The sequence below is a fragment of the Janthinobacterium sp. genome (assembly GCF_009923995.1).
Taxonomy (GTDB): Bacteria; Pseudomonadota; Gammaproteobacteria; order Burkholderiales; family Burkholderiaceae_D; genus Janthinobacterium.
Genome location: NZ_RFSK01000017.1, coordinates 54598 through 98548 on the forward strand (window position 1 = coordinate 54598; position 43951 = coordinate 98548).

The 43951-nt window shown below is 65.2% G+C and carries 35 protein-coding genes (1 of these 35 cut by a window edge); 20 read left to right on the forward strand and 15 right to left on the reverse strand.

All coding sequences use genetic code 11. From position 1 onward, the window contains the following. The 8 genes from EBS11_RS11205 to EBS11_RS11240 form a co-directional block, all read left to right on the forward strand. On the forward strand, nucleotides 1-122 hold the end of the coding sequence (locus EBS11_RS11205) for a DUF3108 domain-containing protein (RefSeq protein WP_290603044.1). It extends 613 nt beyond the left edge of the window; only the last 122 of its 735 coding nucleotides appear in the window; the start codon falls outside the window, past its left edge; the stop codon is at nucleotides 120-122. Then, nucleotides 123-887 (forward strand): DUF3108 domain-containing protein, encoded by a 765-nt coding sequence (locus EBS11_RS11210; protein WP_365955249.1) that lies wholly within the window; start codon nucleotides 123-125, stop codon nucleotides 885-887. Nucleotides 888-1178: 291 nt separating this feature from the next. Further along, nucleotides 1179-2549: a hypothetical protein gene (locus tag EBS11_RS11215; RefSeq protein ID WP_290603045.1), complete on the forward strand. Its 1371-nt coding sequence runs from the start codon at nucleotides 1179-1181 to the stop codon at nucleotides 2547-2549. Then, nucleotides 2542-3279 carry a hypothetical protein gene (locus tag EBS11_RS11220; RefSeq protein ID WP_290603046.1) on the forward strand — a complete coding sequence of 246 codons (738 nt, stop codon included), beginning with the start codon at nucleotides 2542-2544 and terminating at the stop codon, nucleotides 3277-3279. Before EBS11_RS11215 ends, EBS11_RS11220 begins: the two co-directional genes overlap by 8 nt. A gap of 8 nt (nucleotides 3280-3287) precedes the next feature. Beyond that, nucleotides 3288-6119, forward strand: a complete 2832-nt coding sequence (locus tag EBS11_RS11225) for an ATP-binding protein (protein WP_290603047.1) — start codon at nucleotides 3288-3290, stop codon at nucleotides 6117-6119. Then, on the forward strand, nucleotides 6119-7129 hold the full coding sequence (locus EBS11_RS11230; protein ID WP_290603050.1) for a DUF4424 family protein: 1011 nt from the start codon (nucleotides 6119-6121) through the stop codon (nucleotides 7127-7129). Before EBS11_RS11225 ends, EBS11_RS11230 begins: the two co-directional genes overlap by 1 nt. Nucleotides 7130-7133: 4 nt before the next feature. Next, nucleotides 7134-7715 (forward strand): nucleotidyltransferase family protein, encoded by a 582-nt coding sequence (locus EBS11_RS11235; RefSeq protein WP_290603056.1) that lies wholly within the window; start codon nucleotides 7134-7136, stop codon nucleotides 7713-7715. Nucleotides 7716-7805: 90 nt separating this feature from the next. Continuing rightward, nucleotides 7806-8615 (forward strand): hypothetical protein, encoded by an 810-nt coding sequence (locus tag EBS11_RS11240; protein WP_290603060.1) that lies wholly within the window; start codon nucleotides 7806-7808, stop codon nucleotides 8613-8615. A gap of 6 nt (nucleotides 8616-8621) precedes the next feature. Here EBS11_RS11240 and EBS11_RS11245 read toward each other — a convergent pair whose 3' ends face one another. Then, nucleotides 8622-9140 carry a hypothetical protein gene (locus EBS11_RS11245; protein WP_290603063.1) on the reverse strand — a complete coding sequence of 173 codons (519 nt, stop codon included), beginning with the start codon at nucleotides 9138-9140 and terminating at the stop codon, nucleotides 8622-8624. A gap of 187 nt (nucleotides 9141-9327) precedes the next feature. Between EBS11_RS11245 and EBS11_RS11250 the strand changes: the two genes are divergently transcribed. The 3 genes from EBS11_RS11250 to EBS11_RS11260 all read left to right on the forward strand — a co-directional run bounded on the left by EBS11_RS11250 (nucleotide 9328) and on the right by EBS11_RS11260 (nucleotide 12315). After that, a complete protein-coding gene (locus EBS11_RS11250) occupies nucleotides 9328-11823 on the forward strand; it encodes a prolyl oligopeptidase family serine peptidase (RefSeq protein ID WP_290603064.1) in 2496 nt (831 codons plus the stop codon). A gap of 69 nt (nucleotides 11824-11892) precedes the next feature. Then, nucleotides 11893-12051, forward strand: a complete 159-nt coding sequence (locus tag EBS11_RS11255; protein WP_290603065.1) for a hypothetical protein — start codon at nucleotides 11893-11895, stop codon at nucleotides 12049-12051. 24 nt (nucleotides 12052-12075) lie between these two features. Then, on the forward strand, nucleotides 12076-12315 hold the full coding sequence (locus EBS11_RS11260; RefSeq protein WP_086145529.1) for a hypothetical protein: 240 nt from the start codon (nucleotides 12076-12078) through the stop codon (nucleotides 12313-12315). A gap of 104 nt (nucleotides 12316-12419) precedes the next feature. Here the strand turns inward: EBS11_RS11260 and EBS11_RS11265 are convergent, their stop codons facing one another. Then, a complete protein-coding gene (locus tag EBS11_RS11265; RefSeq protein ID WP_290603066.1) occupies nucleotides 12420-16853 on the reverse strand; it encodes a translocation/assembly module TamB domain-containing protein in 4434 nt (1477 codons plus the stop codon). Beyond that, entirely contained in the window at nucleotides 16853-18751 is a 1899-nt protein-coding gene (locus EBS11_RS11270) for an autotransporter assembly complex family protein (protein ID WP_290603067.1), read from the reverse strand. Before EBS11_RS11270 ends, EBS11_RS11265 begins: the two co-directional genes overlap by 1 nt. A gap of 222 nt (nucleotides 18752-18973) precedes the next feature. Here EBS11_RS11270 and queC point away from each other — a divergent pair, with 222 nt between their 5' ends. Both queC and EBS11_RS11280 read left to right on the forward strand, forming a co-directional pair. Beyond that, nucleotides 18974-19699 carry a 7-cyano-7-deazaguanine synthase QueC gene (gene queC / locus EBS11_RS11275; protein ID WP_290603068.1) on the forward strand — a complete coding sequence of 242 codons (726 nt, stop codon included), beginning with the start codon at nucleotides 18974-18976 and terminating at the stop codon, nucleotides 19697-19699. A gap of 78 nt (nucleotides 19700-19777) precedes the next feature. Beyond that, complete coding sequence (locus tag EBS11_RS11280; protein ID WP_290603069.1) at nucleotides 19778-20683, forward strand: sterol desaturase family protein; 906 nt, start codon at nucleotides 19778-19780, stop codon at nucleotides 20681-20683. Here the strand turns inward: EBS11_RS11280 and EBS11_RS11285 are convergent. Further along, nucleotides 20667-21386 (reverse strand): helix-turn-helix domain-containing protein, encoded by a 720-nt coding sequence (locus tag EBS11_RS11285; protein ID WP_290603070.1) that lies wholly within the window; start codon nucleotides 21384-21386, stop codon nucleotides 20667-20669. The genes EBS11_RS11280 and EBS11_RS11285 overlap by 17 nt on opposite strands. Before the next feature lie 206 nt (nucleotides 21387-21592). Between EBS11_RS11285 and EBS11_RS11290 the strand changes: the two genes are divergently transcribed. Next, nucleotides 21593-24637, forward strand: a complete 3045-nt coding sequence (locus tag EBS11_RS11290; RefSeq protein WP_290603071.1) for a CHASE domain-containing protein — start codon at nucleotides 21593-21595, stop codon at nucleotides 24635-24637. Here EBS11_RS11290 and EBS11_RS11295 read toward each other — a convergent pair whose 3' ends face one another. Beyond that, the gene (locus tag EBS11_RS11295; RefSeq protein ID WP_290603072.1) at nucleotides 24638-25012 is read right to left on the reverse strand and encodes a hypothetical protein; all 375 of its coding nucleotides are present in this window, start codon (nucleotides 25010-25012) and stop codon (nucleotides 24638-24640) included. A 211-nt stretch (nucleotides 25013-25223) separates the two neighbouring features. Between EBS11_RS11295 and EBS11_RS11300 the strand changes: the two genes are divergently transcribed. Next, nucleotides 25224-25460 carry a hypothetical protein gene (locus tag EBS11_RS11300; protein ID WP_290603073.1) on the forward strand — a complete coding sequence of 79 codons (237 nt, stop codon included), beginning with the start codon at nucleotides 25224-25226 and terminating at the stop codon, nucleotides 25458-25460. A gap of 78 nt (nucleotides 25461-25538) precedes the next feature. Here the strand turns inward: EBS11_RS11300 and EBS11_RS11305 are convergent, their stop codons facing one another. Beyond that, nucleotides 25539-26174, reverse strand: coding sequence for a PEP-CTERM sorting domain-containing protein (locus EBS11_RS11305; protein WP_290603074.1), 636 nt, complete (start codon nucleotides 26172-26174; stop codon nucleotides 25539-25541). 366 nt (nucleotides 26175-26540) lie between these two features. Between EBS11_RS11305 and EBS11_RS11310 the strand changes: the two genes are divergently transcribed. Further along, nucleotides 26541-27053, forward strand: coding sequence for a hypothetical protein (locus EBS11_RS11310; RefSeq protein WP_290603075.1), 513 nt, complete (start codon nucleotides 26541-26543; stop codon nucleotides 27051-27053). Between the two features lie 119 nt (nucleotides 27054-27172). Here EBS11_RS11310 and EBS11_RS11315 read toward each other — a convergent pair whose 3' ends face one another. From EBS11_RS11315 to EBS11_RS11335, 5 genes are all read right to left on the reverse strand, one after another. Then, nucleotides 27173-30343, reverse strand: coding sequence for a CusA/CzcA family heavy metal efflux RND transporter (locus EBS11_RS11315; protein ID WP_290603076.1), 3171 nt, complete (start codon nucleotides 30341-30343; stop codon nucleotides 27173-27175). 24 nt (nucleotides 30344-30367) lie between these two features. After that, entirely contained in the window at nucleotides 30368-31573 is a 1206-nt protein-coding gene (locus tag EBS11_RS11320; protein ID WP_290603077.1) for an efflux RND transporter periplasmic adaptor subunit, read from the reverse strand. A gap of 11 nt (nucleotides 31574-31584) precedes the next feature. After that, nucleotides 31585-32817 carry a TolC family protein gene (locus tag EBS11_RS11325; protein ID WP_290603078.1) on the reverse strand — a complete coding sequence of 411 codons (1233 nt, stop codon included), beginning with the start codon at nucleotides 32815-32817 and terminating at the stop codon, nucleotides 31585-31587. A 104-nt stretch (nucleotides 32818-32921) separates the two neighbouring features. Further along, nucleotides 32922-33290, reverse strand: a complete 369-nt coding sequence (gene czcI, locus EBS11_RS11330) for a cation efflux protein, CzcI family (protein WP_290603079.1) — start codon at nucleotides 33288-33290, stop codon at nucleotides 32922-32924. 42 nt (nucleotides 33291-33332) lie between these two features. After that, nucleotides 33333-34880: a C13 family peptidase gene (locus tag EBS11_RS11335; protein WP_290603080.1), complete on the reverse strand. Its 1548-nt coding sequence runs from the start codon at nucleotides 34878-34880 to the stop codon at nucleotides 33333-33335. Between the two features lie 183 nt (nucleotides 34881-35063). Between EBS11_RS11335 and EBS11_RS11340 the strand changes: the two genes are divergently transcribed. Beyond that, nucleotides 35064-37007 (forward strand): GAF domain-containing sensor histidine kinase, encoded by a 1944-nt coding sequence (locus EBS11_RS11340; protein ID WP_290603081.1) that lies wholly within the window; start codon nucleotides 35064-35066, stop codon nucleotides 37005-37007. Between the two features lie 357 nt (nucleotides 37008-37364). Here EBS11_RS11340 and EBS11_RS11345 read toward each other — a convergent pair whose 3' ends face one another. After that, entirely contained in the window at nucleotides 37365-38870 is a 1506-nt protein-coding gene (locus tag EBS11_RS11345) for a DUF3369 domain-containing protein (RefSeq protein ID WP_290603082.1), read from the reverse strand. A 438-nt stretch (nucleotides 38871-39308) separates the two neighbouring features. On the opposite strand from EBS11_RS11345, the gene EBS11_RS11350 reads away from it, so the two are divergent. Then, a complete protein-coding gene (locus EBS11_RS11350; protein WP_290603083.1) occupies nucleotides 39309-39815 on the forward strand; it encodes a DUF3016 domain-containing protein in 507 nt (168 codons plus the stop codon). 186 nt (nucleotides 39816-40001) lie between these two features. Further along, on the forward strand, nucleotides 40002-40541 hold the full coding sequence (locus EBS11_RS11355) for a DUF3016 domain-containing protein (RefSeq protein WP_290603084.1): 540 nt from the start codon (nucleotides 40002-40004) through the stop codon (nucleotides 40539-40541). 28 nt (nucleotides 40542-40569) lie between these two features. Here the strand turns inward: EBS11_RS11355 and EBS11_RS11360 are convergent, their stop codons facing one another. From EBS11_RS11360 to EBS11_RS11370, 3 genes are all read right to left on the reverse strand, one after another. Next, nucleotides 40570-41355: a transporter substrate-binding domain-containing protein gene (locus EBS11_RS11360; protein ID WP_290603085.1), complete on the reverse strand. Its 786-nt coding sequence runs from the start codon at nucleotides 41353-41355 to the stop codon at nucleotides 40570-40572. A 59-nt stretch (nucleotides 41356-41414) separates the two neighbouring features. Beyond that, complete coding sequence (locus EBS11_RS11365; protein WP_290603086.1) at nucleotides 41415-41858, reverse strand: thioesterase family protein; 444 nt, start codon at nucleotides 41856-41858, stop codon at nucleotides 41415-41417. A gap of 116 nt (nucleotides 41859-41974) precedes the next feature. Beyond that, nucleotides 41975-43423, reverse strand: coding sequence for a PQQ-dependent sugar dehydrogenase (locus EBS11_RS11370; RefSeq protein WP_290603087.1), 1449 nt, complete (start codon nucleotides 43421-43423; stop codon nucleotides 41975-41977). A 274-nt stretch (nucleotides 43424-43697) separates the two neighbouring features. Between EBS11_RS11370 and EBS11_RS11375 the strand changes: the two genes are divergently transcribed. After that, on the forward strand, nucleotides 43698-43951 hold a 254-nt coding region (locus tag EBS11_RS11375; RefSeq protein ID WP_290603088.1), incomplete at its 3' end, for an alcohol dehydrogenase catalytic domain-containing protein.

Consider the following 43951-nt stretch of genomic DNA (forward strand, 5'->3'; position numbering starts at 1 on the left):
ATATCTGGCTGGCGCCGTCCATGCAGTGGTATCCGGTACAAATACGCAATACCGAGGCGAGCGGGGCTTTGACCACGCAAACCGTCACCAAGATCTCCGTCAATGACGCTACAGGAAAATAAATGATGACTCTGACTAATTTGAAACACTTGCTGGCCGCCGGCGTACTGGCTGCCACCCTGACTCCCGCCATGGCCGACGCGCCCGTGGAGCACCCCGCCATCAAGCGCCCGTACAAGCTCGTGCCGTCGGCTGACCTCGTCTATTCCATCAAGGCCAGGCAGCGCGGCATCGGCCTGTCCGGCGAATCCGTCAGCAACTGGCGCGTGGGCGACGGCAAGTATTCGCTGCTGGCCGAAACGAAGGCGGCCCTGTTCGGCAAGATCCTCGAGCAGCGCAGCGAAGGCACGGTCGACGATTACGGCCTGGCCCCGGCGCAATTCGTGGAAAAGCGCTTCCGCAAGGATGCCGTCACGACCACCTTCAAGCGCGACAGCAAGACCATCGTGTTTGGCGAAGGCGATGAAACGTATCCGCTGAAGGGCGGCGAGCAGGACCGTAACAGTGCCGTCTGGCAACTGGCCAGCGTGGCGCGCGCCGCGCCCGAGAAATTCGTCCCCGGCTCGGAATGGGCCTTTTTTGTCGCCGGCGCGCATGATGCCGAGCCGTGGGTCTTCAAGGTCGTCAAGGAAGAGAGCGTGACGACGGGCATGGGCGACGTGGCCGCCATCCACCTGGTCAAGGCGCCGCCGCCGGACAAGAAGGGCCAGCAAGTGGACCTGTGGCTGGCGCCGTCGCTGGAATGGTATCCCGTGAAAGTGACGTTCGCCGACGCGGACGGCGGCGATTATGTGGAGCAAACCTTGCAGAAGATCGTCAAGAAGTAAGCGCTTGCCACTCGTTTTTGCATCACATTAGCCAGCCAGATGCAGAAACGGGGGGCGGACCCCGAGAGGGAATGCGCCCGCCGGGGACATCCCGGTTCCGCCGGAACCGGGCCTCTTCGCCGTTGGGGTTTCCGTCAATACAACACTCAAGGACCCGGCAGCCCACACGGGCCCCTCCCACGCGCTAAATTGCATGTCAGAACTGATATACTGACGCCCCCGCCTCGCAGCGCCGCTTTCGCCCGCTGCGCCGCCCGCTGAACACTCATCCGGAATAGAATGATTGACATAATGGCAAGTGCAGCCGTGGCTGCGGATGCAAATCAAACAGAGCAAGAGCATCACGATTCCTTGCAGGCGCATTTCCAGCCGAATATTTCGGCCGACGAGATCGAGCAGGTGTTTCACTTGAAGCGGGCGCAGCCTTTGCTGCAAGTGTTTACGGCCCTGTTCCACGGCGGCTTCGATGGCGTGCTGGTGCGCCTGCTGGTGCTGCGCGAACTGGCGTCCGATGCAGCGACCTCTGCCTACACGCGCGCCGATATCAACACCAAGCTGGCGTATCTGTTGCCGGAAAGCCTGGAAACGGTCTTGCTGCGCCTGCGCTCGAACCAGCTGCTGGCCTGGGATACGCAGCAGGGCGTGTACCGCGTCACGCCCATGGCACGCAACGTGCTGTCCGCCATCGACAGCCTGCTGGGCCTGGGCCAGACGGAAGACGAGGCGGAAATGGGCTTTTTGCTGTCGCAGGTGGCGGGGGCGCAAGCCGTCGGCGGCGTGTCGGTCGAGCAATTGCAACATCTGCTGGGGCGCCTGGTGGACTTGACGGAAGAGTTTTCCGACGCCATCGCCTCCGGTTCCGAATTCCGTCTGCGCACGGCGCAGGCGAAGTGGAATATGGCGTGCGACTGGGTGGAAAAGGGTTCCGAAATCCTCGTGGCGATCACGTCCGATGAAAACGCGGACAGCGCCACGCACAAGGCGGCGCAGGCCATCGGCCGGGCGCAGAGCAAATTGTTGAACATGCAAGGCATGTTTTCGCGGGCCCTGAACCAGATCGAGCGCCAGCGGGTCCACCTGGGCCAGTCCGGCCTGTCGACGACGGACATCAAGCGCTGGCTCCTGCAGCATGACGACCTGGCCAGCCTGGCCGAGGGCGCCATCGACCAGCCCGTCGTCCCCCTGTTCTCCACGCCGGCCGAGATGATCGACGTGGCCGAGACGGAACTGCTGTCCGAACGGGCGGCGGGCGTCACCAACACGGGCCTGCCCAGCGGCGAGGACGCGCCCACCACCATCAGCGACGGACCCGCCATGCAGCTCGAACTCGATGACCTCCTGGCCCGCCTGTCGAATTTCGCCAGCCTGGGCAATTTCCCCAGCATCGGCGAAGAGGGGCCGAAGAGCGTACCGGTGCAGGATTCGCTGCTGCCGGCCAGCTTTGCCGTGGCCTCCTACCGCGCGTCCATGCTGCCGCTGCTGGGCGACGTGTCCGAAGCGAGCCTGCAAGGCTCGACGGCCGAACTGGCCCGTCTGCCGATTACCTTTACACCGACCGACGAGATGGTCCAGTTGACCGACCCCCACGTGGCGGCCATGTCGATCGCCTCGCTTTCACTGAATGTTTCACTTGATTTAGATAGCGGCACCGCCGATGAATGACGATTCCCAAATCCTGATTGCGCGCCTGCTCACGCATCAAACCCTGCGCCGCGACGACAAGCTCGTCAAGCGCGTGCTGTCCGACGAGCTGTTCCGCGCCGAGATCGATGCGCGCCTGCTGGCCTGCGGCCTGAAACTGCTCGACAACGTGTACGCCGACCATGTCACCCTGGCCCTGACGCGCACCATCGAGCCGAAGATCTTCGGCGCGCGCGATGTGTGGCAAAACAATAACTTCGGCCTGGCCCGCGATGGCGTGGCCCTGCTGGTGGTGCTGTGGGCGCAGATCATCCTGCCCAAGCGGGAACGCCAGGAAACCCACCAGCACGCGGACGATGACCAGAACGACATGTTCGGCACGGAAAAACCGCTGCCGCGCGCGGAAGACGCGTCCATGGGCATTTCCTACAAGGCGCTGCTGTCCGATTTCGGCGACAAGCTGGGCAAGAAGACGCGCATGGACATGAACCTGGGCACCCTGGCCAAGCTGGGCTTCATCGAGCGGCGCGGCGACGTGCTGCTGGAAGGCCCGCTGCTGGACCTGATGATGGATACGGACGTGCTCAAGGAGCGTATCATCAACGGCGCCCTGGCCGACGTCTTCAAGCGCGCGCCGGCGCGCCTGGTCGTCGTCGGCGGCGACCCGCTGCTCGACGCGGAAGTGGAAGCCGACCTGTCCGCCGACATCCTTGATGCGGGCGACGCGCCTGCGTCCGACCTTCCTCACTGAAAGCGCCCATGTTTCATATCAAATCACTTGAACTGGTGCACTGGGATTACTGGCAGCGCATCAAGAACATCCCGCTCGACGCGAAGATCATCACCATCGCGGGGCAGAACGGCTCGGGCAAGACCACCTTGCTCGACGCCTTGCGCACCCTGTTCGGCCTCGACTGCTCGATGGGGCGCACGTATAAGCACTATGCGCGCCACTCGGGCCAGCAGACGGCCTGGCTGCGCGCCGTGGTCGACAACAAGAACGTGGGCAAGCAGCTGTCGAACCGCCCGTTCCGCAGTTCCGGCTTCTTCAGCGACGATGAAGTGACCCTGTTTTGCCAGATCCAGAAGAACGGCGGCGACTGGAAGCGCCAGTATCTGATGCGCCCAGGCAATGTGCAGATCGAGGACATCACGGACGCCAACGACTGGCTGGGCGTGGAAAACTACCGCAAGCGCCTGGCCAATGCGGGCCTGTCGCCCGCCATGTCGAAAGTGCTGGCGCTGGAGCAGGGCGAGACGGACAAACTGTGCGAATACGCGCCGCGCCAATTGCTCGACCTCGTCTTCCAGGTATTCGGCGACAAGGAAGTGCTGGACGCCTACGACGAAGCCAAGCGCCACCAGCGCGACACGGAAGTGGAGCTGAAGCGCTTCGAGACGGAACTGGAAGCGTCGAAGACCAATCTGGAAGGCTTGCGCCTGCGCGTGGCCAACTATCACCAGTGGGAAGGGCTGCATAAAGAGCGCCGCAACCTGCTGGAAGAAGTGCTGCCCAGCCTGCAATACCACGAGGCGCGCGAAAAGGCGGCCATCGCCAGCCGGCAATTGCGCGATGCGCGCAAGCCGATGGCGCAGGCGGACCAGCAACTGACGGACAAGCGCAATGCGCTGGCGGCGCAGGCCAAGTCCCTGTCCGACGCGCAGATGAACGAGACCTTGCTGGAGCAGGAATCGATCGGCCTGCAGAGCCGTTTGTCCCTGATCAATGCCAAGCTGAAACCGCTGGACAGCCTGCTGGAGCAGAAGGACCGCCTGCACAAGCTGGCGGCGGACTCCGGCAGCGACATCGCCGAAGTGGCTGCCCAGCTGGAACAGAAGGAAGCGGAACTGCTGCGCCAGCGCCAGCAGCGCGACGCCCTGTCGGCGCGCATCGCGGCCGAGCAGGCAACCATTGCCGCGCTGCAAGGCAAGACGGCCATGCCGGAGCCGGAGAATGTGCGCGGCATGCGCCGCGCCCTGCGCGACGCGGGGATTTCCCACGCCATGCTGTCCGATATCGTCGAAGTGACGGACAGCCGCTGGCAAGGCGCCGTCGAAGGCGTGCTGGGCGGCTATGCTTCGGTGGTGTTGCTGGACAAGGCCAAGGATGCGGCCGCCGCCTACCGTTTGGCGGAAAAGGAACGCTATCGCCACTTCATCGTGCCCGACCTCGTCACGGCACCTAGCGCGAAAGATGAAAGCCTGCTGGCCGTGGTGAAATTTTCCGCGCCCGTGCCCAGCTGGCTGATCGAGCAGCTGTCGCGCATTGCCCGCGTCGATTCCGTCGAAGCGGGTTTCAAGCTGGGCAACCACGAAGAGTGGATCACGCCCGAGGCGTATCACCGCGAGCGCCGCGGCGGCCGCTCCCTGTTCGTGGAAGCGTCGCGCTACCGCTTCGGCCAGGCTGGCCGCAGCGGCCGCCTGGAAGCGCTGCTGCGCTCCCTGCCGGGCCTGGAAGGCCAGGAAGACACGCTGACCCTGGTCATTTCGAAACTGGCGGGGGAAGTGGGCGCCCTGAAAGCGCGCATCGCCGGCGTCGACGCGGCCAAGGAACTCAGTGCGCGCCAGGAAGAATTCGCCGAAGCGCTGCGCAATTCGAAACCGCTCAAGGAAGAGCGCCTGGAAGTGGGCGGCCGCCTGGGCGAGCTGCAGAACCTGACGAAGAACGCCACCGTGGCGCGCACTCGCGCCGATACCGTGTGGCAAAACGCGCGCCTGGCCCTGTCCGAGGCGGAAGCGGGCGCGCGCCTGGGCTACAAGAAACAGATTGAACAGCGCGCCGAGCATGCGCGCGCCCTGCTGGCCCTGCGCCACGCGTGGCGCCATTTGCCGAAGAGCTGGCGCCGGCCGGGCCGACGCGCGGCGCTTGTCGCCGAGCACCAGAACGCGCACCAGGTCGACCTGCGCGTGGCCAGCCTGCAAAACAGCCTGGCGCGCGACGACTGGGAACTGGACGCCACCGTCATCGACCAACACCACCGCCTGTCGGACCAGCTGCACGGCCGCCAGTCGGAAACGGACGAGCGCCGCTACCAGAACAACCGCGCCATCGAAGCGACGGGCAATGCCCGCGGCGCCTACATGGAGCGCTTGCGCTACACCATCAAGACCTACAGCAAGAACATCAAGGAACTGGGCGAGCTGGCCGGCATCGAAGTGCATGCCGACCCCGTGCGCCTGGAAAACGACGACGTGCAGCTGTCGCAGGCGGGCCTGCACGTGCGCTTCAAGTTCGACGGCAAGGGCGTCATCGGCATGAACGATGGCGAAGCGTCGGGCGGCCAGCAGGTGATGAAGTCGCTGGTGCTGCTGATCGGCCTGCTGAAATCGGAAGACGGTTCCGGCGGCTTCGTCTTCATCGACGAACCGTTTGCCCACCTCGACATCCGCAACATCCAGCTGGTGGGAGAATTCCTGAAAAACACGGAAGCGCAGTACCTGATGACGACGCCGTTGACGCACAACACGGATGTCTACGATCCATCGGAACTGACTTTGATCACGAGCAAGAAAAAGAAGGATACGCAATGGGCGCAACCGATCTTCGTGCTGCAGCGGCGCATCGAACCCGTGCCGGGCAAGGCGGCGTGATGACCGCGCGCCGTGTGCTGGCATCGGCCGCGCTGGCGCTGGCCATGGCGCATGCGGCGCCGGCTGTCGCCAACGACGGCATCGGCGCCGTGGGCGCGGGCGGCATCCTGTTCGGCAAGACGGATGCCGTGGCCATGAAAAAGGAAGTGCTCAGCGTGAGCGCGGAATTGATCAAGGTCGAGTACGAGTTCCTCAACGAGTCGAAAACGGACGTGGAAGAGACGATCTTCTTCCCCCTGCCCGAATACGCGGCCGGCTACCATGGCTCGCCCACGTATTACGGCCAGCCGCAGCAGTTTTCCGTCGACGTGGATGGCAAGCGCAAGGCCTACCAGACGACGTTTGTCGCCAAGCTCGACGCCAAAGATGTGACGGCCCGGCTGCGCCAGCTGGGCCTGTCCGACGCGCAGATCGCATATTTCCCCTCGCACACGCCGTTCGACAAGAAGGTGGCGCCGCTGACGGCCGCGCAGCAGAAAACCATGATCGCCGAGGGCTTGCTGGCCCAGCTCTACGACGAGGAATGGGTGCCGGCCTGGACAGTCAAAGTCCTCTACCTGTGGCAGCAGAAATTCCCCGCCGGCAAGGTCGTGCGCGTGCGCCATCAATATGCGCCATTCGTCGCGGCCGGCCCGGGCGCCTCCTACCTGGGCGACGGCAACGAGTTTGAAAAGAAATACTGCGGCGACAAGGCTTTCTACAAGACGTGGAACCGCCTGGCGGCCCGGCAGGGCGAGGGCGGCTTCGTCAATGCCGTGTGGGTGTCGTACATTTTGACGACGGGCAATACCTGGAAGAATGGCATCGAGGATTTCACCTTGAACCTGGTCAAGGGCAAACCGGACGAGCTCATCAGCCTGTGCTTCCCCGGCACCTTTACCAAGATCAACCCCACCACCTTGCAAGTCAAGCTGCGCAACTTCCATCCCAAACAGGATCTGGACGTGTACTTCGGCAATGTCGAAGGCATGGTCGCCCACGACGGCGTGGCGCCACAGATCCAGCCATAGCGGCATGGACACGCAGGAGCTGCTTGCCGCGCGCTTGCGGGCCATCGCCCGCGCCACGCCATGGTGCATGCAGGCCCTGCAGGCCGTGGCGCAGCTGGGCTTGCCCCACTGCTGCATCGGCGCGGGCGCCGTGCGCCAGCTCGTGTGGGATGCCCTGCATGGTGTCGCACACCCCTCGGCGCCAGGCGACATCGACGTGGCCTATTTCGATGCGGCCGATTTGCAGCCGCAGCGCGAAGCGCAACTGCGCCAGCGCCTGGAAGCCTTGCTGCCCGGCGTGCCGTGGGAGGTGTGCAACCAGGCCCGGGTGCACCTGTGGTTTGAAGGCCATTTCGGCTATGCCGTGCCGCCCCTGCGGTCGCTGGACGAGGCCATCGCTTCCTGGCCCGAGTTTGCCACGGCCGTCGGCATCCACCTGCAGCCCGGTGGCGGCATCGGCATCCTCGCCCCGCACGGCCTCGATGACCTGTTCAATATGGTGATCCGGCGCAACCCGGCACGCATCAGTGCGGACGGCTATGCGCAGCGCCTGGCCAGCAAGGACTACGCGGCGCGCTGGCCGCGCGTCACCATCTTTCCTGAGTAAATAATGGTGTAAAACATAATTAAATGCACTGTGGATATATTTTTCCTATAATTGCCAATTATCCAATAGTGCTCTCCGCCTCCTGATCCCATGTTCTTTCCGCTTTCCCTGTCCGTGCGCCGCATCGGCCGCCTGCTCTGCCTTTCCACTGCTTTCGCCGCGCCCGCCGCCTGGGCCGACAGTTATGACGATTTCCAGCAAGCCAGTGCGCGCCTGGAAGTGCTGCAAGCCCAGGCGACGCCGAAGGGCGGCCTGCCGCGCCTGGGCGACCCGGGCGTGGCGGCGCTGTTTGCCCATATCGCCGATGGCCCGCGCCTGTTCCAGGCGCCTGTCGCCGCGCTGCAGGACGTGAACCAGAGCGTGGCCGTGTGCGAAAAGGCCATGCGTTTGGGAAAAACATACTATGCGTTTGGCATGGAATGGCCGTTGCCGCTGTCCGGCGCCGAGCTGCAGCAGGCGCGCACGGCGCAGGTGATGCAGAACCTGGCCAATTATGGCGATGAGATGAGTACCTTGTTTGCTTTCAGCATGCATTGCCATGCGCACCTGATCGGCTTGATGGAGCAGGAATTCAGCGCCCAGCCGGCGGATGCGGTGAGCGGGACCGAGCGTCTGCGCGCGCGGGCGTTCAGCAAGAATACGGGCGTCGCTTACGCCGGTGTGGTGCAGTTCGTGCAGGTACCGTTCTGGAGCGTGGCGCAAAAGAAAGTCATGCTGGAGGCGGCGGCGCGGCACGCCACGGCGCATGCGGGCCTGATGGCGCCGCCCCAGCGCGAACGCCTGCTGGCCAGTCTTGCCGGCGCGGACCAGGATCTCGATCCTGCCCTGGCGCCGGCGCTGGCGACGATACGCGCGGCGCTGGCCGTGACGACGTGCACGGGCCTGTGCCAGTACTACTGAGGTGGATTACTCGGGTGCCTGCAAGGGTTTGTTGCGCTGGCGCCAGCGCAGCAGGCCCCAGGCGTACACGCTGTAGTAGCCGATGACGAGGCCGTAGGCGGCCATGGTCAGCGCGCTCTGGCCGAATGGCGGCGGCGGCACGGGTACGTCCAGGCGCGTGTTCAGGTAGATTTCCATGCCGCGGTACAGCAGCCTGGCGATGAACAGCATGGTGATGGCCAGGCCCAGGTAGCGGTGCTGGGTAAAGAAGAAATCCTTGCCGACCTGTTCGAAGCGTGTCAGCTTCAGGCCCAGCACGCCCAGCCAGCCGCCCGCCAGCGCCGCCGCGCCCAGGCTGGACAGGGGCAGCAGCTCGAATTTCGTCGTCGTCGCGAGGAACAGCAGCAGCACGGGAAAGCCGATGGCCACCGTCCAGTGGCGCCACGGCTGCGATTTCTGGCGCGCCACCAGTTTCTTCAGGCGCGAATAGATGCGCCAGACCAGCAGCGGGACCAGGAACAGCAGGGCGAGGGTGGTGGTTTCCATGTAGGCATTCGGGGACGGGGAAAACAGCGATTGTAAGCCAGATGGGGAGCGAGGGCGTAGGGGGCGATGGCGAAAGTTGCTTATTGACATTTACATGGCATGAAAGCACTATGCCCTGTCACAAAGTCCCGCCACGAGCGGCACGGTACGCTTCGCCACTGTCTTTCATCCACCTTTCTGGAGTGCCATGTCTACACGTTTCCCCCTGTTGCCCATCACTGTCGGTCTGATGGCGTCGTCGTCCCTGGCCATGGCGCAAGATGGCGGCTATCAGATGCCGCCCGCGCCCCTGCAAGCCGTCGTCGATGCGCCGCGCGCGCCGACCCTGAGCCTGAGCCCGAAGCGTAACCTGGCCGCCGTGCTGCCCACGCCTTCCTTGCCCAGCATCAGCGAAGTGGCGCAGCCGGAACTGAAGCTGGCGGGCCTGCGCATCAATCCGCGCACGTATTCGGCCAGCCGCTTCAGCTTCCACACGGGACTGGGCTTGCTCGACATCGATACGCAGAAGGAAATCAAGGTCAGCGGCTTGCCGGCCGCGCCCCGCATCGCCGACCTGGCCTGGTCGCCGGACCAGCGCTACCTGGCGTTTACGCACATCGCCTTTGCCGATCCGGCCAGGGGCGTGAAGGAGTCGGGCGTGGAACTGTGGCTGCTCGACGTGCAGACGAAGGCGGCGCGCAAGCTGGCCGGCTCGCCCCTGTCGACCGTGTATGGCCGCGGCTTTTCCTGGATGCCGGACAGCAAGACCCTGCTGGTGCAGCTGAAGCCGGCCAAGCTGGGCGCGGCACCCGTGGCGAGCGGCATCCCGACGGGTCCGTCCATCCAGGACAGCGTGCCCGGCGGCGGCGTCAAGCAATTGCGCACCTATCCCGACCTGCTGAAGAACGAGCAGGACGCCCAGCTGTTCGAACACTACATCACGGTGCAGCTGGCCCTGCTGGACGTGACGGGCAAGCAGCGCCTCGTGGGCCAGCCCGGCCAGTTCTCGCGCGCGTCGGCCTCGCCCGATGGCAAGCACCTGCTGACGACGAGCATCGTGCGTCCGTATTCCTATATCGTGCCGGCGCACGACTTCGGCCACAAGATCGATGTGCGCGACCTGAGCGGCAAGGTGGAGCACACGGTGGCGACCCTGCCGCTGGAGGAAGGCTTGCCTCCGGGCAATGATGCCGTGTCGGCCGGCGTGCGCTCCGTCAGCTGGCGGGTCGATGCGCCCGCTACCCTCGTGTGGGCCGAAGCGCAGGATGGCGGCGACCCGGCCAAGGCGGCGGAGATCCGCGACATCGTCTACATGCAGGCGGCGCCGTTCACGGCCCAGCCGGCCGTGCTGGCCAGGCTGGGCTCGCGCTATGCGGGCGTGGCCTGGGGCCGCGGCGACCTGGCCCTGCTCGGCGAGGCGTGGTACAAGACGCGCGCCGTCAAGCAGTGGCGCATTGCGCCAGATCAACCCGCCACCCCGGCCGACCTCGTGTACGCGGGATCGTTCGAGGACCGCTACAACGATCCGGGCCAGCCCGTCATGCGGGCGGACGCGGCCGGCCTGCCGCGCTTGCTGATCGCCGCGGACGGTTCCATCCTGCTCGACGGCCAGGGTGCGTCGAAAGAGGGCGACCGCCCCTTCATCGACCGCCTGAACCTGGCCACCAAGCAGAAGGAACGCCTGTTCCAGAGCGCCGCGCCGTATTATGAAAACGTGGTCGCCGTGCTGGACGAGGATGGCAGCCGCTTGCTGTCCACGCGCGAATCGCCGACCGAGCAGCCGAACTACTATGTGCGCAACCTCAAGCAGCAGGGCGCCGCGCAGCTGACGGCCCTCACGCATTTCCCCCATCCGCTGCCGCAGCTCAAGGACGTGCAGAAAGAGCTGATCCGCTACAAGCGCGCCGACGGCGTGGACCTGACGGCGACCCTGATGCTGCCGCCGAACTATGACGTCAAACGCGACGGTCCGCTGCCGACCCTGATGTGGGCCTACCCGCAGGAATTCAAGACGGCCAGCGCCGCCAGCCAGACCAAGGGTTCGCCGTACAAATTCAATGCCGTCAGCTACTGGGGCCCGGCCGCCTTCCTGTCCATGGGTTACGCCGTGCTCGACAACCCATCGTTCCCCATCGTCGGCAATGGCGAGCAGGAGCCGAACGACACCTACCTGCCGCAGCTGGTGGCCGATGCCGAGGCGGCCGTCGACGAAGTGGTCAAGCGGGGCGTGGCCGACCGCAACCGCATCGCCATCGGCGGCCACTCGTATGGCGCCTTCATGACGGGCAACCTGCTGGCGCACACGCGCCTGTTCCGCGCCGGCATCGCCCGCAGTGGCGCCTACAACCGCACCCTGACGCCGTTCGGCTTCCAGGCGGAAGAGCGCTCGTTCTGGCAGGCGCCCGCCGTCTACCAGGCCATGTCGCCGTTCAACTATGCGGACAAGATCAAGGATGCGCTGCTGATGATCCATGGCGAGCAGGACAACAACTCGGGCACCTTCCCCATCCAGAGCGAACGCATGTTCCAGGCCGTCAAGGGCCTGGGCGGCACGGCGCGCCTGGTGATGCTGCCGAACGAAAGCCACGCCTATCGCGCGCGCGAATCGATCATGCAGATGCTGTATGAAAGCAACAACTGGCTGGAAAAATACGTGAAGAATGCCCCGCCAGTGGCGCCGGACGTCAAGCCGGCGGCCAAATAAGGGCGGGCGCCGGGACCGCCGGTGCGCATCTCGTGGTATGGTCTTCCTTTGTCCGCAGGGAGGCCAGCCATGACCACGTTTGCCGTTGATGCCCACCGCGCGCCCGATCCGGCGCCTGTCGATGAACCCATGCCGGCACCGGAACCGCAGCAAGCGCCGGGCCACCATCCGGGACCCGTGCACCCGGTGCCGCAGGACGATCCCGTGCCGCACCCGCACCCCAGTTAATCTCGTCAAGAAAGGCTGTTTTAGATGACAATTGTCAAGGAAGTCTACACACGCAAAGTCAGCGGAGAAACGTTCGACTATGAGCTCGACTATACACAAGGCGCGGACGTCGCCTGGATCGCGCGCGTGTACCACGATGGCGTGCTGAAGGGCTCGCCGCACGGCGCGCTGACGGCCAACGTGCTGTCCGGCCCCGCGCTGGAACAGTATTTGCGCGCCTACGTCGAAGGCATGATCGAGCGGGGCCTCGACGTGGCCGAGTAAGGCCGCCTTTGCGGCAGATCAAACAAAGGGCGCCGCGGCGCCCTTTGTTGTTTCTGCTGGTGCCGGATTACGCGGCTGTGCCGCTGAGCCGGCCTGCGCTCAATCTAATCGAATGCCCAGGTGTACAAGACGTCCAGGGCATTGTTGGTGCCGGTCTGGAACTGCAGGGTGATGCGGCGGTTCAGCTTGTAGCGCAGCTTGACCAGGCTCGTCGCCGTGCTCGTGCCCTGCTCGAACGTCAGGTAGGCGCGCGAGGACAGGCGCTTGCCGACGGTGACGACCGTGCTTTCCAGTCCCTGTGCCTGCGACAGGCCCACTTCGTCGAGGCCCAGCGAATTGGCCAGCTTGCCCTGCAAGCCGCCGCCGGAGCCGCCGAAGAGGGCGCCCGCCGCCGTGGTGAGCAAGGCCATTTCATCGCCGGCCGCCGATTCCGCGCCATGGCCGAGGATCAGCCAGGCCAGCTTGTCGCTGTCCGACACGCTCGGCGTGGACACCAGCTTGGCCGTCGGCGCCTGGGCCGTGCCGCGCACTTCCACGCCCGCTTCCACGTTCGTTTCCGACAGCGCTTCGCCTTCCGGACGCTTGCGCACGGCCAGGATGTTCAGCGATGGATTGTCGTAGGCGCCAGTGAAGGCGATCAGGCCCCGCTCGATGGACAGCTTCTGTCCGTAGGCCGCGTACTGGCCGTTGGCCACGCGGATGCTGCCCGTCACACGCGGCGCGGCGCGGTTGATGACGCGCGCGCGCACGCTGCCCGCCAGGTCCGCGTCCAGGCCCATGCCGCGCAGGTGGAAGGCGTTGCCCAGGTCAAATTCCAGGTCGATATTCAGGGGCAGCGACGGCGCTTCCTTGCTGCCCTTGACCTCCTTGCCCAGCACCACCACGTCGTTGCTTTGCGTGGGCGTGTCCTGCGGCGCCAGTTCGATCAGGGCGCGGTTGGCCTTGAACTTGCCTTCGAAGCTGAAGCGCTTGTCGTTGCGCACCAGGGTGCTGTTGCCTGACAGCACCAAGGTGCGGTCGGGACGCGACAGCGCCTGCAGGCGGTCGGCCATCAGCTTCAGCTCCAGGCTCGCTTCGCCATTCGCAAAACGCACCCAGCCATCGGCCTGCACCTTGCCGTCGCCGCCGTCAAAGCTCAGGCGTTGCAATTGCAGCTGGTCGCCGGCCAGCTTGGCTTGCAGCACGCCATTGCGCAATTTCAAGCCCTGGTCGGCCCAGTTCACCAGCAGCTTGCTGCCGTTGATGTCGCCATTCAGTTGCGGCGCACCGATGGTGCCGCTGCCGGACAGGGCCACTTTCAGGGCGCCGCCCAGTTCCAGGCCTGGCTGGCCCGTCAGCGGCGCCAGCCAGGCCAGCGAATCGACGTTGGTCGTGCCCGTCAGGGAGAGGGCGCTGTCGTTGCTGATGCGTCCGCCCAGCATTTGCACGGTGGCGTTGATATCGCTCTGGCCCGCGCGCGCGCCATCGAGTTTCACGGCTAGGCGCAATTGCTGGTTGGCCACGTCAATGCGCGCGTCGAGGGTGCGCAAGCCCAGCGCCAGCGGCTGCTCCACGCCCACCGTCACGTCGCCTTTTTCGCGGTAGATATGCAGCATGCCGGCCAGGGCCGGGTCCTTCTGTTTCGCCGTCGGCACCTGCATGTCGAGCGACCATTGCGCGCCCAGGGTCAGGTCGCTGCGCGCGTTCGCCTGCAGCGACGGAATCACTTGCGCCAGGTAGGTCAGCGCCACGCCGGCCGCCTGGCCGGAACTGGTCCAGCGGGGGCCGTTCTTGACGAGGCTTTGCATGGTGATGCTGCCCGCTGGCAATTTGATGACGGTGTTGCCCACGCTGATCTGCTCGGGCTGGCCCAGGCCCGCCACGCCGCTGCCGGCGGGGCCCGCCACCTTGACGGGCACGGGCGCCTGCAGCACGAGCGCATAGCGGCCCTTGTTTTGCAGGCTGTCGATGGTGCCCGTCCAGCTGGCGCCGCTCTGGCTGCCTTTGATTTGCACGCTGGCATCGAAATCGTCATTGCGCGCCGCCAGGTTCACCGTATGGCTGCCGCGCGTGCCGGAGGTACTCAGGCGGGCGCTGCCCAGCTTGAAGGTGGGCGTGCTGTAGCCCGCAATCTCCAGGCTGCTGACCATGGGGTCGAGCGCGCCCTGGCCGGCACCCACGCTGGCGCTGCCCTTGATGGACTTCAATTGCTGGTCGCCAAAGAAGGTCAGGTCGCGGCCATCAAGGCTCAGCTGCGCGGCGGGCGCGTCCATCTTGCCCGAGACGCTACCCGACGCCTGCAGCACGCCGGCAAAGCGGGGACCGAGGGTCGACAATTGCGGCGCGTCCAGCTTCCACGTCAGCTTGTCGGTGGCACCGCCGAGCGCGCCCTTGGCTTGCAGGCTGTTCGGCCCCAGGCGCAGTTCCGTGTCCACGCTGTCGACCCGTTTCGCATTGGCGGACAGTTTGGCGTAGCCGGCCAGCGGCGCGTTTTGCAGGGTCGATTCGCGCAAGCCCAGGTTCAGGGCCACTTGCCAGTCGCTCGTCAGGCGGCCGCTGCCGGTGAAATCCGCATTCACGTTACCGCTGGGCAGGGAAGCGCCGAAGGCGGCCGGGTTGATCTTTTGCAAGGAACCTGCCAGTTTCAACTCCGCTTCCTGCTTCGGTCCCGTCAAGCCCACTTCGCCGCTGGCGTGGATGGCGCTGTCCGCCGCAGGACGCTTGCCGCTGGTCAAGCCCAGTCCTTTTGCATCGGCAACAAAACTCGTGCGTGGCTGCTGCATCGTGCCCTGCACGACGCCGCTGGCCAGCACGCTGCCCAGCAAGTCGGCCTGTACGGCGGACAGTTGCCGCGCATCGACGTTCCAGTTGAGTTTTTCGCCGGCGCCGCCAAAGTTGCCCTTGGCCGTGGCGTTGTTCTTGCCCAGTGCCAGCTGCACGTCGATGCCGCTGAAGTGGGCCGCATCGGCCGTCAGCTTGCCCTTGCCGGACAGGGGCTGGTCGAGCAGCTTGCTGGGACGCACGGTGAAGTCCGCATTCGCCAGCCATTGCGGTGCCACGTGGCCGTTGGCGCGCACGTCGAGATTCAGGTCGGCCACGGGGAAGGCGCCGAAGTCGGCGGGATTGAGGCGGCTGGCATTGGCCACGGCCTTGAATTCCTGCCCGTCCTTCAGGCTGATCTGGCCCGTCGCGCTGACGTTGCTCTTGCCCGCTTGTAAGGTGGCCTTGCGCAGTTGCACGAGGGAATCTGCGAGGGTGGCTTCCACGTCCAGGCGCAGCTTGGCTTCGCCCAGCTTGGCGCGCAGGGTCTGCGTCTTGCCGTCGCTGTCGAGTACGATATCGCCCACGATCTTGGTGCTGTTGATGCTGCTGTAGATGTGCTGCAAGTCGATCTTGTCCGTGTGCAAGATCAATTGCGCATTGCCGATGGCCGCGTCGGCCGCGTCGCGGTTGAGCTTGCCGCTGCCCGTGAACTTGCCCGCATTGCCGAAATCGATGAGGGCCGATTCCAGGGTGGTGGCCGTCAGGGTGCCGCCCAGGCGCGCCTCGAACTGGCGCAGGGGCAGCTTTTGCTGGTCGATGGGACCGGGCGTGGCATGGTTGAGGATGGCCAGCTTGCCCGACACGGTCTGCGCGTTGGGCCGCGTGTCGATGGCGGCGTCCAGTTCCAGGCTCAGGTCCGCCTGCGGCAGGGTCGCATCGAACTTGCCCGGATTGATGTTGCGGCCACGGATGCTGGCCGAGTGCAGGATGATGACGGGGTCGAACGGCGCCAGCGCCAGCTGGGCGTCGGCCGTGGCCGCGCCCGCGCTGCCCTTGGCCGTGACGTTGAGCACCTTCAGGTCGCCGCCGAGCTGCAGATTCAAGGCGGCGGGTTTTTCGCCGGCCGCCGGGTTGATCTGCGTCAAGCCCGCCTTGCCTGACAGTTTGAACGGCTGCGTGGCGGCAATCGTCGCGCTGGCCGTGGCCTGGCCGAAGGGCGTCAGGGCGGAGGCGTTTTCCAGCTGCCATTGCGTCTTGTCGCCGGACAGGGTGAAGTGGATTTTTTCAAATACCGTGTTGCCGCCCGCGCTGACGAGCGTCACCTTGTCCAGGCGCGCATCGCTGATGCCCACCTTGAACGGCGAAGCCAGGCTGGCGGGCATGGTCGACGGTTCCTCGGACGGCGCCAGGCTTTCCACGGCCAGGCTGGCCACGTGCAATTCGCTGATGGCAATGCCTTCCGAGAAGAACTGGAACGGCGACCAGTTGATGTCGATGTTGTCGGCCGTGATGTGCTGCGTCTTGCTGCGGTAGCTGACGTGGCCCAGGTGCATGCGGTTGTACAGCGAGCCGGACACGCCCGACACTTCGATCTCGCCGCCGCTGGCGCTGGCCACTTTTTGCACCAGCATCTGCAAGGTCGATTCGCGGCCCAGGAACCAGAAGGCGGCGCCCAACAGCACGGCCAGGCTGGCGACGGCGATCAGCAGGTAGCGCATCCAGCGGCGCGGTGGTTTCGCCGGCGGCGCCGGTGGCGGCGCGGCGGCGTTGGGGGACTCGGTAGTAATATCGGACATCAGAAAGTGAATCCCAGAGAGAAGTGCAGACGGAATTTGTGGACGGCGTGGCCATATGCCACGTCGACGTTGATGGGGCCGACGGGGCTCTTGTAGCGTCCGCCCAGGCCGTAGCCCGATTTCGGCGTCATGGCCGCTTTCACCGTGTCGGCCGAGTTGCCGGCGTCATAGAAGGCGGCGATCGCCCATTTCGGCTTGAACCAGTACTGGTATTCGGCGCTGCCGGTGAGCATATAGCGTCCGCCGACGGTGGCGTCGCCTTCCTTCACGCCCAGTTCCTGGTAGCCATAGCCGCGCACCGACTGGTCGCCGCCCGCGCGGAACAGGTAGACGGCGGGCACGCCTTTTTTCTCTTTCGAGCCCAGCGCGCCCATTTCGCCGCGCAGGATCACTTCGCCTTTTTCGCCCAGCGGGTGATACCAGACGACCTTGCCGGCCACGCGCACGAAGCGCTCGTCCGTCAGCACGGGCAGCAGGGCGCCGCCCACCTGGGCATTGATGACGTACCCCCTGGTGGGGAAGAGCAGGCTGTCGAGGTCGCGCTTGGTGATGGCATAGGTCAGCGGCAAGCTCTTGCTGCGCGTCTGTTCCAGGCCCACGACGGTCTTGTCCTCGCTGAGGAATTCGAACGTCAGGCTGCGCTCCAGGTTGGTGCCGCCCCAGTTGCGCTTCACGGAGACGCTGGAGACGGCCGTGATTTCGTTGGAAATGTCGCTGCGCTCGAACGAGGCGCCCGCGCTGTCGTTGTAGCCGCGCTCGGTGGTGGGGAAATAGAAGTTGGCGTGCGCCGCCTGTTTCTTCGTTTCCATGGTGATGGCGCTCTTGAAGCGCGTGCCCCACACGTTCAGGTTGTCATAGTTGAGCTGGGCACGATTCCCCGTATTCGTACTGAAACCGAGACCGGCGCTGACGTTTTGCTGCTTGTTTTCCGTCACGCGCACGACCAGCGGCAGCAGCGGCGCGGGCCCCCGGTTGACGGGCTTGGCCACGGGGGCCGCGCCCTCGGCCTCGGCCGCCTGGGTTTCCTGGCCCGCCTCGATCTGTTCGCTGAGGATGCTGCTCATGTCGGCGCTCACTTCCACGCTGGCAAAGTAACCCGTGTCCTGCAGGCGCGCCTGGAACGATTGCAGCGCCGATTCGCTGTAGTATTCGCCGGGGCGGATCTTGTCCAGATTGCGGATGATGCTTTCAGGATAGCGTTGCAAGCCTTCGATGCGCAGCTCGCCAAAGCGCAGCTCGGGACCGCTGTCGAGCACCACCATCAGGGAAACCTTGTGCGTTTCGGGGTCGACCACGGCTTGCGTGTCGACCAGCTGGGCACGCGGATAGCGCGTCTGCACCACTTCGCGCAGCAGGGCGCGCTTGGCGGATTCCCATTCCGCCTGGCGAAACACGCTGCCCGTCTTCAATGACCAGTTGCGCTTGAGCGCTTCCGTGTCATACGGTTCGCTTGCCGCCAGCGGCGGCGTGGGGTCGAAGCCGCGCAGTTCCAGCTCGACCTGGCCGACCGTCACGGGTTCGCCCGGGTCGACGTCGATGATGACGACGGGTTTGGCGCCCGTCGCATCGAGGCGCACGGTGACGGTGGGCGTGTAGTAGCCGGCCGTGGCGACGAGGTTTTTGACTTGCTCGGGAGCATCGCGCACGAGGCGCTGCAATTGCTCGCGGTCCATGCGGGGATTGCCGCGGAAGCGTTCCAGGTCGAGGTTTTTTTCCAGTAACTCATCGAGGTCGCCCGGCGCGTTGACTTTCACCTCGTATTGCAGCGGGGCCGGTGCCGCTTCCGTGGCGGCGCTGCTGTCGGCCGCGGCGTCTTGCGTGCCTTCCTGGGCATAGGCGTGGGCGATGGGGAAGACCAGGATGACGCTGCCGGCGGCCGCCAGTGTCAGTTGACCCATTACTTTTACCACCACTTGTGCCAAAATTCGTGGTCGTAGCGCCTTGCCGGCGGCTGTGTGCCGTATAGGTCGTGCAGAAAACATGGTGCTCCAGATGAGTAAATGCTGACTGCATGTTACCGGAATAGGTAAATTGATGGCGGACGAATAAGTATTATTAGCGCACAGAATCTCGTTTCCCCGCGCACTCAACAACAGAATAAAATTGAAAAGAAAGAAATTATGCTAGCAACTGACTCCGCACTGGTGCTCTTTAGCGGTGGGCAAGATTCCACCACCTGCCTGGCCTGGGCCCTGAAGCACTATAGCCGCGTGGAAACGATTGGCTTCGACTATGGCCAGCGCCATGCGATCGAGCTGACCGTGCGTCCCGGCGTGCTCGAGCAGATGCGCCAGCAGTCGCCCGAGTGGGACAGCCGCCTCGGCCCTGACCACATGATAGACCTGTCCCTGATTTCCGCCATTTCCGATACGGCCATGACGCAGAACGTCGAGATCGTCATGCAGGAAAACGGCTTGCCGAACACGTTTGTTCCTGGGCGCAACTTGCTGTTCATGACGGTGGCCGCCACCGTGGCCTACCGCCGCGGCCTGACGGTGCTCGTCGGCGGCATGTGCGAGACGGATTTCTCCGGCTACCCCGATTGCCGCGACGACACGATGAAGGCCCTGCAAGTGGCCTTGAACCTGGGCATGGATACGCGCCTGAAGCTGGAAACGCCGCTGATGTGGCTGGACAAGGCGCAAAGCTGGGACCTGGCGGAAGACCTGGGCGGCCAGCCGCTGGTCGACCTGATCCGCAGCGGCACGCACACGTGCTACCTGGGCGAGCGGGGCGAGCTGCACGACTGGGGCTATGGCTGCGGCACCTGCCCCGCCTGCGCCCTGCGCGCCAACGGCTACCAGCAGTACGCGGCGAGGAAGGCGGCGACACCGGCTATAAAATAAGCAGTTTGCGCCGTTTCTTCAAGCGGCGCGGCAGGGGGCCGGGCCATGCTGTGGTTTTTGCCACAGGAGAGCCTTGCCATGAAATCCCTCTTTGCCGCGCTGTACGGCCCCGTGTTCTGGGCCGGCTTCATCGGCGCCGCCGCAACGCTGGTGGCGGCGTGCCACCTGTCCCTGTGGGTCTTGCCGCCCTTGCTGCTGCTGGCCCTGCTGACGTCCTTCCTGGCCGAGCGCTACCTGCCGTATGACGGCGACTGGAACGTGGACCACGGCGACGGCGCGCGCGACGTCCTGCACGCACTCGTCAACGAGGCGCTGTACCTGCTGGGCCTGGCCATCTTTCCCCTCCTGGCCGGGCACCTGGCGCTGGGGCCATTCTGGCCCGCGCAGCTGCCGTTCTGGGGCCAGCTGCTGCTGGCCATCCTGATTGCCGACTGCGGCATCACCTTCGTGCATTACCTGAGCCACCGTTATTATTTTCTGTGGAAACTGCATGCCGTGCACCACAGCGTGCGGCGCCTGTACGGCTTCAATGGCTGGATGAAGCATCCGCTGCACCTGCTGCTGGAAGCGGCGGGCGGCATGCTGCCGCTATTGCTGCTGGGCATACCGGAGCGCGTCATGGGCGTGCTGGCGTTTGCCGTGGCGGTGCAATTGCTGCTGCAGCATGCGAACGTGGACATGCGCATGGGGCCGCTGCGCCACGTCTTCGCCTGGGCGCCCCTGCACCGCTTTCATCACATGAAATACGGCACCGCCGGCGACGTGAATTTCGGCCTGTTCTTTACGTGCTGGGACCGGATGCTGGGCACGCGTTTCGACGCGCCCGCCTACCGCATGCGGGGCGAGGACCTGGGCATCGGCAGCCGTCCCGATTATCCCGTGGCCTATCTGCCGCAGCTGCTGGAACCGTTCCGCGCGGAAGAGGGCGTGCGCGCGCCCGAAGCGCCGGCCGGGCTGTGCCAGGAGTTCAGCCGAGAAGCTTGACGTTGAGCTGGCGCAAGCTGCGGTCGGCGCGCACGCCGAACAGGCTGCGCATGGTGCGCGAAAAATGCGCCGCATCGGCGAAGCCGGCGCCGTGGGCCGCCTGCGTCAGGGTGCTGCCGAGCAAAATGCCGCGGATGGCCAGGCGCAGGCGGCGCCACAGCACCAGGCGCCGCACGGGCAAGCCCAGGCGGGCGCTGAACAGGCGCTCCAGCTGGCTCAGCGACAGGTGCGCCGCCTCGGCCACGGCGGCCGCGCTGACTTTGCCGGAGAGTAAGGCATCGACCTGGTCCAGGGCCCGCTGCAGGCGCGCATCGGGCAGGGTCTCGCGCGGCGTCGCTTGCAGGGCGGCGGCCAGGCTGTCCAGGGTGGGGAGGCGCACGCCGTCGAGCGTTGCCAGCAGGGTGGCGCCGCTCACACGCTGCGGTTCCGCATAGATGGTCAGCATGGACGGCGGCGCGGCCAGGATGGCATGCGGGCGCAGGCTTTCCACCAGCAGGCAGTGCGCCGTGTGGACGGTGCCGTCGAGCCGCACCGTGAAGGGCGATCCCGTGCTCAGCATCAGCTGGTGGGCGTAATGGGCGTGGCTGTCCGTGGCGCCCGCTTCGCCATGCAGGATGGCAAAGTCGGGCGCCAGCCATAAGCTTCCTTGCCAGCTCGCCTGCTGCACGCGCGTCTCCTTCATGATGGTCAGCGGGGCGATCATATCAGGGCATGCGCGGTGGTTGCCAAGGCATCGAATTTTCCCGCAGCATACATAATTGCATTAATGAAATATGTGGTCTTTTTAACACAAAATCCGCCATTGCATGCCTGCCCGCTGTAACGTACTATCATTCTCATCGGCTACCGATGGTAGTCATGCAAGCCCGCTGCCAGCCTGCGGCCCCGAAGTGGTTTGATGAGCCCGTCATGCATATACGCGCGTCCTCGTCGTGGTTTTCCCGGCCCGTATCGGACTGGGTGGGGCCGCGCCTGTTTGCGGCGCTGGTGCTGGCCCTGTGCCTGGGACTGACGTATGGCGCCTGGCGCAATGCGGACGATGCCAGCGAGCAGCAGGTGCAGGCCGATTTCGATTTCCGCGTGCGCGAGCTGGTGGGCAGCATCGCGGGGCGTATGCAGACGTATATCCAGGTGCTGCACGGCGTGCAGGGCTTGTATGCCAGTTCGCACGACGTCACGCGCAGCGAATTCCATGCCTATCTGGCGGTGCAGCAGGTGGAGCGGCATTTCCCCGGCATCCACGGCATCGGCTACCTGCCGCTGCTGCCCGGCACCGAGCGCGCGCGGCACGAGGCGCAGGTGCGCGCGCAAGGCTATCCCGATTACGCCATCCGCCCGCCGGGCCAGCGCGCCTGGCATGCGCCCATCACCTACCTGGAACCGCTGAGCGACAGCAACCTGCTGGCGTTTGGCTACGACCTCTGGTCCGAGTCCGTGCGCCGGGCGGCGCTGGAGCGGGCGCGCGACACGGGCCAGGCCGCCATGACGGGCAAGATCCGCCTGGTGCAGGATGCCGGCAGCGGCGACGCCTATGGTTTCCTCGTCGTGCTGCCCGTGTATGAGCATGGCTTGCCGCATGCCAGCGTGGAGCAGCGCCGCGCTGCCTTGCGCGCCTGGGTCTTTGCCCCCTTTCGCATGGGCGACCTGATGGCCGGCGTGGGCGGCGAGGCATCGCGCCAGCTGGACCTGGAAATCTACGACGGCGCGCAGGTGACCGAGGCGGCCCTGATGTACGACAGCCTGCCGGGCAGCCAGCCGGCGGGGGCCTCGGCCGCGCTGGCGTCGCAGCAGAGCATCAGCATCGCCGGCCACGCCTGGACCTTGCGCGTGCGCGCCATGCCCGGCTTCGATGGCGAACTGCTGGCGCGGCCGCTGGCGGTGGCCTGGACGGGCGTGCTGGTGAGCCTGGCGCTGGCCCTGGCGGCGTGGCTGCTGGCGGCCAGCCGTGCCCGCGCGCAGGTGGCGCTGGCGCGCGCGAGCGAACTGGCGGGCCAGCTGGAGCAGGGGCAGGCCAGCGTGCTGGCGATGGCCACGGCGGCCCAGCGCAGCCAGGCCATGCTGCGCAACATCCTCGATTCCACCATCGACGGCATCCTGGTCGACAACATCGCAGGGCGCATCTTCACGTCGAACCGGCGTTTCCGCGACCTGTGGCAGGTGCCCGATGCGCTCGACTGGCAAGCCGACGGCGAGGCCCTCGTGCGCCACGTGGCAAGCCAGCTGGAGCAGGCGGCGCCTTTCCTCGTGGCCCGCGCCCACGCGCCGCACGGCCACCGCGAGCGGCGCGACGTGCTGCACCTGCGCGATGGCCGGGTGATCGAGCAGTACGTGCGCAGCATGCAACTGGGCAATGAGCAGGCGCGGCTGTGGACCTTCCGCGACATCAGCGAGCGCAGCCAGATGGAGCGGCGCGAGCACACGCGGCGGCAGGTGCTGGAAATGCTCGCCACGGGCGCGCCGCTCGAGCGCGTGCTGGAAAGCGTGGTGCTCAGCGTGCAGGCCGACCATCCTGCCATGCTGTGCAGCATCCTGCTGCTCGACGAACAGCGCCACCGCCTGGTGCTGGGCGCCGCGCCGGGCCTGCCCGCGTTCTTCAATCTGTCCAGCCATGGCCACGACCTCGATGCCCTGCAGGGCGTGCACGGCATCGCGGCGCAAGCCCTGCGCGGCGGCCAGCGCGTCATCGTCGCCGACCTGCATGCCGATGCGCAGGCGCAGGGCACGATGGAACTGGCGTGGCGGGCCCAGCTGCAGTCGTGCTGGGCCGAACCCGTGCGGGGCGGCTCGGGCAAGCTGCTCGGCGTGCTGATGGCGTATCACCGCCAGCCCGCGCTGCCCAGCGCGGCCCACCTGGCGCGCCTGGGCGAGGCGGCGCACCTGGCCGGCATGGCCATCGAGCAGGCGCAGGTGGCGCTGGCGCTGCGTGCCGGCGAAGCGCGTTTCCGCAGCCTGTACGACCATGCGCCCGTGGCCCTGTGGGAACAGGACTGGTCGGCCGTGCGCGCCGCCCTCGATATCCTGGAGCAGAAAGACGTGGGCGACCTGGCCGCCTGGCTGCAAGCCCATCCGGAGGAATTGAAGGCGCTGGCGGGCAAGGTGCGCATCATCGACGCGAATGGCGCGGCGCTGGCGCAGGTGCGCGCCACCGACGAGGACCAGCGCCGTGGCGCCCTGAGCCTGGCGCAGAATTTCGACGATCCTGCCTTGCCCCGCTTTGGCGACGCCCTGCTGGCGCTGGCCCGCGGCGCCCACCTGTACGAATGCGAAAGCAGCTTCGTGCGCCTCGATGGCGCGGCGCGGCAAAATGAGCTGAGCCTGCTGGTCATGCCCGGCCATGCGGACAGCCTGGATTTCATCATGGTGTCCTCGTTCGACATCACCGAGCGCAAGCGCATGAATGCGGAACTGCTGCAGCTGGCCACCACGGATTTCCTGACGGGACTGCCGAACCGGCGCCAGTTCATGGCGGCGCTGGAAAACGAGCATGCACGGCTACAGCGCGAGCTGGCCAGCTGCGCCAGCGTGCTGATGCTCGATATCGATCACTTCAAGCGCGTCAACGACGACCATGGCCATGCCGTGGGCGATGCCGTGCTGCGTCACCTGGGCGCGCTGATGTGCCAGGCGCTGCGCAAGGTCGACGTGCCGGGCCGCGTGGGGGGCGAGGAATTCGCCATCTTGCTGCCAGGCACGGACCTGGGCGCGGCCGCCGTGTTTGCCGAGCGCCTGCGCCGGCGCGTGGCGGAAAGTTCGCTGACCACCGATGGCGGCATCCTGATCACCATCACGGTGAGCATCGGCATGGCCGCCATGGCCGGCACGGATGCCGATTGCGACGCCGTGCTGGCGCGGGCCGATGAAGCGCTGTACCGCGCCAAGCGGGGCGGGCGCAACCGCATCGAGCAGAATGACGGCGGCAGCGACGGCGTGCTCAGCAAGTTCATGGCCCAGTGATTACAGGCTGTGCTGGCGGGCTTGCGCCTGCTTGCGGTTGCGGCTGACGATCAGCCAGACGATGGCGACGGGGATCAGCAGCGGCAGCAGCACGGGCGTGCTCAGCGCCAGCGCCAGCACCACGCAAAAGGCCACGACGGCGAGCACCACCACGCCCACGCCGGCCAGCACGACGCCCGTGAAGACGGCAGCGCAGACGAGGGCGATGGCGGCGATCAGCAGGCCGCCGCCGGCAAACACCAGGCCGAACAGCCACTCCAGCGGACCGTCGACGTCATCGCCGTGGAAGTGCATGTGCATGTCCGTGGCGCCGATCTTGTCGAGGAACAGGCAGGCCAGCATGAGGATGAGGGCGAAGGTGAGTAATTTTTTCATGGTAAGCCTCTATGGATGGGTGACTGGATGTGGCATGGTCACACTGTAGCGGCGTGCCTGGCCCGTCGCCAGCGGCGTGCGACAGGCTGTCATTTTCACGGTATGGAAGGTCAATGCGGGCAGTCAATGCTGATCTGGAACAAGATTTCTTTTCTTGTAATACGCGCAGGCCGACCTATACTGAACACCTCAGTCTCGCAAGGAGGGCAACATGCTTTTGTTTGCAGATACCGGGGATCAATCGCTATCCCTTTTCCACCATCGAACCACGCGCCAGCGTAGCGCCCCGCAGTCTTGCGCCGAGCCCGTCGGCGCGCCATCGGCGATTCCACCGATCATCATCAATCCCTTCAACTACCATGCGCCACTGCCCGCCATCGACCCGCGCTGGGTACCGCCCGGTCCGCCGCTGACCTGGCCCAACCGGCCCGCCATGTCCATGTGCTGACGGCACCGGCAGACGGCAACAGCCTGGCCTGGCCGTGAAAAAGCCCGCAACGCGGGCTTTTGCCAGTGCCTGCCCGCGTCAGGAGGATTTGCGGCGCAGCATGAAACCCAGCAGGCCCAGGCCGGCCAGCAGCATGGCATAGGTTTCCGGCTCCGGCACGGCGGCGATGAAGGCGTGGTTATCCGTCTCGAAGGCGTTCTGCGTGGAGCTGAAGGCAACCGAGGTGATCTTGCTGCCGACGCCGGCGAAGGCATTCACGTACAGGCCCACGGATTGATTGCCGTTGGCGGCATCGCCGGCCAGCGCTGCCAGTTGCGTGCCCGTCAGCGTGGTCGAGCTGTGGTCGGCAAAGGTGTAGGTCACGCTGTTGTACGTGTCCGGCGAACCCATGTAGAAGCCGAAATAGCTCAAACCGCTGCTGAAATTGGCGGTCACGGGCGAGTGCTGGTCGGAAGAAATGCCTGCCGACAAGTACTTGCTCGTATCGCCAGGAGGCGCGGCATGGTTGCCGTCCGTGCCGGTGAACAGCGCGCCATCGATGTAGTTGGCGGGCAGCACGCCGCTGTTGAAATCGATCGTGGTGGCGCCTGCAACGGATGTCACCAGCCCTTCGCCGGCCAGGGGCGTGCCGCCGGCCGTAAACGTGGGGATGGCGCTGGCGCTGCCGGCGGCGGCAGCAAGCGTCGCGCAAGCCAGTGTGGACAAGATTTTCATTTTTATTCCCTCAAAGATATATAGGTGTACGCAGCTGTTTTGGTCAGGACAGGCAGAAGTGCTTGGCGTGGGGATGCAAGGCGGCGTGCGGGGATGAGGGGCGTCGCGGAGGTGAAAAATTTCTTGTGGCCAAGCATTACTAAATGCAACTTTTGAATACAAAAAAGACAATTCAGATTGCAAAATAATAATAGTCGTAGTTGAGCAATATCAAAGCCCGATCGCTAGAATAAAGCCACTAATTTGCGTCCTTGCCTTCTGGCCCGGATCGACTATGGCAGTGGCCGCTTTCGCGTGCGCCAGGGCGGCACGGACGGGCGTTTTCGACTATCATGCTAGCCCCGACCTTCCATCACGAGCACCGCCATGAGTACCGATTTCCCCGATTTTCCCGACGAAGCCGCCGAGCAGGACAATGACGCGCCCATCCAGGAGCCGCGCCTGTGGGTGGGCAATGGCTGGACGGCACGCGTGATCAAGAACGAGGAAGATGAAGGCTGGGCCGTAGCCATGATCAAGGATGGCGAACCGGAGCCGGCCCTGGTGGGGCCGTGGACCATGGGCCGCGACAAGAAAAACCCCAAGCCGCTCGACGTCAACGCCTTCAACACGCTCGTCAAGACGGCTTCCGAGGTGCTGCGCCGCCACGAGCAGCAGCTGCATGCGCAATTGCACAAGAATGTGTTCGTCGCCACCGACGAGGGGCAGATCAAGGTGATGTTCGACATCGTGCCCGACGAAGAACACCCGTACGCGGAACTGAGCGCCTACGACGCCGACGGCGAACAGATCGCCAAGGTGCGCACCTCGGCCGCCTTCAAGTTCAATGCCACGGCGGCGGCGAACTGGATCGAAGGCGGTTACCGCCGGCCAGGCTAGCAAAATCTTTGCGCGGCACGCTTTGCGGCCTCCGACGCTCGCTGTACTTGAGTGCAGCTGCGCGTCTCAGCCGTAAATCGACGCCGCTCGCTACGATTTTGCTACGCCCGGCTCCATGACTACACCGCCGCGCCTGCGGGCGCGGCGTGCATTTCCACCTCTTCTTCCTTTCTGTAGGCCAGCCGGTACAGCAGCGGCAGCACCAGCAGGGTCAGGGCCGTCGACGACAAAATGCCGCCGATCACCACGGTGGCCAGCGGACGCTGCACTTCGGCGCCCGTGCCCGTGGCGATGGCCATCGGCACGAAGCCCAGCGAGGCCACCAGCGCCGTCATCAGCACGGGCCGCAGGCGCGTAATGGCACCTTCGCGTATCGCTTCCTGCAGGGACATGCCTTGTTCGCGCAACTGGCGGATGTAGGCGATCATCACGAGGCCGTTCAGCACGGCCACGCCGGACAGGGCGATGAAGCCGACGGCCGCCGAGATCGACATGGGTATGTCGCGCAGCCACAGGGCCACGATGCCGCCCGTCAAGGCGAACGGGATGCCGCTGAACACGAGCAAGCCATCCTTCACATTGCCGAACATGGCAAACAGCAAGACAAAGACGAGGGCCAGCGCCACGGGCACCACCAGTTCCAGGCGTTTCGTGGCCGACTGCAGCTGCTCGAACTGGCCGCCCCAGCTGGTCCAGTAGCCGGCGGGAATAGCAACCTGCGCCTGCAGCTGCTGCGTGGCATCGGCCACGAAGGAGCCGATGTCGCGCCCGCGTACGTTCGCGCTGATGACGATGCGGCGCTTGCCGTCTTCGCGGCTGATCTGGTTCGGCCCCGGCGCCACCTGCAGGCTGGCCACTTCGCCCAGCGGGATGAAGCGGGCGCGGCCTTCCGCCGCCGCGCCCAGGGGCAGGGCGATGGGCAGGCGTTTCAATTGCTCCAGGTCGCTGCGCAGGCTGTCGGGCAGGCGCACGACGATGTCGAAGCGGCGGTCGCCCTGGAACAGGGTACCCGCCTCCTGCCCGCCGATGGCCGTGGCGATTGCCGATTGCACGTCGGCAATATTGAGGCCATAGCGGGCCGTCTGCTCGCGGTCGATCTGCACCGTCAGCATGGGCAGGCCCGTCGTCTGCTCGACTTTCACTTCCGTGGCGCCGGGAATCTTGCCCAGCACGCCCGCGATCTTTGCCGCCGTACCGTCGAGGACAAGCATGTCGTCGCCGAACAGTTTCACGGCCACGTCGCTGCGCACGCCGGAAATGAGTTCATTGAAGCGCAGCTGGATGGGCTGAGAAAACTCGTAGTTGTTGCCCGGCAAGCTGCTGGCCGTCGCTTCGATTTCCGCCAGCAATTGCTCGCGCGATTTTGCCGGCTCCGGCCACTGGTCGCGGGGCTTGAGCATGATGTAGCCGTCGGAAATATTCGGCGGCATGGGGTCGGACGCGATTTCGGCCGTACCCGTGCGGGCGAACACGCGGGCGATCTCCTTGTGGCTGTCCATCAGCTTGCGTTCCAGCTGCTGCTGCATGGCCAGCGATTGCGTCAGGCTGGTGCCGGGAATGCGCAGGGCCTGGATGGCGATGTCGCCTTCGTTCAGGCTGGGCACGAATTCGCTGCCCATGCGCGTGGCCAGCAAGCCAGACAGCAGCACGGCCACGGCCGCGCCCGTCAACACGACGGGCGTGTTGCGCATCACCTTGCCCAGTAGCGGCGCATACCAGCGCTTGGCGGCGCGCATGATGGCGTTTTCTTTTTCCGCCACCTTGTCGCCGATAAACAGCGCCACGGCGGCGGGGATGAAGGTGATCGACAGCAGCATGGCGCCCAGCAGGGCGATGACGACCGTCAGGGCCATCGGCGTGAACATGCGGCCTTCCACGCCCGTCAGTGCAAAGATGGGCAGGTACACGACCATGATGATCAGCTGACCATACAGCAGGGGGCGACGGGCTTCTTGCGATGCCGCAAACACTTCATGAAAACGCTCCTGCAAGGTCAGCGGCCGTCCCAGTTTCTGCTGCGCATGGGCCAGGCGGCGCACGCAGTTTTCCACGATGACGACGGCGCCATCGATGATGATGCCGAAGTCCAGCGCCCCCAGGCTCATCAGGTTGGCGCTCACGTGGTATTGCACCATGCCCGTAAACGTGAACAGCATGGCCAGCGGTATCACCATGGCCGTGATGACGGCCGCGCGGATATTGCCGAGGAAGAGGAACAGGATGGCGATCACCAGCACGGCCCCTTCCAGCAGGTTTTTCTTCACCGTATTGATGGCCTTGTCGACGAGCACCGTGCGGTCATATACGGTGACGGCGTGCACGCCTTTCGGCAGGCTGCGGTTGATCTCCACCATTTTCCTGTCGACGGCTTGCGACACGGCGCGGCTGTTCTGCCCGATCAGCATGAAGACGGTGCCCAGCACCACTTCGCGCCCGTTTTCCGTGGCCGCGCCCGTGCGCAGCTCGCGCCCCAGCACCACGTCGGCCACGTCGCGGATGCGGATGGCCACGCCCTGCACGTTGGCAACGATGATGTTGGCGATGTCGTCCTTCGACGCCACCTGGCCCGGCGCGCGTATCAGCAGCTGCTCGCCCTGCCGTTCGATGTAGCCGGCGCCCACGTTGCCATTGTTGCGTTCGAGCGCCGTCACCACGTCTTGCAGGCTGATGCCATAGGCGGCCAGTTTTTCCGGGTAGGGCGCCACCTGGTATTGCTTGGCGTAGCCGCCGATGGCATTGATTTCCGTCACGCCCGTGACATTGCGCAACTGCGGCTTGATGATCCAGTCCTGGATTTCGCGCAAGTCCGTCGGCGTGTACGGCGTGCCGTCGGGCTTTTTCGCGCCCGTTTCCGTTTCCACCGTCCACAGGTAGATTTCGCCCAGGCCCGTGGAGACGGGCCCCATCTTGGGCGTGATGCCGGCCGGCAAGCTTTCCTTCGCTTCCTGCAGGCGCTCGTTGATCATCTGGCGGGCAAAGTAGATGTCCGTGCCATCCTTGAAGATCACCGTCACCTGCGACAGGCCGTAGCGTGACAGCGAACGCGTCTGTTCCAGGTTGGGCAAGCCGGCCATGGCCGTCTCGATGGGGAAGGTGACGCGCTGCTCGGTTTCCAGCGGCGAATAGCCGGCGGACTGGGTATTGATTTGCACCTGCACATTGGTGATGTCGGGCACGGCGTCGATGGGCAGCTTCTGGTAGTTGTAGATGCCCAGGCCGGCCATGGCGGCCACGGCCAGCAGCACCAGCCAGCGCTGCTCGATGGCAAAGCGGATCAAGCGTTCAAACATGATGGTGTCCTTTGTTTCACGTGATCAATGTTCATGGCCGGCGGAGTCCTTGCCCAGCTCGGACTTCAGGACAAAACTGCCCTGCGCCGCGTACGGCGTGCCGGCGGCCAGGCCCTGCTTGATGTGCGTCAAGCTGCCATCGCTGCGGCCCGGGACGACGGGCGTGGCCTGGTAGCCATCCTTGACTTGCACGAAGACGACGGGCTTGTCTTCCACCGTCTGGATGGCCGTGCTGTGCACCGTGACGGGCGCGTCCGCTTCGCCGGACACCACTTCCACCGTGACGAACAGGCCCGGGCGCCACGCCATGTCCGGGTTGGCCAGACTGATGCGTGCCTTGGCCGTGCGCGTCTGTTCGCCCAGCAGCGCGCCCACATAGGTGATCGTGCCTTGCGCGCTGGCATCGAAGGCGGACGCCTTCACCTCCGCCTTGCCTCCCATGCGCACGGTGGCCAGGTCTTTTGCGGGCACGGCGATTTCCGCCCACACGGTCGACAGGTCGGAAATGACGAAGATGTTCGCGTCTTCCTTCACGGCTTCGCCCAGGGTGATATGTTTTTCCAGCACCATGCCGTCGAAGGGCGCGCGGATCTCGTAGCGGTTCAGGGGACCCTTGGCCGCGCCCGTTGCGCCCAGCGCGCTGAGCTTTTGCTGCGCGTTCTGCACGGCGATCTCCGCCTCGCGCCACGTTTGCTGCGCCTGCAGGTAATCCTGTTCGGCCGAGATTTTCTCGCGCCACAGTTTTTCTTCACGTTCATACGTGGAACGGGCCAGCGACAGCCTGCGCTGCGCCGACAGCAGTTCGCTGCGCTGCTCGGACAGGTCGGTGCTGGCGATGACGGCCAGCACTTGCCCCTTCTTCACCAGCTGGCCCAGGTCCGCCTGCACGGCTTCCACCACGCCGGCCAGGCGCGGCACGACGTGGGCCGTGCGGTCTTCGTTGAAACGGATTTCGCCGGGCAGGGCCACCGTCGTCCTGATGCGGCCGGGTGCGGCCGTGGCGATGACGACGCCGGCCGCGCGGCTTTGCGCGGCCGTCAATTCCAGCCGGCCTTCCACTGCCTCGTGGCCGTGTGCGTCTTTCTTTTCAGCATGCGCTTCCGCCTTGGCGGCGGGCGGCGGGGCGCTGGCGGACTTGCCCGTGCCGAGGATCAGGCTTGCCAGCACGAGGCCGGCCGCCGCGATGGCGGCGATGGCGAGGGCTTGTTTCTTGTCGAGTTTGATATTCATCAGGGAATTCCTTACAGGGAGGCGGGCGCGCCCAGCAGGCGCTCGATGTCGGCGGCGGCGTGGTGCGCTTCGGTGAGGGCGCGCAGGTATTGGTTTTTGGCTTGCAGCAAGGTGCGCTGGGCATCGAGGACGTCGAGGAAGGCGAACTTGCCGAATTCGAAGCCCTTGCTGGCCGCGTCATAGGCGCTCTGGGCGCCGGGCAAGATATCCTGGCGCAAGCTTTCCACGTCGAGCCGGGCCGTGGCCAGGCGTTCGCTGGCGGCGGCGACCTGCGTCTGCACGTCGATGCGGGCGGCGGCCAGCTCGTCGCTGGCCTTGTCGCTGCGGCGCAGGGCATCGAGCTTGTTGCCCGCATTGCGGTCGAACAGGGGCAGCGGCAGGGCCAGGCCGATGATGGCCTGGTTGCGCCCCAGTTCTTCCGAGCGTTTCATGCCCACGCTGACCGTCACGTCGGGCGTGGCGCGCCGCTGTTCCACGTCCAGCATGGCTTGCCGCTGGGCCAGCGCGCTGTGCGCCTGGCGCACGGCCGGCGCCTGGCTCAGGCGCGCCGCCAGTTCGCTGGCGGGCGGCAGCGCCGGCAAGGTTTCCAGGCGTCCCTCGGCGACGGTAAAGCGGGGTGCGGCATTGCCCCACAGGGCGGCGAGGCGCTGGCGGGCGCTGGCCAGGGCGCTGCGGGCCAGGTTCAGCTCCAGCTTGACGCTCGCTTCGGCGACCCTGGCGCGGGTTTCCTCGACGGGCGAGGCCTTGCCGGCCGTGACGCGGCGCGCCGTGATGTCGCTGGCGCGGGCGGCCAGGGCTTGCGCGCTGTCGGCCAGGCGCAAGCCTTCCTGCGCCGCCAGCACGTCGACAAAGGCGGACGTCACGGCGGCGCGCGTCTCGGCTTGCTGCAGGGACAGGCCTGCCTGTGCCACGTCTTCGCCACGCTGGGCGACGGCGGCGCGGGCGCCACGCTTGCCGCCCAGCTCGATGAGCTGGTTCAGCTGCACGGTGGTGCTGCGCGTCGCGCGCCGCGTGTCTTCCAGCACGGTTTGCAGTTCCGGGTTGGGCAGGGCGCGCGCCTGCTGCAGGGCGCCGCCCTGGGCCGCCAGTTCGTGGCGGGCGGCCGACAGGGTGGCGTTGCCGCCTTCGGCCAGGGCCAGCGCGGCGGGCAGGGTCAGGGGGGCGGCGGGCTCCACGCCAGATTGCGCGTGGGCAAAGTTGCCGGCCAGCAGGCCAGCGGAAAGTAACAAGATGAATCGGTGCATCGAATTCTCCAAAAAACGGAAAAGAATTCGACGGGACGCGCAGGCTGGCGCCTGATTCAGTCAGGTGCGCAGATGGCGATCAGTGATGGAGACGTCCCGTCGGCCTAGATGGCCGACGACCAGTCGGGACGCTTGGGCACGTCCGGGATGTGGGAAGCGTAAAAGAAGGGAGAGGTGTCCGCGTTGACGGACGCCGTGTCGACGGCGGGCAGGCTGGAGCCGGCCGGCAGCCATGCATGGCCGATGCCATGGCAGACGTTGCAGTCGCTGTGCGGCTGGCCTTTCTTTTGCTGGTCCGCCACTTTTTTATCCGCGGCGGGCGGCTTGTCCGCCCCGGCCTTGTGTTGGTGATTGTGGTGGCCCAGGTGCTGCGCCGCCTTGCCTTCCTCGTGCAGGCAATACGCGCTCGCCGCGGCCCAGGACATCTGGAGCGGAAGCACGAACAGCAGCAAAATGAGGAAGAATCGGCGCATGATGACGGCTATTGTACAGAAAGGCGGGCGGGCGTGCCCAGGTCAGCGCGGCTGGGCGCGCCATGCCTTCAGCTGTGCCGCGATGGCCTTGCCCTGGAACAGTTGCGGCTCGGAATGTTCTTCCGCTTCCATGCCGCCCTCGCGGAAATCGGCCGCTTCGCGCGCCTGCACCAGCACCTTGGCCTTGTCGAACGCTTCTGCAAAGCCTGCGCTCTGCGGCAAGGCTTCCTTGAAATACGCTTCGCTGAAGTAGGTAAAGTCATTCTGGTCGTCGCAGCCGAACGAGGTGCGGTCGCGCCGCGCGGCCGTGATGACCAGCGTGTGCTCATCCTTCAAGGCATCGATGAAGCCGCCCGCATAGCAGGCCGAGATGACGATGACCTTCCAGCGGATGCCGCTGTGCTTGAGCATGGACGCCAGTTCCTGCGCGGGCAGGCTGTGCAGGTCCATGCCGTTTTGCGCCAGCGCCAGTTCGTGCTCGGGCGAGCCGTGGCTGGTGAGGAACAGGAACAGGATGTCGCTGCTCTTGTCCATCTTCGCGCCCAGGGCGTCGAGGCTGGCGGCGATGCTGGTGCGCGTGGCCATCGGCTGCTGCGCCACCGTGTTGCGGCTGTTGACGAGCATCAAGGAGCGCCCCACGGTGCCGTAGTCGCGGTCGAACTGGCGCTGCACGAAGGACGTTTCGCGGTGAAATACTTCCTGCGCGCCATCGCCGGCCACGCCCAGCAGGTACAGATTGATCTTTTTCGCCGCATCGCGCGGCGCGATGCGCGCCAGGGCGCCGTCGAGCAGGGCGCGCTGGTTGTACAGGGCCAGCTCGATGTTGTCGCGCGTGAGCTTGTCGGCGGCCGGATCGTCCAGCTGGCCTTCCGTCCAGTTGCCGCTGTCTTCGCGCCGGCCGTCCGCCTGCGCCACGGCATAGCGCAGCACGCCCTTGCCGTCGAACTGGCCATTCTTGAAGCTGCCCCGGTATTCGTCGCCGTCGGCCGTGCGCAGCACGCCTTCCCCCTCGAACTTCCAGTCTTTCAATGCACCTTCGTAATGGATGCCGTCGCTGGTGGTGACTTTCGCCTTGCCCAGCACCTGCCCCTGGACGAATTCGCCTTCGAAGACGGTGCCGTCCGTGTCGGTCAGCTTGCCCGTGCCGTGCGGGCGCCAGTGCTGGAAATGGCCTTCGAAGGTGGCGCCGTCGGCGCCCTGGAAGCGGCCCTGGCCCTCGAAGCTGCCCTTGACGAAGCTGCCCTCGTACAGCTCGCCCTTGGGCGAGGTGTAGCGGCCCTGGCCATCGAAGGCGCCCTGGCGGAAGGCGCCCACATACTCGACGCCCGAGGCCTGGCGCAGCTTGCCCTGGCCGGAAAACACGCCGCGCGCGAAGCCCCCTTCGTAGAACGCGCCGCTCGCGTATTCGAGGCGGCCCTGGCCCTGCATCTTGCCATCGACCAGGGGGCCGAAGTAGCGCCCGCCGTCGGCCGTCTCCGCCGCCGGCACCTTGGCCGGCGCGGCGCACAGCGGCGGCATGCCCAGCGCGGCAAAGGCCAGCAGGGCGGCGAGGGTGTAGGGACGAAGGGCGGCGCGGAGCGTGGCGGTCATGAGGACAGTCTGATCTATGGGGAGGGGCCTAGTCTGCCACTGTATCGCCGAGGTGGCAAATGTGTGCGTGGCGGGTGTTGTCATGCCTCAAGGCAAGATTGTGCATTTTATGCCGTGCCAAGGCGGGACTGAACTGATAATATTGATTTTCAGAACATATTTACAGAAGGCATTTGTCTATCCATGGAAAGCCGTCTCAGCCGTCTGGAAGCCGTCCAGACCGTGTTGCTGGAAATCGGCCAGCGCGCCAGCACCTGCAGCGATATCAGTGCCTTCCTGCAAGCCGTCCACGCGGCGCTGGGGCGCATCATGTATGCGGCCAATTTCTATGTCGCGCTCAGCGACCGCGATGACGGCCTCGTGCGTTTTCCCTATTTTGTCGACGAATTCGACGCCTCGCCCGACCCGGACGTGGGCGTGCGCCTGGCCAGCGCGGCGCAGTCACCCACGGCCTGGGTCATCGTCAACCGCAAGCAGCTGGTGATGACGGCCGACGACGACGCCATGCGCGCCATCGGCGGCGGCGCCTGGGGCGGCGGCACGGCGGCCGAGCACTGGATCGGCTGTCCGCTGCTGGACCCGCAGCATCAGGTGCTGGGCGCCATCGTCATCCAGAGCTATGACGCGGAACACCGTTTCAGCCTGGAAGACCAGGCCCTGTTCGCGCTGATCGCCACGCACGTGTCGAGCGCCCTGCAGGGCATGCAAAGCATGGACCGCCTGGAAAAGGCGGTGCAGGAGCGCACGGCCCTGCTGGCGCACGAAGTGGCCGAGCGGCGGCGCGCGGAAAACCTGCAGCATGCCCTGTATGAAATCGCCAACCTGTCGGCGCAGGCGGCCGACGCGACGACCCTGTACGCGCGCCTGCACGCCATCATCAGCGAACTGGTGACGGCGAAGAATTTCCTCATCGCACTGTACCATCCGGACAACAAGGACATCACGATCCCGTATTTCATCGACGAGAAGGATGCGCAGGCGCCCGTGAAGCGTTTTCACTACGGCATCGGCATGAGTTCCTACGTGCTGGCGCGCCGCCAGGCCTGCCTGCTCGATGCGGACAGCTATGCGGCGCTGGTGGCCAGCGGCGAGATGGAAGAGCCGCTGGGCAATACCAGCATCGCCAGCTGGATGGGCGCGCCCATGCTGCTGGGCGAACGCAAATATGGCGTGATCATCGTGCAAAGCTACGATACCTCCGTCGTGTATGGCCAGGCGGAACTGGACGTGCTGGCCTTCATGGCCAGCCATGTGGCCGTGGCGATGGCCCGCATCCAGGCCGACAGCGCCATGCGCCAGGCCAAGGAAGCGCTGGAAGAGCAGAACGCGGCCCTGAACAGCGCCCTGAACGCCTTGCAGGAAGCGCAGTCGGAACTGGTGCGCCAGGAGAAGCTCGCCTCGCTGGGGCGCCTGGTGGCGGGCGTGGCGCATGAAATCAACACGCCGCTGGGCATTTGCGTCACGGCCACCAGCCACCTGGTGCAGGAATTGAAGCTCACGCGCGAAGACCTGGCTGGCGGCCAGCTCGACGAGGACGGCTTGCAGCAGTTCTTCGACATCATCGACCAGACCCTGCGCATCATGACGACGAACACCCAGCGCGCCGCGGCGCTGGTGCGCAGCTTCAAGCAGGTGGCCGTGGACCAGTCCTCGGACGAGCTGCGCAGCTTTAACCTGCGCAAATATCTCGATGAAATCCTGCTGTCGCTGCAGCCCAAGCTGAAGGGCAAGCCCGTCAAGGTGGAGATCGACTGCGCGCCGGACGTGCAGCTGCGCAGCTATCCGGGCGCCGTCTCGCAGATCGTCACCAACATGGTGGTCAATTCACTCGTGCATGGCTTTGCCGAAGGCGAGCCGGGCAGGATCAAGCTGTCCGTCCGGACGGCGGGCGAGATGCTGGAACTCGATTACAGCGACGACGGCATGGGCATGGACAGCGCCACCCTGGGCCAGCTGTTCGACCCCTTCTTCACGACCAAGCGGGGTTCGGGCGGCAGCGGCCTGGGCGCGCATATCCTGTATAACCTGGTGACGGGGCCGCTGGGTGGTACGGTGAAGGTGGTCAGTGCGCCGGGGATGGGATTGCATTACAAGATCCGCTTTCCATTGGAGCCGAAGAGCGCTTGAAAATTTGAAAATTTGAAAACGGCGGGCCGGAGACGCGGGCCAGAAAATGCCGATGGCGGCGTTGCAGCTCCTTGCCGTACTGGCGTACTGTCTGCGTCGCTGCGCCTTGCCCTCGACATTTTTCAGGCCCGCTTGGCCCGCAATGCCCGTGTTGGGGGCCCGAGCCGCGGCGTGGGTCGGATCAGGCCTGGAGGGCCGTCAGCCGACGCCACCACAAGCGACATCAACGATGTTGCCGGATGACGCGCAAGCGCTAATCGGACCTGCGCCGCTGAAATGCAAGCCCACGGCGTAGGGCCGGGGTCAGACCCTCTGGGTCTGACCCCAGTCTTTGCACTTGGGTTCGACCTGCGCCGTTTAATCCGGGAAACGTTGATTCAGCGCCAGCGCCTCGTCCAGGTTCGCAATCAGCAATTCCACATACTGCGGGTCCAGGTGGCTGCCGCTCACTTCGCGCAGGTAGCCCACCACGCGCTCCAGCGGCCAGGCGTCCTTGTAGCAGCGCTTGTGCATGAGGGCGTCGAAGACGTCGGCCACGGCGGCGATGCGCGCGTATTTGTGGATGTTCTCGCCGACCAGCCCTTGCGGATAGCCGCTGCCGTCGTATTTTTCGTGGTGCTGGTGGGCGATCACGGCCGCCGCCTTCAGGAGCGGGCGCTGCGAGCCGTCGAGGATGGACATGCCCACCGTCGGGTGCTGCTTCATGATTTCCCACTCGGCCGCGTCGAGCTTGCCCGGTTTCAGCAGCACGGCGTCGGGCGTGGAAATCTTGCCGATGTCGTGCATGGGCGCCGCGTGGCGCAGCACCATGGTTTCTTCCTCGGACATGCCGGACGCCTGCGCCAGCAGCTGGCACACTTCGGCCATGCGGCGCACGTGGTTGCCCCCTTCGTGCGAGCGCGATTCGACGACGTCGCCCAGGCGCAGGATCAGTTCGGCCTGGGTATCGGTGATTTCCTGCGTCAGCAGGATGTTGTCGAAGGCGATGGCCACGCCGGAGCAGAACACTTCCAGCAACTGCGCATCGAGGTCGGAAATCTCTTCCACGCCTTTCAAGACCAGCAGGGAGGCCTTGCCGCTGCTGTTGGGAAAGTAGCCGACGTAGGTATCGCCGTGCAGGCGCGAAATCTTGTTGCTCTTCGCATCGTCCAGCTGGGACAGCAGGGAAGGGCTGAGGATGCCGTCGTCCGTGTCGCCGATCTGCGCGAGGATTTCATAGTCTTGCTCGCCGGAAATGGCGCTGGCGCCGCGCAGGCGCAGCAGCATGCTCGTTTCCAGGCGCAGCAGGGCGACGACCTGCTGCAGCAGGCCGCTGGCGAAGTCGCGCAGGTTGCGCTGCTTGAAGATGTGGGCCGAGGCGGCGATGACGCGCTCGAGGCCTTCGCGGTAATGCAGCTGGGCCAGGCGCGCCTCTTCCACCTTCATGATGTCGCGGTAGGCGCGCAGGGCGGCGAAGGTGGTGGTGAACAGCTTGGTGCGGTCGAGTTCCGTCTTTTCCTTGTAGTCGTTGATGTCGTAGTTGACGATCACGCGTTCTTCCGGCGCCTGCCCGGGCTGGCCCGTGCGCAGCACGATGCGCGTAAACTGGTTGCCCAGGTCTTCGCGCATCCAGCGCGCCACTTCCAGGCCGCTGTCCTCGCGCTCCATCACCACATCGAGGAAGACCAGGGCGATGCCGGACTCGCGCGCCAGCACCTGCTTGGCTTCCGCGCCGCTGTAGGCATGCACGAAGCTCAGGGCGCGGCCTTCCAGGCGGAAACGGCTGAGTGTCAGCTTGGTGATGTCATGGATGTCGGGTTCATCGTCGACGAGCAGGACTTTCCAGGGGGGTAACTTGGGCGATGCTGAAGACAAAAATGACATAGGGGCGAGTTCCGCTAAAAGGCATAACTGACGCAATGCTGAGACGCCCGCGCCAGGAAGTCCTGTGCGCCACTACCGGCGTTGCGCGTTTTTCAGGCGCATTTTGTCGATTGTAGACTGACGGCTAAGTATTAACAATAAGCAAGAATAATTGACGCAATTCATGCAACATGCATGGTAAAAAAGCACTTTAAATGGACGGAAGGCGTCACCACGTATACTTTATCGCTTAGGCAACTATATTTTCAAGACAATACTTTGTTTTAATTAATATTGCCAATGAATCTGCAAAAAACTGCAGGCGCCGGCCCGTGGCGGCCAGCAGCGAAAGAAAGTAACAAGGTATGAATTTCGCTTCCCTGGCAGTCACTTGCCGTTATATTGAATGGATAGAAGGTAGGCTCGTGCGCCTGTCCTGTTCATGAAAGGAAGAGCATCATGCAAAAGAAGAAATCGACGCGGGCCCTGCTCGGCGCGCTTGCCTTGCTGGCCAGCACTGCCGCCTGGGCGGGCACCGAGGTGCGTTTCGATAAACCGGAGCAATTTACGGATGTGCCGATGGACCAGCGCCAGCGCGAGGACGTGCTGAAGGATTTGAAGGCGCATTTCGAAAAACTGGGGCAGTCCCTCAAGCCGGGACAAACCCTGAAAATCGACGTCACCGACGTGGACCTGGCGGGACGCGAAGAGCCGCGCATGCGCGGGATGAACGATTTGCGCGTGCTCAACGGCCGCGCCGACTGGCCACGCATCAGCCTGCACTATGTGCTGGAGCAGGATGGCAAGGTGCTCAGCCAGGGCGACGCCCAGTTGTCCGATATGTCGTACATGAGCCGCATCAACCGCTATCCCAGCGACGCGCGCCTGCGCTACGAGAAGCAGATGATCGACGACTGGTTTGCGAAGACCTTCGGCGTGCCGGCGAAAGGCCAGGCGCGCAAATAAGGACGGGGAGCCTGCCCCGCCGCAGGGTGTCGTGGATGCCGGCAGGCTCGCGCCACGCCTGCGGCCGGTCGCAGGCGTTGTATTGCGCTCCAGAAATTTTCTCTTCAGGCTATATTCATTCCGGGCGCCGCAGTGAACGGCATTGCGGCAGTTGCCTGCCGGTGCAATTTTCTGAAAGGGATGCATATGTTGATTTCCAAGGCAATGAAAACCTGGGTGGCGGTGCTGGCGCTGGCCGCCAGCAGCGGCGCCTGGGCCGGGGTGCAGGTCAATTTCAGCCACCCCGACGATTATTCGGACATGCCGTTCAGCACGCGCGACCGCGAGCAGATCCTGGCGGGCCTGGCGGAGCATTTCCAGATGCTGGGCAAGGGCTTGCGGCCCGGGCAGGACTTGAAGATCGAGATCACGGATATCGACCTGGCCGGCCGCGAAGATCCCATGCGCCGTGGCGCCATGGACGTGCGCATCATGGATGGACGCACGGACTGGCCGCGCATGCGCCTGCGCTACCAGCTGGAACAGCATGGCAAGGTGATTGCCAGCGGCAACGCGGCCCTGTCCGATATGTCGTACTTGCAGCGCATCAACCGCTATTCCACCAGCGACGCGCTGCGCTATGAAAAAAAGATGATCGACGACTGGTTTGAAAATACCTTCGGCATCAAGGCCACGGGCCGCAGCAAGCCCGTCATGACCTTGCAGCAGCCCGTCCGGCGCCGCTAGCCGGCGCCCGTCCAGCGAGGCAGGCCAGTCAGCGCAAATACGCCTGTTCGATGCGCGCCAGCTGGCCGTCGTGCCGCAGCGCCAGCAGGGCGGCATTCATCTGTCCGATGAAGTCCGCCTTGTAGGCCGGCGTGTTGCGCGCGCTGTAGGCGATATACGTGGCTTCGGACGACAGTTCCAGCACTTCGCGCAAGTGAAAGCCGTAGCGCTCCAGTTCGCCTTGCAGCTGGCGCGCCGTGTGGCGTGCCGCGCCGCGGTCGCTGGCATAGCAATCGATACGCCGCAAGGCCAGCTTCTTCAGATTGGCTTCATTGCCCTTGGCCGCCTCGAGCCGCAGCACGCCGTGGCGGGCCGGCGCCATCAATTTTTCCGACAGTAAAAAACCCGTGTTGACGCCGATGGTCAGGCCGGCAAAATCGTCCGGGAAATGCGCGCGGGCGGTCTGCATGACGGCATCATGGCAGAACAGCACCACCGATTCGCGGTACAGCATGGCGGAATAGGGCTGCACGTACGAGCGCTCCGTCTTGCGTCCGGGGGGAAACAGGCCGAAGACCAGGCCTTTCTCCAGTGCATCGAGGCCCCGTTTCCAGGGACGCGGCTGCAGGACGAGGCGATAGCCGGGCATCTTGTCCGCCGCCGCGCGCAGGATGTCGATGTACATGCCCTTGAAGACGCCGTTTTCCACATAGCTGTAGGGCGCGTAGTCGTCGTCGCCGTACAGGATGACGGTTTGCGGCGCCGCCAGGACGGCCGGCAACGCGCCCAGCAGCGCCAGGGCGAGGCACAGTCTTGCCGTGATTGCTGATTGCATGCCGCTCCATTTTTCATGTCTTCCTGGCAAGCATACAGCATGGCGGCCTGGCCGGCCCGTCAATCGATCCAGTTTACCTGGGGAAACTTGCTGCCGAACTCTTCCGGCATGGGCACGACCTGGCTGCGCTTGTAGTTGAAGAAGACAAAGCCGGACTTGGCCATCGCGATCAGGGTGTGGTCGCGCGGACGCGTGATGCGGAAGGTGATGTCGCCGCCATACTTGTTGAAATCCATGACGCCCACTTCGAACAGCAGCTGGTCGCGCGCATGGGCTTCGGCACGGTAGGTGGTGGCCAGGTCGGTGACGATGATGCCGGTGCCGTCCGCTTCGATGTCGCGCACGCCGAACTCGAACAGGAAGCGCGCGCGGGCTTCGGAAATCATGGAAATCATGGAATCGTTGCCGAGGTGGTTGCCGGCATTGATGTCCGTCGTGCGTACCGTCAGTTGCGAGGAATAGCAGTACTGGTCTTCAGGAAATTCGAGTTTCAAACGGGCCATGGTGTTCTCTTGAGCTGGGGCGCAGGGCGCGGCGGAAAAAACCAATTCTAGCCGGTTCCCCGCGCCCCGTCGAAAAACGCCCCATCAGCCGTGTGCGGCAGGCGGCGCGCAAGGCGCTACTTGCGCACGATCCGGTAGACTTTTCCCGTGCCGCTCAGCATGTACAGCTCGTTCTGCGCATCTTGCCCGAAGGAGATGATATTGCCCACGTTCGCGATGCCCCAGTCCGTCACGGCCGAGGCCGCGCCATTGCTGTAGCTGAAACTTTTCAGCCAGCCGCTGCAATAGTCGGAATACAGGTATTGCCCCGCCAGTTCCGGCAAGGCCGCGCCCCGGTACACATAGCCGCCCGTGATGGAGCAGCCGCCCGCGCTGTCGTGGCCATAGTCGATGACGGGCAGCACCAGGCCCGCCTGGTTGCAGCTGGCGCTGTTGTAGCACTGCGCGCCTTCCATGATGTTCCAGCCATAGTTGTTGCCCGCCTGGCCTGCGGGACGCACGTCGACCTCTTCCCGGCTGCTCTGGCCCACGTCGGCGATGTACAGCAGCTGGGCCGGCACGTCGAAGGCGTAGCGCCACGGATTGCGCAAGCCATAGGCCCAGATTTCAGGCCGCCCGCCCGCCGTGGCAAACGGGTTGTCCGGCGGAATGACATACGGCTGGGCCACACTGCCGGCATTGACGTCCAGGCGCAGCAGCTTGCCCAGCAGCACGTTCGTGTTTTGCGCATTGCCGGACGGATCGCCGCCGCTGCCGCCATCGCCCGTGCCCGCATACAGGTAGCCATCCGGGCCAAAGCTGAGCAGGCCGCCATTGTGGTTGCTGAACGTGGGGTGGGGAATGGTGAGGATGGTCAGCGCGGACAGGGGATCGGCCACGTTGGCATTGCCGGCCGATACCTGCCGCCGCTCGATGACGATGTCGCCCGCCAGGTTGGTGTAATACAGGAAGAAATAGCCGTTGCTGGCGTATAGCGGGTGGAAGGCCATCGACAGCAGGCCCCGTTCGCCGGTGACGGTGGTCAGGCTGCTGATGTCGAGGAAGGGTGTGGCCAGCAGGCTGCCGTTCTGCATCACGCGGATGCGCCCGGGGCGCTCGACGATGAACAGGCGGCTGTCGCCGGGCGGCGCCGTGAGGAAGGTGGGCGTGTCCAGGCCGGACGCCACTTCCTGCAGGGCCAGGGCCAGCGGCGCCGTGGCCGCGTAGGTGACGGCCGCGCTGGCCGTGGCGCCGGCCGTCACCTGCACCTGCTGCGTCACGGGCGTGGGCGCCAGGGTGCCCGTGCCTTGCATCACGCTGGCGGCGCTGACCGTGTAGGCGCCAGGCGCCAGGTCCGTCAGCGTGGCCGTCGCCGTCAGCGGCTTGCTGTAGGACGCGGGGCCGCTGACCGTGACGGCGCCCGCCACGCCGGCCGGCAAGCCGCCGATGGCGACCGTCAGGCTGCCGCTGGTGGCGCCGGACGGTGGGTGATCGTGGCCGCCGCCGCAGGCGGACAGCAGGATGAGGCAGCATGCCAGCAGCAGGGCCGTCCAGGACGGGAGGGAGCGGGAAAGCGAAGGGCGCATGTCAGTCTCCTGCGGGAACGAGGCAACGGCGGCTCAGAGGGGGACGCGTGTCCAGAATGCGCGTGTGAGTAATGGGACGATTGAGCTGGCGCAAACGGACATCGTACTGGCGCCAGCATACGCCCGGCGCCGGCCGCGTTTCCGTGCGCTGCTGCACGCTGCGGTGGCATCGGACAAATGCGCCGCGTTTTCAGACAAGCGCGCCGCCTGCCGCACCAGCGCGCCCGCTGGCGCCCGATAATGGCCCATCTGAAACGGAGCAGGAATACCTCACATGAAAACCAAAGCCGCGATTGCCTGGAAAGCGGGCGCCCCGCTGACCATCGAAGAAGTCGACCTGGCCGGCCCGCGCGCCGGCGAAGTGCTGGTCGAGCTGAAAGCCACCGGGATTTGCCACACGGATTACTACACCCTGTCGGGCGCCGACCCGGAAGGGATCTTCCCCGCCATCCTCGGCCATGAAGGCGCCGGCGTCGTCGTCGACGTGGGGCCGGGCGTGACGACCCTGAAGAAGGATGACCACGTCAT

What these genes read in the sequence shown, in the direction of transcription:
- EBS11_RS11295 (WP_290603072.1), bottom strand. Translation starts at nt 25,012, where the DNA reads ATGAAAAAATTACTCACCTTCGCCCTCATCCTCATGCTGGCCTGCCTG.
- EBS11_RS11210 (WP_365955249.1), top strand. Translation starts at nt 123, where the DNA reads ATGATGACTCTGACTAATTTGAAACACTTGCTGGCCGCCGGCGTACTG.
- EBS11_RS11370 (WP_290603087.1), bottom strand. Translation starts at nt 43,423, where the DNA reads ATGCGCCCTTCGCTTTCCCGCTCCCTCCCGTCCTGGACGGCCCTGCTG.
- EBS11_RS11230 (WP_290603050.1), top strand. Translation starts at nt 6,119, where the DNA reads ATGACCGCGCGCCGTGTGCTGGCATCGGCCGCGCTGGCGCTGGCCATG.
- EBS11_RS11225 (WP_290603047.1), top strand. Translation starts at nt 3,288, where the DNA reads ATGTTTCATATCAAATCACTTGAACTGGTGCACTGGGATTACTGGCAG.
- EBS11_RS11320 (WP_290603077.1), bottom strand. Translation starts at nt 31,573, where the DNA reads ATGAATATCAAACTCGACAAGAAACAAGCCCTCGCCATCGCCGCCATC.
- EBS11_RS11220 (WP_290603046.1), top strand. Translation starts at nt 2,542, where the DNA reads ATGAATGACGATTCCCAAATCCTGATTGCGCGCCTGCTCACGCATCAA.
- EBS11_RS11365 (WP_290603086.1), bottom strand. Translation starts at nt 41,858, where the DNA reads ATGGCCCGTTTGAAACTCGAATTTCCTGAAGACCAGTACTGCTATTCC.
- EBS11_RS11340 (WP_290603081.1), top strand. Translation starts at nt 35,064, where the DNA reads ATGGAAAGCCGTCTCAGCCGTCTGGAAGCCGTCCAGACCGTGTTGCTG.
- EBS11_RS11315 (WP_290603076.1), bottom strand. Translation starts at nt 30,343, where the DNA reads ATGTTTGAACGCTTGATCCGCTTTGCCATCGAGCAGCGCTGGCTGGTG.
- EBS11_RS11325 (WP_290603078.1), bottom strand. Translation starts at nt 32,817, where the DNA reads ATGCACCGATTCATCTTGTTACTTTCCGCTGGCCTGCTGGCCGGCAAC.
- EBS11_RS11305 (WP_290603074.1), bottom strand. Translation starts at nt 26,174, where the DNA reads ATGAAAATCTTGTCCACACTGGCTTGCGCGACGCTTGCTGCCGCCGCC.
- EBS11_RS11270 (WP_290603067.1), bottom strand. Translation starts at nt 18,751, where the DNA reads ATGGGTCAACTGACACTGGCGGCCGCCGGCAGCGTCATCCTGGTCTTC.
- queC (WP_290603068.1), top strand. Translation starts at nt 18,974, where the DNA reads ATGCTAGCAACTGACTCCGCACTGGTGCTCTTTAGCGGTGGGCAAGAT.
- EBS11_RS11335 (WP_290603080.1), bottom strand. Translation starts at nt 34,880, where the DNA reads ATGACCGCCACGCTCCGCGCCGCCCTTCGTCCCTACACCCTCGCCGCC.
- czcI (WP_290603079.1), bottom strand. Translation starts at nt 33,290, where the DNA reads ATGCGCCGATTCTTCCTCATTTTGCTGCTGTTCGTGCTTCCGCTCCAG.
- EBS11_RS11350 (WP_290603083.1), top strand. Translation starts at nt 39,309, where the DNA reads ATGCAAAAGAAGAAATCGACGCGGGCCCTGCTCGGCGCGCTTGCCTTG.
- EBS11_RS11260 (WP_086145529.1), top strand. Translation starts at nt 12,076, where the DNA reads ATGACAATTGTCAAGGAAGTCTACACACGCAAAGTCAGCGGAGAAACG.
- EBS11_RS11265 (WP_290603066.1), bottom strand. Translation starts at nt 16,853, where the DNA reads ATGTCCGATATTACTACCGAGTCCCCCAACGCCGCCGCGCCGCCACCG.
- EBS11_RS11300 (WP_290603073.1), top strand. Translation starts at nt 25,224, where the DNA reads ATGCTTTTGTTTGCAGATACCGGGGATCAATCGCTATCCCTTTTCCAC.
- EBS11_RS11310 (WP_290603075.1), top strand. Translation starts at nt 26,541, where the DNA reads ATGAGTACCGATTTCCCCGATTTTCCCGACGAAGCCGCCGAGCAGGAC.
- EBS11_RS11245 (WP_290603063.1), bottom strand. Translation starts at nt 9,140, where the DNA reads ATGGAAACCACCACCCTCGCCCTGCTGTTCCTGGTCCCGCTGCTGGTC.
- EBS11_RS11255 (WP_290603065.1), top strand. Translation starts at nt 11,893, where the DNA reads ATGACCACGTTTGCCGTTGATGCCCACCGCGCGCCCGATCCGGCGCCT.
- EBS11_RS11360 (WP_290603085.1), bottom strand. Translation starts at nt 41,355, where the DNA reads ATGCAATCAGCAATCACGGCAAGACTGTGCCTCGCCCTGGCGCTGCTG.
- EBS11_RS11280 (WP_290603069.1), top strand. Translation starts at nt 19,778, where the DNA reads ATGAAATCCCTCTTTGCCGCGCTGTACGGCCCCGTGTTCTGGGCCGGC.
- EBS11_RS11250 (WP_290603064.1), top strand. Translation starts at nt 9,328, where the DNA reads ATGTCTACACGTTTCCCCCTGTTGCCCATCACTGTCGGTCTGATGGCG.
- EBS11_RS11345 (WP_290603082.1), bottom strand. Translation starts at nt 38,870, where the DNA reads ATGTCATTTTTGTCTTCAGCATCGCCCAAGTTACCCCCCTGGAAAGTC.
- EBS11_RS11290 (WP_290603071.1), top strand. Translation starts at nt 21,593, where the DNA reads ATGCATATACGCGCGTCCTCGTCGTGGTTTTCCCGGCCCGTATCGGAC.
- EBS11_RS11235 (WP_290603056.1), top strand. Translation starts at nt 7,134, where the DNA reads ATGGACACGCAGGAGCTGCTTGCCGCGCGCTTGCGGGCCATCGCCCGC.
- EBS11_RS11285 (WP_290603070.1), bottom strand. Translation starts at nt 21,386, where the DNA reads ATGATCGCCCCGCTGACCATCATGAAGGAGACGCGCGTGCAGCAGGCG.
- EBS11_RS11355 (WP_290603084.1), top strand. Translation starts at nt 40,002, where the DNA reads ATGTTGATTTCCAAGGCAATGAAAACCTGGGTGGCGGTGCTGGCGCTG.
- EBS11_RS11240 (WP_290603060.1), top strand. Translation starts at nt 7,806, where the DNA reads ATGTTCTTTCCGCTTTCCCTGTCCGTGCGCCGCATCGGCCGCCTGCTC.
- EBS11_RS11215 (WP_290603045.1), top strand. Translation starts at nt 1,179, where the DNA reads ATGGCAAGTGCAGCCGTGGCTGCGGATGCAAATCAAACAGAGCAAGAG.